Here is a 55,757-nt window from a genome sequence, read left to right on the forward strand (position 1 = left end):
CTGCCCTACCGGGCATCTCCCCCCTCGAGGGGGGAGATTGGCAGCTTCGCCGTCTCGCCCACCTTACCGTGTAGATGATTTGGCGAAGGCTGTTGAGCGCGTAATCTCCCCCTTGAGGGGGAGATGTCCGGCAGGACAGAGGGGGGGCGCCACGGAACTCGGCGGTGGGGTGCCAAGCACCTAACCACTCACCGCCGGCCTTCTCCCCCTCCACGGCATCTCTTGTTCCAGCTGCGCCGACGCGGCCAGCACCGTCGCCTCGTCGCCATAGCGGCCGACCAGCTGCACGCCGATCGGCACGCCGCCTTTCGACCAGCCGAGCGGCAGCGAGATCGCCGGTTGGCCGGAGATGTTGAAGGGGAAGGCAAACACCGAGTCCGCCCATTTGGCATTGTAGCGGTCGATATCCGTCTCCGACATGTCGTAATAGCCGAGCGGGCGCGGCAGCTGCGTCAGCGTCGGGGTGATGAAGAGATCGTAGGCGCCAAGGTCGCCGACGATGTCGCGGCCGACCTGCCTGAGCTGCTCGACATCGGAGATGTGCCTGGTGCCGCTGGTCGCACGGCCACGCTCGATGATCGCAAAGGTCACCGCCTCGACATCGCCCGGTGTCACCGGCCGCCCCATCACCGTTTCGAGGTAGTCGAAGGTCGCCGCCGTCTGCACGCAGGTCATGTTGGTGTAGGTCTTCCACACAGCATTGGCGTCGAGCGGCATGTCATGCTCCTCGACATGGTGGCCGAGCCGCTCGAGCGTCGCCACGGTCTCCAGCACCGCCGCCTTCACCTCCGGATCGGTCGCGGTGCCGTTGGGCGGCGTGACGGAAAAGCCGATACGCAGCTTCTTCGGCGCCCGTGCCGAGAGGTCAAGCCACGAACCGTCCGGGACCGGCGGCGTGTAGGGGTCGCCCGGCAGCGCGCCGGCGACCGCGTCGAGATAGGCCGCCGTGTCGCGCACCGTGCGCGAGCAGCAGAGGAAGTAGGCGCCGCCATACCAATAGTCGCCGAACGGCGCGAGGCTGACGCGGCCGCGCGACGGCTTCAGGCCGACGATGCCGCAGCAGGAGGCCGGGATGCGGATCGAGCCGGCGCCATCGCTGGCTTCGGCGATCGGCACCATGCGCGAAGCAATCGCCGCGGCCGCTCCGCCGCTGGAGCCGCCGGGCGTGATGCCTTCCTTCCACGGGTTCTTCGTCGCGCCGTAGAGCTTTGGCTCGGTGGTGATCGACCAGCCATTTTCTGGGGCGTTCGACTTGCCGACCAGCACCAGCCCGGCCGCCTTCATGCGGCGAACCACTTCGGTGTCGAAATCGGCGACGACATCTTTCAGGTAGAATGAGGAGTTGGTGTTCGGCGCCCCGGTCCAGGACGATGCCAGCTCCTTGAGCAGGAATGGCACGCCGGCGAAGGGCGCTGATGTGTCGACCGTCTGCGCCTGGGCGCGCGCCATGTCGTAGAGGCGATGGATGACCGCATTGAGCGTCGGGTTGAGCCGATCGACCAGCGTGATCGCCGCTTCCACCAGCTCCGCCGGGGTAACGTCGCCGCGCTTCACCAGCGCCGCAAGGTCCAGCGCGTCGGACTCGGCATAGGTTTTCAGCAGACTGTCGGTGACGGCGGCCATATCTCTCTCCTTCGGCGGATAGCTTGTGTTGATGCTGCTCCTGCGGAGAACTGTATTGGGCATCGGCCCCCTCACCCAGCCTCCGCTTCGCTCGGCTGACCTCTCCCCGAGGGGAGAGGAGACTTGCAGCGCCAGCGCCACCCTCTTCTCCCCAACGGGGAGAAGGTGGCCGCGAAGCGGCCGGATGAGGGGGCTGGCGCGACTTCAGGCCAGGTCGATGGTCCGCCCCAGCGCGATGCTCTGCTCGGCGGCCAGCACGATGCGCAGGCTGTTGACCGCCGCATCCATCTGCTCGGTGAGGTCGAGATCCTCGCGGATGGCGCGCAGAAAGAAGGCCTGCTCGCGATCGCAGAGTTCCTGGTGGCCGGGTTCGTCCTCCATGCTGACGATCTCGTCGGGTTTGGAGAAATTCTTGTCGCCGTCGACAGCGGCATAATGGATCTTCAGCGCATCGGTCTTGGTGTGGCGGTCGATGTCGGCGGAATTCGAAACCTCTGCCAGCTCGGCAACACTGCTTGCCTGCTGGCCGGCGACGATCGACACCGCGCCCTTGGGGCCGACGACGTCCTTCACGAAATAGGCCGTCTCGCTCATCATCGGGCCCCAGCCGGCCTCATACCAGCCGACCGAACCGTCATCGAAGGTGACGTGCAGATGGCCGTAATTCTGCTTGTCGGCTTCCGCCCAGAGCTTGGCGCCGATGCCGTGCACGCGCACCGGCTTGGCGCCGGTCAGCTGGCACATGACGTCGACATAGTGGACGCCGCAATCGACGATCGGGATCAGCGAATCGATCAGGTTCTTGTGCCAGTGCCAGGCGCTGCCGCTGCTCTGCTGGTTGAGGTTGAGCCGCATCACCAGCGGCTTGCCGAGCGTCTTGCCGACCTCGATGAACTTGATCCACGACGGATGCACGCGCAGAATATAGCCGAGCACCAGCTTGCGGTTCTTGGCCCGCGCCGCCGCGACCACCTTCTCGGCATCCTCGTTGTTGGTGGCGAGCGGCTTTTCCATGAACACATGGCAGTTGGCGGCGATTGCCTTCAGCGCGTATTCGGCGTGGGTGTTCGGCCAGCTGTTGATCGAGACGGCGTCCGGTTTTGTTTCCTTCAGCGCCTGGTCGAAATCCTCGTAGAGGGGGTAGCCGGCTAATTCTTCCGGAATCTTCGTGTTGCTCTTGATCGACCGGCTCATGATGCCGACGATCTCGAAACCGTCGAGCCGGTGATAGGCGCTGGCATGCGACGCACCCATATTGCCGAGACCCACCACCAGCACTTTCACCTTGTCGGACACCGCTACCTCCCAAATTCTTGATTGAATAATATGCGGCGATCGGTTGCCGCTCGCATGTCTATCCGGGACAACCACCTCAGGTCAGCGCCGCCGCTCATTGCCTGCCCTTTCCTCTCCCCCGTCGATCGGGGGAGAGGTGTCGAGCGAAGCTCGACGGAGTGGGGGTCGACCCTCGCGCCCGCTTGAGGTCTCTTGCTCGTCAGATTGTGCCTGTCTTGCGGTGACTGCGCGTTTGACGAACGCCTTCCCCCACTCCGTCGCCGCTTCGCGGCGCCACCTCTCCCCCCTCCGGAGGGAGAGGAAAGGAGCCAAGGCAGGGTAATGGAGGGCGGCGCCGACATGACCCGTTGCGCAGCCCTACTTCACCGCCGAATCGAACAGATGCGCCTTGATCTTCTCGACATCGAGCGCGGCAAAACCTTCCGGCAGCTTGACGCCGTCGGCATCGGCCTTGACCTTGGCCTTGTCGAAATCATTGGCCGGGCCGATCAGATCGTTGGTGCAGACATCCTCGGCCTTCACCGGGGCGGTGATCTGGCCGATCTTGTGGATTTCGTCGAAGAAGCCCTGCCAGCTCGCCATGTCGTGCGAGCCCCAGCCGCCGCGCTTGTCCATGTCGCCGCGGAAAACGTTGATCTGCTGCAGGATCGAGGTGGTGCCGAGCTCCGGCCCGAGATTCTTGGCCAGCGTCGGGAACTGCTCGAACACCGCTTCGACCGCCGCGCGTGGATTCTGGTAGCCGAATTCGAGGCCCATCGCCCAGCCGCGCAGGTACTTTTCCAAAAACGCCTTGCGGTCGGGATCCTCGAGATCGGCGGCACGCACGACGAAGGTGTTGGCCGGCAGCTTCGAATTCTGCACGCCGAGCCAGTATTCGAAGTCGAGCCCCTTGGCGATCCATTCGGCGCGCAGCCCTTCCCACGACAGGGCGGCGTCGCCCTGGCCGCCGGCCAGCGCCGTTCCCCAGGTCGGCCAGCCGGCCTCGACATATTTCACCTTCTTGATGTCGACGCCCTGCGCGGCCAGCAGCGGGTCGGTGATCGACTGCCAGGCGGCGGAGCCGAGCAGGATGGTCTTGCCTTCCAGCTTCTTCAGGTCGTTCGATCCCTCGCCCTTGCGGAAGGCGATGCTGAACGTGTCGCGCGCGCCCATATGGAACACCGACTTCAGCTTCATGCCGTTCTGGATGGCGAAGGAGAACACGCCGGGCGACGGGAAGCCCATATCGGCCTGGCCGACATCGACGAACTTCACCGTCGCGGTGCCGTCCGATGGTCCCGGCTGCATGTCGGTGTCCAGCCCGTCGAAATAGCCGGCCTTCTTGGCCGCCCAGTAGGGATAGTCGTCGAGCACTTCGAGCGTGCCGCGCGGCGAGATCCAGGTGAATTTTCCGTAGGGTTCGGCCCTGGCCTTCAGGCCGGTGGCGCCAAGCGCCGTCGCCGTCACCAGCCCGGCGCCGGTGACCTGCAGGAAGTAGCGGCGGCTGATCCCCGCCGGGTTGATCGAGTTCTCTTTGGTCATGGCATTCCCCTTCTTTGTTTGATGTCAGTCTCTTGCCGCCCGCCTCCCGGGCGCCGTCATATCCCTGTGTTCAAGCCTCCCAGCTCGCCCATTTCTTGCCGATCAGGAAGAACAGCACGTAGATCAGGATGCCGAGCGTCGACAGGATCAGCACCACCGCGAAGAACTGCGGCATCTGGATCATCGACGAATAGGTGGTCAGCCGGTTGCCGAGGCCGAAACCGCCGCCGACCATTTCCGCGCCGACCGCGGTCAGCAGGCCGAAGATGGCGCCGATCATCAGCCCGACCAGGATCATCGGCAGCGCCATTGGCGCGCGGATCTTCCAGAAGATCTGCAAGGTGCTGGCGCCATAGGAACGCGCCAGCGCGATCTTGGCGCTGTCGACGCGGCGAAAGCCGGTGGCGGCGTTGATCATCACCATCGGCCCGGCGGCCAGCGCCACTGCGATGATGCGCGGCGTGTAGCCGAAGCCGAAGCGCAGGATGAGCAGCGGCACCAGCGCCAGCATCGGCGTGGTGACCAGCAGCAAAATGTAAGGCGCGACGATTTTCTCGGCGAACGGGAACTGGGTGATGACGGCGGCCAGCACCAGCCCGACGACGGCGCCGATGGCAAAACCGGACACCAGCTCGACCAGCGTGTAGCCGAGATGCGGCGCGATCAGCGGGAACTCGTCGAACAGCGCATAGGCGATCGAGCTTGGCGGCGGCATGATGTAGAGCGGCACATGGAACAGCCGCAGCGCCAGTTCGATGCCGCCGATGATGACGACGGCGACGGCGACGATGGCCGCCACTTCCTTGCCCGACTTGATGCCGGGACCGCTGGCGAAGGCCGACAAATTGGTCAGGCTGACATCGTGACCGTCACCCGACTTGGCGCCCGACTTGGACTTGGAGAATTCCGGAATGGCGTCGCTCACGGCCTGATCCTCACGATCTCGGCGCTGGTGCGCTCCTGTTCCGGCGGCTTCGGCCTGGCGCGCTCGCCGACGATGTCCATCTTGATCCGGTTGGTGAGGTCGAACACCTCCTTCGTCGCCATGATCTCCAGCGAGCGTGGCCGCGCGAACGGCACGCGGTATTCCCTGGCGACACGTCCCGGCCGCGCGCTCAGCACCACCACCCGGTCCGAGAGAAAAATCGCTTCCTCGATGCTGTGGGTGATGAAGACGATGGTGGTCTTGGTGTCGAGCCAGATCTCCTCGACCAGCCGATTCATCTCCTCGCGCGTAAAGCTATCGAGCGCGCCGAACGGCTCGTCCATCAAAAGCACCGAGGGCTTCAGCGCCAGCGCCCGCACGATCGCGGCGCGCTGCTGCATGCCGCCCGAAAGCTCGCGCGGGAACTTGCCGCCGAAGCCGTCGAGCCCGACCCGGTTGAGCAGATGCGCGATCCAGGCGCGATCCGGCTTCTCGCCCTTGATCTCGAAGGGAAAGCGAATGTTGGCGTCGAGATTGCGCCAGGGCAGCAGGTTCGCTTCCTGGAAGACGATGCCGATATCGGGATGCGGCCCGGTGATCGCTTTGCCATCGAGCCGGATTTCGCCGCTGGTCAGGCCATGCAGGCCCGACATCGACCACAAAAGCGTGGTCTTGCCGCAGCCGGACGGGCCGACGATCGAGACGATTTCATTGGCGCGGACATCGAGGCTGCAGCGGTCCAGCGCCAGCAGGTCGCCGGACGCCGTGTGATAGATCTTGGTCGCTGCCTGCACGCCAAGCTTCGGCTTTTTTGCATCGCCCGTGTTCATCTGCCCCCCGGGAAGATTGCGCGATGATCCATTGGCTCATCCCCAGCGAAAATCAGTCTGTAACTATCCTACTTTCCTGTCAAGCACCGACGATAGCGGCCGTATCACGAAAATCGATTAGTATACCTATCATCTTGTTTTACCGTCGGTTTTACGGCCTTGAAATGCATGTTGCTTTCCTACATACTTCGGAACTGACACGGACCGGAGAGGAACGGAGGAAGGTGAGCTTTCCCCAACGACACGCTGCGGTTGCGATCCGGTCGGGCACGTGGAGCCAGGGCGTGCAAACATGCTAAGACGACAGCCTCGCAACCCAGGGAAAGACCAGGACCCCATGACCGACGCTGGCAGCCAGGACGAGCCTGTTCCAGGCCCCGATACCGAGGGACGCGATCCTGTCCGGCGCATCCCCGACATCATCTCGCTGGTCAAGGATTCCTACAGCGAATTGCGCCCGGCCGAACGGCGTGTCGCCGATGTCGTTCTCGACGACGTCAAATATGCCGTCGACGCCTCCAACGCCGCCCTTGCCCAGCGCGCCGGGGTCAGCGAACCGACGGTGACCCGGTTCTGCCGCGCCATCGGCTGCGAGGGCGTGCGCGATTTCAAGCTGAAGCTGGCGCAGAGCCTCGTCGTCGGCGCACTCTACCTGGCCAAGTCGCCTTCCGTCAGCAATGACAATGGCATGCCGTTCTGGAACGCCGTGTTCGGCGAGGCGCGCCGGGCGCTGCAGGAGGCCGAGCGGCAGCTCGACCCGGCCCAGCTGCAGAAAGCCGCCGAGCTGATCGCCAAGGCGCGCCAGGTCACGGTCTTCGGCCTCGGCGGCAGCTCCTCGGCGCTGGCGCAGGAAACCCAATACCGGCTGTTCCGCTACGGCATAACAGTCAGCGCCCAGTGCGATCCCTATCTGATGCGCATGACCGCCTCGACGCTCAAGCCCGGCGATCTGGTGATCGCCATTTCGGCGACGGGACGCACCCGCGAGGTGATCGAGGCCGTGGAACTCGCCAAGCATTACCGCGCCAATGCGATCGCCGTGACCGCGCCCGACACCGAGCTCGCCCGCACCTGCGACGTCAGGCTGACGGTGGCGGTGCCGGAATATCCCGACACGCTGAAGCCGACGGCATCGCGCTTCGCCTTTCTGGCGGCGATCGACCTGCTGGCGGTGGCCTCCGCCTACAAGCTCGACGGCTCGGCCCGCGAGACGGTGCGCCGCATCAAATACAACGCCCAGATCCACCGCACCGGCAAGGAGATGGAGCCGCTCGGAGACTAGGGCTGCGCTTTTCCTTCTCCCCTTGTGGGAGAAGGTGGATCGGCGCGTAGCGCCGAGACGGTTGAGGGGTGGGTGACGGAGTGCCGTCGGCGCCAAGCTGGAGCACCCCTCATCCGACCTCACTTCGTGAGGCCACCTTCTCCCACAGGGGGAGAAGGGAAGACCGGACATGAAACGAAAGAGGGAAAGAAATGCTCGAAATAGCACCGACGAAACAGGCAGCCGCATGGCTCGAATCCCTGGCGCAGGCGCTCGCAGCCGGCGACGCTGCGGCGGCGAGCAACCTCTTCGTCGACGATTGCTACTGGCGCGATCTCCTGACCTTCACCTGGAACATCACCACCATGGAAGGCCGCGCGGCGATCGCCGACATGCTGGCGACGACGCTGGCGACGGCCAAGCCGAGCGCGTGGCGGCTGACCGGCGAGGCGACCTCGGACGACGGCACCATCGAGGCCTGGTTCAGCTTCGAAACCGTGGTGGCCAGGGGGGAGGGCATCATGCGGCTGCGCGACGGCCGCTGCCGGACATTGTTCACGGCGATGGCCGACCTCAAGGGCTTCGAGGAGCGCAAGGGCGCGGCGCGGCCGCTCGGCGTGCGCCACAAGGCCGATCCCCAGCGCGAGACCTGGTCGGAGGCGCGGGCGCGCGAGACACGCGAACTCGGCACTGATGAACAGCCCTATTGCCTGGTCATCGGCGGCGGCCAGGGCGGCATCATGCTGGGGGCGCGACTGCGCCAGCTCGGCGTGCCGGCCATCGTCATCGAGAAGAATGCCAGGCCGGGTGACTCCTGGCGCAACCGCTACCGCACGCTCGTGCTGCACGATCCGGTCTGGTACGACCATCTGCCCTACATTCCCTTCCCCGAAAACTGGCCGGTGTTCACGCCCAAGGACAAGATGGGCGACTGGCTGGAAATGTATACGCGCGTCATGGAGCTCAACTACTGGGTCGCCACCAAATGCCTCAGCGCCAGCTATGACGAGGCCGAAAAAGTCTGGACCGTGGTCGTCGACCGCGTCGGCCGGCAGATCACGCTGAAGCCCAAGCACATCGTCTTCGCCACCGGCGCCTACGGCCCGCCGCGGCGGATCGATCTGCCGGGCGCCGGCCGGTTCAAGGGCGAGCTGCTGCACTCCAGCCAGTATGCCAGCGGCGACAAATTCCGCGGCAGGAAAGTCGCCGTCATTGGCGCTGCAAGCTCCGGCCACGATGTCTGCGTCGACCTCTGGGAGAGCGGCGCCGAGGTCACCATGATCCAGCGTTCGCCGACGACAGTGGTCAAGTCGGACACGCTGATGGAAGTCGGCTTCGAGATCTTCTCGGAAGACGCACTGGCGCGCGGCATCACCACCGAGAAGGCCGACATGATCGTCGCCTCGACGCCGTTCGCGCTGGTGCCCAAAGGCCAGCGGGCGCTTTACGAGGTGATCAAGGCGCGCGACGCGGCCTTCTACGACCGCTTGCGCGCCGCCGGCTTCGCCATCGATTTCGGCGACGACGAGACCGGCCTTCTGATGAAGGCCTACCGCACCGGCTCCGGCTACTACATCGATGTCGGCGCCTCCGACCTGATCATCGACGGCAAGATCGGCATCCGCAGCGGCGTCGCCATCAAGTCGCTGACCCCGAGCGGCATCCTGTTCGAGGACGGCAGTGAACTCGCCGCCGACGCCATCATCGCCTGCACCGGCTATCAGTCGATGAACGAGAATGTCGCCGCGATCGTCTCGCGCGAAGTCGCCGACAAGGTCGGCCCGTGCTGGGGCCTTGGCTCCGGCGTCAAGGGCGACCCCGGCCCCTGGCAAGGCGAGCTGCGCAACATGTGGAAGCCGACCGCCCAGGAAGCGCTCTGGTTCCACGGCGGCAATCTGGCGCTGTCGCGCTTCTATTCGAAATATGTGGCGCTGCAGATCAAGGCGCGGATGGAAGGCATCGAGACGCCGGTTTACGGGGCGGTGAGCAACGCCGGGTAAAGTCGACCCCCACTCCGTCGAGCTTCGCTCGCCGGAGTGGGGGAAGCCGTTCGCCAAACGCGCAGCCGCCCCAAGACAGGCACAAGCTGGCGAGATCAGCTAGTCGTGCCGATGCCCAAAGTGCCTCGCCGCAACCTCGACATGGGTATGCGCGGCATGCGCCACAAACCGCTCAGTCTCGCTGACATCGTTGACCGCTTCGTTCGGCCACCAGGTGCCGCCGATAACGATGCCTTCGCACACCAGCCTCTGGTCGGCGACCAATGACGCGCCGACCGCGTCGACGAAGGTGAAGCGGCCCGGGCCCTGACGGAGCACGGCGACGTCGCCGACCGTGCCGACGGCCAGTGTGCCCAGGTCAGGCCGCGCGATCGCCTGCGCCGGCGCTTGCGTGGCGGCGCGCAGGACCTCGACCAGCGGCATGCCGAGCGCCAGGAGCTTCGACATGCAGACGAGGATGTCGAAGGCGGGACCGTCGACGCAGTAGAGATGCACGTCGCTCGAGATCACGTCGGGCGCCAGCCCTTCTTCGAGCATGGCGCGGGCGACGGCGAAATCGAACGAGCCCATGCCGTGGCCGATGTCGAAGATGACGCCGCGCTCGCGCGCCAGCCGCATGTCGGGCCGCACCGCGCCGGAAGCGAACACCGGCGCATTCGGGAAAGGCCGGAAGCAATGGGTGAGAATGTCGCCCTTGCGCAGGCGCGGCAGCACTTCCGAGCGGCCGGGCGGCGGTTCGTCGATATGCGCCATCAGCGGCAGGCCGGCCTGGTCGGCGGCCTCCAGCGCCAGATCCACCGGCGCGATGCCGCTGGTGCCGCCGGCATGCTTGCCCGAGCGAACCTTTACGCCGACCACGACATCGCGGTGCTCGCGCACCGCAGCCACAACCTCGCGCGGTTCGCAGAGCCTGAGATCGCTGCACTCGCCCACCGACACCGTCTGCGAGAAGCCGAAAATGCCGGCAAAGGAAATGTTGACATAGGCCAGGATGCGAACCTTCGAGCGCTCCATGACATGGCGGCGGAAGCCGAGGAAATTGCCGGCGCCCGCACTGCCGGCATCGATGAAGGTGGTGGTGCCGCTCTTGGCGGCCAGCCGGTCGGCATCGACGCCAAGCGACGTGCCGCCCCAATAGACGTGGCTGTGCAGGTCGACCAGGCCCGGCGTGACGATGCAGCCGGCGGCATCGACGATCTGCGCGGCGCTGTCCGCCGGGATATCGGCGTCGACCGCGGCAACGCGGCCATTGGCGATGGCGACATCGCGCAGCGCGTCGAGGCCAGCGGCCGGATCGATCAGCCGTCCGCCCTTCAGCAGGAGGTCGAATTGCATGGGGTAACCTCCGCTCGTTGCTTTGCTTACAGAGGCCGATAGGCGACCGCCTCGACCTCGATCTTGATATCGATCATCAGCCGCGATTCGACCGTGGTGCGGGCCGGCGGGTTCTTCGGAAAGTGCCTGGCATAGACCGCGTTGAAGGCGCCGAAATCGCGCGCGTCTTCCAGCCACACGGTGGTCTTCACCACATCGTCCATGGTGCAGCCGGCCAGCGCCAGCGCGGCCTTGACGTTGGCGAGCACCTGCTCGGTCTGTTCCGATATGCCGCCCTTGACCACGATGCCGTCGCTGCCGATGGGAACCTGGCCCGAGACATAGACGAGATCGCCTGCCCGCACGGCGGGCGACAGCGGCACATGCGACGTTCCAAAACACTGTTTCGGCAAGGGACAAGCCTCCTCTGATGACAGGACGGGGTGCCATTGCAGCGCCCGCTTCGATCGACATTTACGCCGATCCGGCCGATCCTCATAGGGGCCTTGTTGGAAAGCAACATTCTTGGAAATCTGCGTTGCTTTATTACAAGAGCCCTTGCATCGTACGCGCTGACGGGCGGCTTGGAAGCTGCACCGCACAGACGCATTTGCCAGAGCGGAGACACCAGCAATGACCTACGACAAGAACCCGTTTCCATCAGGCGATGCCGATCGCCACGCGCTCTGGGAAATGCTGGTGCGGCGCGACATCGACGCTTTCATCGGCCAGGACTGGGCTATGGTCGAGGATGATTTCGTCGCCGAGAGCTTCTTCGGCATGCATGCGCATTTCCTGCACAACGCCGACGCCTGGCGGCTGCAGTTTCCAAGGCTCGAAGTCTATCGCGACGAATGGCTGCGCCAGGCCGAAGAGACGGCGGCGACCAAATTCGCCGAGCCGCTGCGCGAGGCGCTGTTTCGCGTCACCAACATGCGAGACATCGACGTCGACGGCGACCGCGCCGTGCTGCACAAGAAATTCGACGGCTCGGTCGCCAAGGCGGACGGCAGCGTCGACCGGCTGAAATGGCAGACGCTGTATTTCTGCACCAAGGTCGGCGGAAGCTGGAAGATATCAGGCTTCGTCGGCTACATGCCGCATCCGCTCGGCAGCTAGAGCCAGCTGATCAGTAGAGCGTGACGAAGGCCGGAAACAGCATGCCGGTCGCCCGGAAATGCTCGACCAGTTCGATGGCCGGGAAGATGGCGAGGAAATAGAGCCCGTCGAAAAACGTGCGCTTCAAAGCCCGCGTCGAGAACTGCAGTTCGTCATCGTCGCGGTAGAGCAGCGGGTTTGGCCAGAACCGGGGCGTGCTCTTGGTGTAGGCAAGATAGGCTGGGCCGAACTTGCCGAGCAGAAATTCGGCTTCCTTGCGCGCCGTGACGCGAAAGATGAAAAAGCTGGCAAGGCCCAGCGCCACGGCCGTCATCAGCGAGCCGTAGAGCAATCCAATGCCGACCGCACCGACCGTCGAGAAGAAATAGAGCGGGTTCTGCGTGGTCGAGAACGGTCCCGTCGAGACCAGTTCCTCGTTCTTCTTGCCGCCGACATAGAGAATGCTCCACAGCCGCCCGACGACACAGACGAGCACCAGGCAAAAGCCGAAGAATTCGAGCGTTTCGTGCCCGTCGGAGCCCTCGCTCAGCCCCGGCTTGGTGAGAAACAGCAGCAACACCGCCAGCGCCGCCGCAACCCGCACGAAGATCAGGCGCTTGCGCTGGTCGAAGGCCTGGGAAACCGGCTTGAGGGTAGCGTAGGTCATTTGGTGTTTCCTGGGGCACTGACGGGTGCCCGTGAGCAATGGGCATGACATTGATGGCGGATGAAAGGCGCACGCCCTCTATCGGCGCAGCGCCGGGCGTTCGTAAAGGACTTTGCGCGGCCCACGCCCATTCTTACGAATTTGTATGCCGCCGGACAGGCCGGCGTGAACTCGTTTGCTTACGCTGCGCGGATCGCCACCGCCGCAACCGTCGACCTCAGGACTTCAGCCATGCTCGCGCCCAACAGGCAACAACCCGCCCCACCGAGCCACAACAGGGTTCCCGACGTCACTCTCGACTTCTGGGTGATCAAGTTGATGGCGGTCACCACCGGCGAGACCGCCGCGGACTATCTTGCCGACACGATCGGACTTGGGCTGACCGTCACCTCGCTGATCATGACCGGCATCCTGATCGCTGCCCTCGTCCTGCAGTTTGCGCAGAAGCGTTACGTGCCGTGGGCCTACTGGCTGGCGGTGGTGCTGATCAGCATCGTCGGCACCCTGGTGACGGACAATCTCGTCGACACTTTCGGCGTGCGCCTGCAGACCACGACCATCGCCTTCTCGGTTGCGCTCGCCGCGACATTCGCGGTCTGGTACGCCAGCGAACGGACGCTGTCGATCCACACCATCTTCACCACCAGGCGCGAAATCTTCTACTGGCTGGCGATCCTCTTGACCTTCGCGCTCGGCACCGCCGGCGGCGATCTCGTCGCCGAAAGCTTCGACATGGGCTACCTCACCACAGGCCTGCTGTTCGGCGGCGCCATCGCGCTCATCGTGCTGGCCTACTGGCTGCTCAATCTCGACGGCATCCTGGCCTTCTGGCTCGCCTATATCCTGACGCGGCCGCTCGGCGCCTCCTTCGGCGACCTGCTGTCGCGGTCGGCCAGGCATGGCGGCCTGGGCTTCGGCACCATCTTCACCAGCCTGCTCTTCCTCGGCTGTATCATTGCGCTCGTCCTGCACATGACCCTGAAGGGGACAACCGACGAAGCCGATGAACTGTTGCTGGACCTGGACTAGGTGCAGGGCGGATGCGCTAGCATTGACAATTGCCGAAAACCCCACCGCTTCGGCCAATCGTGAACGTTCTAGCGCCACCATGCCTGCGCCTTCGTGACATCCTAGGAACAAGCCCGTGCCGGTGATAGCCTCTCCATCTCGGCAACGGACCGGACCTTTCATGCGACTGCTTCTCGTCGAGGACGACCACAGGACGGCCGACTATATCGTCAGGGGACTGACCGAGGCCGGCCATGTCTGCGATCTCCTGCGCAACGGCCATGACGGGCTGTTCGCGGCGACCCGGGGCAAATACGACGTGATCGTCGCCGATCGGATGATCCCCGGTCTCGACGGCCTGTCGATGGTCAAGGCGGTGCGGGCCGCCGGCGTACGCACGCCGGCGATCTTCCTCACCTCCGTCGGCGGCATCGACGACCGCGTCGAGGGGCTCGAGGCAGGCGGCGACGACTATCTGGTCAAGCCCTTCGCCTTTTCCGAACTCCTCGCCCGCATCAATGCGCTTGGCCGGAGGCCGGCGGCGCAGGAGCAGAAAACCGTCCTGCGGGTCGCCGACCTCGAAATGGACCTGATCATGCGCCGCGTCACGAGGCGGGGCCAGCCGATCGACCTGCAGCCGCGGGAGTTCAGCCTGCTGGAAGTGCTGATGCGCGGCGAAGGCCGCGTCATCACCCGCACCATGCTTCTGGAGCGGGTCTGGGATTTTCATTTCGATCCCAGGACCAGCGTCGTCGAGACCCATATCAGCCGGCTGCGGGCCAAGGTCGACAAGCCCTTCGAAACCCAGCTCATCCACACCGTCCGCAACACCGGCTACAGCCTGCACGCGCCATGAGCGGAACCTGGTCCCGCCTGCTGCGCAGCACACCATTCCGGCTTGCCCTGACCTTCGCCTTCCTGTTCGTGCTGGCCTTCGTCCTGTCTGGCGCCATCGTCTACCAGATGATGAGCGCCGATCTTGCCGAGCGGCTCGACGACACCATCAAGGAAACCTACGCGGTCGTCGCCGCGACCTATGCCGAGAACGATCTCAAGGAGCTGGTTGAGACCGTCGGCAGCCACTCCCTGCGCAGCCTCAAGAAGGAGCAGCTGTTTTCGTTGACCGACGCAACGGGCAATCGCCTGGCCGGCAACTTCACCGCGGCAGGGCTTCCCGACGGCTTCTCGATGTTCGACACCGAAATGCCCGGCGTGCCGCCCGGCGCCGAGTACCGCGCCTATTCCGGCCCGGTCGGCGGCAACACGCTGACCGTCGCCTTCAGCCTTTCCGAGACGGAGGAGCTGGAGAGGATCGTGCTGATGAGCTTTGGCTGGGGAACCCTGATCATCACCGGGCTGGCGGTCGCCGGCGGCGCCCTGCTCGCCTCGCGCGTCCAGCGCCGTCTCGACGGCATCGCCGCCACCATGGTGGATGTCTCGCATGGACGGCTGGACACCCGCATTCCGCTGACCGGCAAGGGCGACGACATCGACATCGTCTCCAGCCAGGTCAATGCCGCGCTCGACCGCCTGTCGGCGCTGGTCGAAGGCATGAAACAGGTCAGCGCCAACATCGCCCACGATCTGAAGACGCCGCTCAACCGGTTGCAGATGATCCTCGACACCGCGTCGGAAAAGAACCTGTCGGGCCGGAAAATCGCCGCTGAACTGGCGGAGGCGCATGCCGAGAGCCTGCAGATCAACGAGACCTTCGATGCCCTGCTGCGCATCGCGCAGATCGAGGCCGGCGCCCGCCGGGCGCGGTTCACCGATGTCGATCTGGGCGAGGTGCTGCAAACCATCGCCGAGATCTATGCCGATGTTGCCGAGGACGACGGAAAGTCGCTGTCGTTGGCGCAACCACAGGAAACGACGGACCGGATCCATGGCGATCGCGAGCTGCTGACGCAGATGTTCGCCAATCTGGTCGAGAACGCGTTGCGCCATTGTCCATCGGGCACGACGATAAAGCTGTCGGTGGCGCGCCAGGGCGAACGCGTCGTTGCGGGCGTCGCCGACAACGGTCCCGGCATTCCGGCGGAAGAGCGCGAGAAAGTGTTCCAGCGGCTCTACCGGCTGGACCACAGCCGCTCGACATCAGGCAGCGGCCTCGGGCTCAGCCTTGTCCGGGCCATAGCCGATCTGCACGGCGCATCGATCACGCTCGAGGATTGCCGACCGGGACTTGCGGTGGTGGTGCGTTTTCCGCTGGCTACGGATTAGCCGGCGAAACGGCTGGTGCTGTTCAAGCCCAGCTTGGGTTGAGAGGTCCCCTCACCTATCTATCCGCGTCGACAGGATGATCGACGACAGCGTCCGCTCGACTCCATCCATGGCGCCGATCTGGTCGAGCAGCATGTCGAGGTCGCGGATCGATGGGGCGTCGACGATGACGATCATGTCGAAATTGCCGCTGACCGAATGCAGCGTCCTGACCGTCGCCAAACCGCGCAGGCCGCGCACCACCTTGTCGGCAAGCTTGGGCGTCACGGTGAGCAGCACATGCGCCCGCACCAGCCCCTGCTCATAATCCGGCGCCAGCCGCACGCCGTAGCCTGATATGATGCCGCGCTGCTCCAGCCGTTCGATCCGGCTCTGCACGGTTGTCCGCGAGACGCCAAGCCGCCGCGCCAGCTCGGCGGTCGAGGCGCGCGCATTCTCGCGCAGCAGCGAAAGCAGGGTCTGTTCGGCATCGCTGAGCATTTCGACGATTCTTCTCGGCGGACTGACCAATCAATGGGTTCGTTTCGTACAGAACCACGCTTCCTTTCGACGGGCAAGCTGCGAATCTGTGCTCACAACCAGTGAGGGATTTGTCATGAAGAAAATTGTCGTTGTCGGCGCCGGCAAGATCGGCTCGACCATTGCCGAGATGCTCGCCGCCACGGGAGATTATCAGGTCACGCTCGTCGACCGCTCGGCAGCACAGCTCACTGCTGCCGAAGTCCCGGCCACGGTTGCGACGCTGGAGCTCGACATCGAAGCGTCCGGCACGCTTGAAGCCGCACTCGCCGGCAAATTCGCGGTGCTCAGCGCCGCTCCCTTCCATCTGACCACCCGCATCGCCGAGGCGGCCGCCAGTGCCGGCGTGCACTATCTCGACCTGACCGAGGACGTCGTCTCGACCCGCCGCGTCAAGGAACTGGCGCGTTCGGGCAGAAGCGCCTTCATTCCGCAATGCGGCCTGGCGCCGGGCTTCATCTCGATCGTCGCCAACGATCTCGCCAGCCGGTTCGATTCGCTGGAGAGCGTGCGCATGCGCGTCGGCGCTTTGCCGCAATATCCCTCCAATGCGCTGAACTACAATCTGACCTGGAGCACCGACGGCGTCATCAACGAATATTGCGAGCCCTGCGAGGCGATCGTCGAGGGCGAGCTGGTCGAGGTGCCGCCACTGGAGGAGCGCGAGGAGTTCTCGCTCGACGGCGTCACCTACGAGGCATTCAACACCTCCGGCGGGCTCGGCACGCTGGCCGAGACGCTGAAGGGCAAGGTGCGCACGCTCAACTACCGCACCATCCGCTACCCCGGCCACGCCGCGATCATGAAGGCGCTGCTCAACGACCTCGGCCTGCGCCATCGCCGCGACGTGCTGAAGGACATTTTTGAAAGCGCCCTGCCGGCGACATTGCAGGACGTCGTCATCGTCTTCGTCACCGTCTCCGGCCGCAAGAACGGCCGCCTGCTGCAGGAGACCTACGCCAACAAGGTCTATTCCCAGCGTATCGGCCAGGTGGTGCGCAGCGCCATCCAGATCACCACGGCGTCCGGCATCTGCGCCGTGCTCGACATGCTGGCCGACGGCAGCCTGCCGGCGACCGGCTTCATCAAGCAGGAAGACATCGCGCTGGACGCGTTTCTAGCCAACCGTTTTGGCCGCGCCTATGCCCAGCACGAAATGGTGAGTCGGCTGGCGGGGTGAAGCGCATAATCTCCCGCTTGAGGGGGAGATTAGCATCGAGCTATTTCCGCAAGACCATCGGCCGCCCAAGCAGAAACCGGACAAAATTGCCGGCGTTGCGCGAGGCCTTGGCCGAAGTCTGCGGCATCTGCTTTTGCGTAGTCTCTTTTCGAGCCGGCGCGCGCGCATTTGTCTCGGCACCGGGCCGGCCCACGGTGAAAGCCGGCTCGGCGACCGGCTTGCCGCGCAAGACATTGGCTGCATTGTTGTCATGAATGACGATGCACCATTGAGCCTCCTTCGAGGCCGCCCCGACAGTGTTGAAACGCGTCGCCATCTTCGTGTGCTCGTCGCAATAGACCCCGTTCATGGACGGTGATCGCTTCTCGACCAGAGTGCCGAAGGCCGACGTTGGATATTCGTGCTGCGTGTAGTGGTTGGTTGCCGCATCGAAATTCTGGCCGTGCGGAAAGGCGATATAGAGCGGTTGCTGGTTCACCTCGCCCTTGGCGATTTCCCGGCGCGCGTAGAAATCGACACGCTCCATGAAGGTCGGCGCCAGCGCGTCATCGCTGTCGAGCCGAGTCAGCGAAACAAATTCGGCATCCGTGTCGCTTTGGACAAACGCATTGAAGGCGACATTGCAGTTCTCGCCGGCCTTGATGAGAACCGGCCTGACATCAATCCCGGCCGCGCAGGCGCAGACGATCCGGATGTAGTTCTCATGTGTTTCGGAATCGAACGCAATCAGGACCGTAAAGTCCTTCTGCGACTGGCGCTCGAGCGACGGCGCGCAATAGGTGTCGAACAGCGCCAGCCGCTCGACCAGCCACACCGGGTCGAGATTGGCTCTGCCGTGTCCATTCCATTGGCTCGGCATGAAGCCGGTGGCGGTGTTGTAGCGAATCGCCACGTATTTCTTCAGGTCGGTGCTCATGGGAGGAGACTAGAGCATGATCCCGAAGGGTGGAATCCGGTTCTCGGAAAACATGGTACGCGGCACTTTCCCGCCAATCGCTTTGGTCGCGCCTAGATGAGCGGCTGGCGAGTTGATCGATGGGCTGGCGAGGGAAGGAAGAGAGCTGGCTCGAACAGGTTCGCCCCTTTCCTCTAAATATGCAGCGCGTGTCCCAGCGCCTTCAGCGCCGCTTCCTGGAACCCTTCGCCCTGCGTCGGATGGGCATGGATGGTGCCGGCGATGTCCTCCAGCCGCGCGCCCATCTCCAGCGCCAGCCCAAACGCCGCCGCCAGTTCCGACACACCCTGCCCGACCGCCTGGATGCCGAGCACCAGATGGTTGTCGGCGCGGGCCAAGACGCGGACAAAGCCGTCCTCGCCCAGCTTCGTCATCGCCCGGCCGTTGGCCGCGAACGGGAACATGCCGATCTTGATCTCGCCGCCGAGCGCCTTGGCTTCTTCCGGCGAAAGACCAGCGGTCACCAGTTCGGGATCGGTGAAGCAAACGGCGGGTATCGAACGCTTGTCCCAGCTGCGTTTGTGGCCGGCAACGATCTCGGCGACCATCTCGCCCTGCGCCATCGCCCGGTGCGCCAGCATCGGCTCGCCGGTGACGTCGCCAATGGCGAAGATGCCGCGCATCGAGGTACGGCACTGGTCGTCGATGCGGATGAATTTGCCGGCCATGTCGAGGTCGATCTGCTCGAGCCCCCAGCCCTCGGTCACCGGCTTGCGCCCGACCGTGACCAGGATTTTTTCGGCGGCGACCTTGGCGCTTTTGCCGTCCGCCGTCTCGACCAGCAACGCGTCACCCTTGGTTGAAAGCCCCTTGGCCTTGGCGCCCAGCATCACCTCGACGCCGAGCGCGGTGAGCCGCTTGACCACCGGCCGGGTCAGCTCCGCATCATACTGCGCCAGCACGCGCGGCAAGGCCTCGATCACGGTCACCTCAGCGCCCATCTTGGCAAATGCCATGCCGAGTTCCAGCCCAATATAGCCGCCACCGACGACCGCGAGCTTTTTCGGCACTTCGCTGAGCGCCAGTGCCTCGGTTGACGAAATCACCGACCCGCCAAACGGCAAGAACGGCAACTCGACCGGCGCCGAGCCGGTGGCGATCACGATGGTTTCAGCACGGATCACTTGGCTACCCGTCTCGGTCTCGACCGCGACCGTCTTGCCGTCGCGAAAGCTCGCCCAGCCATGCACGGTTTTCACGCCTGCCTTCTTGAGCAGGCCGGCGACGCCACTGTTGAGCCGGCTGACGATGCCGTCCTTCCAGGCGACGGTCCGGGCAAGATCGAGCGTCGGCGCGGTGACCGAAATGCCGAGCGGGCTCTTGCCGCCCGCCATGTGCGACACCTTCTCGAACTCCTCCGCCGCATGGATCAGCGCCTTGGACGGGATGCAGCCGACATTGAGGCAGGTGCCGCCCGGCTTGCCGGCCTCGACGATCACCGTATCGACGCCGAGCTGTCCGGCCCGAATAGCGCAGACATAGCCGCCCGGCCCGGCGCCGATGACGAGCAGCTTGCAGGAGATTTCTTTCATGATGGCACGCTCTTTCTGGTGGCGAAGGCCCCCTCATCCGGCCGCTTCGCGGCCACCTTCTCCCCGGTGGGGAGAAGAGGCGAGCACAGACGCCGGCGACCTCCTCTCCCCTCGGGGAGAGGTCGGATTGCCCCGAATTGCCCTTCGCAATTCGGTTTTGGCAATCCGGGTGAGGGGGCCCTTGCGACCGTTCTCATCCCCTCAATCCACGAAAATCAGCGCCGGCGTTTCCAGCAGCGTCTTGATCCGCTGGATGAACACCGCCGCATCCCACCCATCGATCACCCGATGGTCGAAGCTCGACGACAGGTTCATCATCTTGCGCGGCATGAACTGGGTGCCATCCCACACCGGCCGCACCATCATCTTGTTGACGCCGACGATCGCCACTTCCGGATGGTTGATGACCGGCGTCGTCGCCACGCCGCCCATGGCGCCGAGCGAGGTGATGGTGATGGTCGAGCCGGACAGCTCGTCGCGTGTTGCCGTGCCGGACTTGGCCGCCTCGGCCAGCCTGATGACCTCGGCGCCGCAATCCCAGATGTCGCGCGCCTCGGCGTGCCTGACCACCGGAACCACCAGCCCCGCCGGCGTCTGTGCGGCGATGCCGATATGGATGCCGCCATGCTGATGGACGATGCCGGCCTCGTCGTCGAACAGGGAATTGAGATTGGGCTGGTCCGCGATCGCCTTGACCATCGCCCGCATCAGGAACGGCAGCAGCGTCAGTTTCGGCCGCTCCACGCCAGGACGCTTCTCCTTGTTGAGCGCCGCGCGCAATTCCTCCAGTGCGGTGACGTCGATCTCCTCGACATAGGTGATGTGCGGAATGCGCGATTTGGACAGCGACATCTTCTCGGCGATCTTGCGCCGCAAGCCGACCACCTTGATATCCTGCACAGCATCGTTGCGGGCGAGGCCGGATGCCTTTGCGACCTGCGGCCCGCGCGCCAGGAACGCTTCGATGTCCTCATGGCCGATGCGACCGGCCGGACCGGATCCGGCAACCTGCCTGAGATCGATGCCGGCTTCTTTTGCCCGCAGACGAACGGCCGGCGACGCCAGCGGTCTTTCGCCTTGAAGCCGCGGCGCGCCGGGGACGGAAGGCTGCGCCGTGCTTTTCTGTGAGGCTGCCGGTTTCGCCTTGGGCTCGTCGCTCTTTGGTGATGCCTTCACGACCGGCGCAGCAGCCTCGGGCTTCGGCGTCGGAAGTTTTGCGGGAGGCTCAGCGGACACCGCTTCCGCTTCGGCGCCTTGCGGCTTGGCGTTGCCCTCGCCCGCCACCTTCAGCCGCACGATGGGCGAGCCGATGGCCACCGTGTCGCCGATCTCGGCGCCCAGCCACAGGATCTCGCCATCGACCGGCGACGGGATTTCAACCGTCGCCTTGTCGGTCATGACGGCGGCGAGCACAGTGTCCTCGCGGACGATATCGCCGACCTTGACGTGCCATTCGACCAGCTCGGCCTCGGCGACGCCTTCGCCGACATCGGGCAGCTTGATGATGTGTTCGCCCATCTCAGGCTCCCATGGTTTCAAGCAAGGCACGGCCAACGCGGGCGGGACCGGGAAAATAATCCCACTCCTGCGCATGCGGATAGGGCGTGTCCCAGCCGGCAACGCGAGCAACCGGCGCTTCGAGGTGATAGAAACAGTTTTCCTGCACCAGCGCCGACAGCTCGGCGCCGAAGCCCGAGGTCAGCGTCGCCTCATGCACGATGACGCAGCGCCCGGTCTTTTTCACCGAGGCGACGATCGTATCGAGATCGAGCGGCAGCAGGGTCCTGAGGTCGATGATCTCGGCATCGATGCCTGTTTCTTCGACAGCCGCCTGCGCGACATAGACCATGGTGCCGTAGGCGAGCACGGTGAGGGCCGAGCCTGCCCTGCGGATCGCCGCCTTGCCGAGCGGCACCGTGTAGTGGCCGTCGGCCACCTCGCCCAGCTCATGCTTCGACCAGGGTGTCACCGGCCGGTCGTGATGACCATCGAACGGACCGTTGTAGAGCCGCTTCGGCTCGAGGAAGATCACCGGATCCGGATCCTCGATCGCCGCGATCAAAAGCCCCTTGGCGTCGTGCGGGTTGGACGGTACCACCGTCTTCAGCCCCGACACATGGGTGAACAGCGCCTCAGGGCTCTGGCTGTGCGTCTGGCCGCCAAAAATGCCGCCGCCGGTCGGCATGCGCACCACGATCGGGCAGGTGAAATCGCCGTTGGAGCGGTAGCGCAGCCTGGCTGCTTCCTGGGTCAGCTGGTCGTAGGCCGGGTACATGTAGTCGGCAAACTGAATTTCCACGCACGGCTTCAACCCGTAGGCGGCCATGCCGATGGCCGAGCCGACAATGCCGGATTCGTTGATCGGCGCATCGAAGCAGCGGCTCTTGCCGTATTTGGCCTGCAAGCCCTGCGTGCAGCGGAAGACGCCACCGAAGAAGCCGACGTCCTCGCCGAACACGACGACTTTCTCGTCGCGCCCCATCGACACATCCATGGCATCGCGAATGGCTTCGATCATGGTCCGTCTCGGCATGGCTTCAGACTCCCGCCTGTTGGCGCTGGCGTCTGAGATGCGGCGGCATCTCGGCGTAGAGCCCTTCGAACATGTCGCGCGTCGACGGCTTGCCGCCGGCATGCAGCGTGCCGTGGCCTTCGGCTTCCTTCTGCGCCGCGATAACCGTGTCGAGGATTTCCGCCTCGGCCTGCGCGTGACGCTCGTCCGACCAGACACCGAGCGCGATGAGATGGTTCTTCAGCCGCACGATCGGGTCGCCGAGCGGCCAGGCGTCGGATTCTGTCTTCGGCCGGTAGGCGGACGGGTCGTCCGAGCTCGAATGTGCGCCGGCACGGTAGGTGACATATTCGACCAGCGTCGGCCCGAGATTGCTGCGCGCCCGCTCCGCCGCCCATTTGGCCACGGCGTGGACGGCGAGATAGTCGTTGCCGTCGACGCGCAGCGACGGGATGCCGAAGCCGAGGCCCCTCGCCGCGAACGTGCCCGAGCCGCCGCGCGCGATGCCTTGAAAGGTCGAGATTGCCCACTGGTTGTTGACGACATTGAGCACGACCGGCGCCTTGTAGGTGGAGGCGAACACCAGCGCCGAGTGGAAATCGGACTCGGCCGTCGAGCCGTCGCCGATCCACGCGGCTGCGATGCGCGAATCGTTCGATATCGCCGAGGCCATCGCCCAGCCGACCGCCTGGATGTACTGCGTCGCCAGATTGCCGGAGATCGAGAAGAAGCCGTGCTCCTTCGACGAATACATGACCGGCAATTGCCGGCCCTTCAGCGGGTCGGCTTCGTTGGAATAGATCTGGTTCATCATCGTGACCATCGGGTAGCCATCGGCAATCAGCAGCCCGGCCTGGCGATAGGTCGGAAAGTTCATGTCGCCCGGCGCCAGTGCCTTGCGGAAGGCGCAAGCCACAGCCTCTTCGCCCAGATGCTGCATGTAGAACGAGGTCTTGCCCTGCCGCTGCGCCATCTGCATGCGCGCATCGAAGGTCCGCAGCGTCATCATGTGGCGCAGGCCGGTGAGAAGTTCGTCGCTGGACAGCAGGCCGGCCCACGGGCCGACGGCCTCGCCAGTGCGGTTCAGCACGCGGATGATCGAGAAGGCATGATCGCGGATGCTGCGCGGATCGACATCGATGTCAGGACGCGGCACCGAGCCGGCCTTGGGGATCGGCACGTTGGAAAAGTCAGGCGTTCCGCCCGGCCGCACTTCCGGCTCCGGAACGTGGAAACGCAACATCCCAGCATCGGCCATGACCTTTGTCCTCCAATGTTGCCCGGAACAGATATTTGCATATCTGCGCCGCCAGTGCGAATTCGTCGGGTAGCCTGCGGACGTCGGTCCCGGCCGCGCCGGCCGATCCAGCCTCCCGCACCCAAGATGAAGATATGTCCGCGAAATTTCTTGTCGATGTTGGGCGGTGGCGCGCAATTAGAGAGAAGGTTGGGCGAGGTTTGCCGGCAGATAAGGTGATTGGTCGACGAACTCGCTCCCTTCCTCTCCCCCCTCCGGAGGGAGAGGAAGGGAGCCAAGGCTGGCCAACTCGCGCCCTTCCTCTCCCCCGTCGATCGGGGGAGAGGTGTCGAGCGAAGCTCGACGGAGTGGGGGTCGACGGTTCGCCCAAGCTGGATGCCGCCCCCACATCATGCTAACCAGCCCGCCATGTCACAGAAGAAAGCATATGAGGTCGATGGCTGGCTCGCGAAGCCGGACCAGCGGATCTCCATTGTCCTGCTTTACGGCCCCGATCGCGGCCTTGTCTCCGAGCGAGCAAAGGCCTTTGCCGGCAAGACCGGCCTGCCGCTCGACGATCCCTTCTCGGTGGTCAGGCTGGAAGGTTCGGAGGTCGACCGCGACGAGGGCCGGCTGCTCGACGAGGCCCGCACCGTGCCGATGTTTTCCGACCGGCGCCTGCTGTGGGTGCGCAATGCCAGCGGCCAGAAGGCATTGGCCGACGACGTCAAGGCGCTGACGGCCGAACCCGCGCGCGATGCGATCATTCTCATCGAGGCCGGCGACCTCAAGAAGGGTGTCGGCCTGCGCGCCATCGTCGAGGCGGCCGACAATGCCATGGCCCTGCCTTGCTATGCCGATGAAGCCCGCGACATCGACACCGTCATCGACGGCGAACTGGGCAGGGCCGGCATGTCGATGACCATGGAGGCGAGACAGGCGCTGCGCCGCAATCTCGGCGGCGACCGGCTGGCCTCGCGCGGTGAGATCGAGAAGCTTGTGCTCTACGCCCATGGCCAGACCGAGATCGGCCTGGAGGAGGTCAAAGCGATGTCAGGTGATGTCTCCGGCGCGTCTTTCGACGACGCGGTCGACGCGCTTCTCGAAGGCAAGATCGGCGACTTCGACACCGCCTTCACCCGCCATTGCCAGTCCGGCGGCCAGCCTTTCCTGGTGCTGTCCTCGGCAATGCGGCAGTTGCAGCAGATCCAGATCATGCGCGGCCAGATGGAGTCCGGCAACCGCAACGCCGCCTCGGTCGTTGCCGCCGCCCGCCCGCCGGTGTTTTTCTCCAGGCGCAAGCTGGTGGAGAAAGCGCTGGAACGCTGGAGCACCGAAGCGCTCGGCCGCGCACTGACCCGGCTGCAGACGGCGGTGCTGCAGACCAGGCGGCGGCCGGATCTTTCCGTCGCGCTGGCAAGACAGGCGCTGCTTGGCATTGCGGTGGAGAGCAGCAGGTTGGCGCAGCGGTAGGAGAGCGATCCTCCTCTTCTCGGCGCCGAGCGCTGCCTCCATCGGTCAATTCATTGTCATGGCGCCCACCTGCTGGAAGGTTGGCAGCGCCTGTGGAAAGACCAGCACCGCCGCGCCGTAAAGAAGCAGAGCGATACCCGACACCTTTGCGATCCCACCTCCGGACGGGAGGGTCTTTTCCGCAAAGATCAGCAAGGTGACCACGGCCATTGCGGCGACGTTCATGATCCCGAGAGGAAAGAGGGCGAGAAACAAAAGCCAGCAGCAGCCCAGGCAAAAAAGTCCATGCTCCAGGCCCATGCGAACCGCACCCCAATAACCATCGCGCCATGAGGTCAGGATGAAGCCAATCGGCGTGCGGCATTTGGCCAGACACAGATCTTTCAGTGGGGAGAGTTGATAGGCGCCCCCAATCATCAGCAGCGCGCCGCCGATACGCGCGGCCGTCGCAGCGGACAATCCCACATGCCCGGCAAGCATCTCCGCACCCGCCGCACCGGCAAAGGCGATAACGCCCATCACGCCCCAAACCAGCATATACCCGGCCACGAACACCCAGCTCGAGACAAAGGTCTCGCCCCGGCTCTGTTTGCCGGCCTGGACCTTGTGAAACGTCAGGATCATGGACGCGGCCGTCGGAAACATCATGGCAATCATCATGATCATCCAGATGGCAAGAAACAGCGGCGCCTTCATACCCATGGTGAGTGCGTACATTTCCATGCGCATGTCCGCGTCCATGCCCATCTGCTGCCAGACAAGCAGGGTCCACGCCGCCGCAGCGATAGCGATCAGCAGCGCGAGAATGATGTATCGCTGCAACGTCGGGGCCATGGACGAGGTCGTTCCGTGCTACGCTGCCAACGGCTACTGCTGCCCAGACCAATTGATCGGGGCGTAATGTCCGTTTCGGCGGGAATTGTCCCAGCTCATGCCATGATCGCTGAATGTACTGCCTTCCGCCCCCATCGCCAGGGCGAGCCAATCGGGATTGACAGGATGGCCGGTGGCCGCCCACATCTGCCCGTCCTCGCGCATTGTCGGCAGCGGCTCGACCGCCATCTGCATGACGCCCGCAATCTCCGCCGACCGCTTCTTGCCGTCTATCCGGTAGCTTATCGGCACCTTCTTGGCGCCAAGATTCGTGCCAATCATCGGTGCCAGCACCGCCATAGGGCCGCCCGCAGCGCCGGTGAAGATGGCACCTAGCGCCTCTGTTTGCCTGTCATCGGCCCGTTCGTCGATATAGGCGGCGGCCGTCCAATTGCCGTTTGCCATAGGACCCGGCGTGTGAGCGACCATCGCGACACTGAGCCCATCCAATCGAACGTCGCCGTAGTTGCCCGTATCAATGTGAAAGACCAAACCGACGTCGCAAACACCTTTCGTCGGCTTCGATGTCAGCTGCGCGTTGGTGGACAGCAGACAAGGACATACGACATCGCAGCTACAATTTTCGAAGTAACTTCCGGACAATTGCCAACGGACTGCCATTTGCACCTCCCACTTGCGTCAGGCGCGTCGGCATATCGCATTGGCGGGGCAGTGCCATTTCACGATTGTTGTAGGAACGGCAAATAGCCCCCGCCTCGACTGACCGGCACGCTAGGGCACATAATTTAAGCCATATCTAATATAGGTTACGCCGTTGCCTGGCACTGTCAAGCCGCGAGCGGCAGGGCTGGCGGCAGGCGCTGCTTGGGATCGCGGTTGAGAGCGCGAGGCTGGGGAGCGAGCCTGATCTCCCCCTCGAGGGGGAGATGTCGCCGAAGGCGACAGAGGGGGCCGCCGCGCGTGGGGCGCTGACCTCTTCTTCGTTCCCGCAGGGGCCCGGCGCTTGATGTGGGGCGACCCCCTCTGGCCTGCCGGCCATCCCCCCTCAAGGAGGGAGATTCGCGGCGTCACCGATTTCGCCAATCACGAGCGCCCCAAAAGGAAAAGGCCGGCCAAACGGCCAGCCCCTTTCCACATGCGCAATCTCCGGTCTCAATATACTTCGCCGGCTAACTAACGCTCCTGCTTCAGCCTTCTGCACAGCTCATCAAGCTGCTCCAGCGACCGGTATGAAACCCGCAAAGTGCCGCCCTTGCCCTTGTGATCCACTGACACAATCATGCCGATCGTATCGGTCAACAGCTTTTCCAGCGCCAGCGTATCGGCGTCCTTTTGCTCCGGACTTGGCGCCGGCTTGGCTTCCTTGGTGCTGCTGGTGCCGGCCGGTATCTGGGCCAGCGCTTCGGCCTGGCGCACCGAAAGGCCCTCTTCGACGATACGCTTGGCAAGGCCGGCCGGATCTTCCGCCGTCACCAGCGTGCGGGCATGGCCCGCCGACAGCGCGCCGTCGACCAGCATGTCGCGGATCACATCCGGCAGCTTCAGGAGCCTGAGCGTGTTGGCGACATGGCTGCGGCTTTTGCCGATCACCTGGCCGAGATCGGCCTGGGTGTAGCCGTGCTCATCGATCAGCTGCTGATAGCCAAGCGCTTCCTCGACCGCATTGAGGTCGGTGCGCTGGACGTTTTCGATGATCGCCAGCTCGAGCGCGGTGCGGTCGTTGACCTCGCGGATGATGACCGGGATCTCGGACAGCCCGGCGCGCTGCGCCGCGCGCCAGCGCCGCTCGCCGGCGATGATCTCGTAACGGCCGGCCTGTGCCGGCGAAGGACGCGCCACCACCGGCTGGACGACGCCGTGTTCGCGGATCGACTGGGCAAGGTCGGTCAGCTCGGCGTCGCCGAAATGCCGCCGCGGATTCTTCGGATTGGGGGTCAGGAACTCGATCGGCACCTTGCCGTCGGCGCTCATGCCTGGTTTTTCAGGCGCAGCTGGGCGATCGATCTCGCCGATCAGCGCCGCCAGCCCACGCCCCAGTCTCTTTCTCGAAAGGTCTTCGCTCATCTTTATTCCAGGTTCCGGATCGTTTCGGTATCGAATCGGCTCTTTAAATTGCAGGGAGTCTAATCAAGCGGCGCGTAACTTGCGCTCGCGGCGGATCACTTCCGACGCCAGTTGCAGATAGGCCTGACTGCCCGAGCATTTCAGATCGTAAAGGATCGCCGGCTTGCCGTAGGACGGCGCCTCGGACACCCGCACATTGCGCGGGATGACGGTCTCGTAGACCTTGTCGCCCATATGCGCCCGCACATCCTGCACCACCTGGTTGGCGAGATTGTTGCGGCCGTCATACATGGTCAGCACGATGCCCTGGATGGTGAGATCCGGATTGATCGAGCGGCGCACCTGCTCGACCGTCTCCAGCAACTGGCTGAGACCTTCGAGCGCGAAGAACTCGCATTGCAGCGGCACAAGAACAGAATCGGCCGCAGCCATTGAATTCAAGGTCAAAAGGTTGAGCGATGGCGGGCAATCGATCAGCACATAGCCAAAGGGTGCGCCGCGCTCGGTCGCGGCGCGCAGCGCATTACGCAACTTGAGCACCCGGTCGGGCGCGGAGGCGATCTCCATTTCAATGCCGAGCAGGTCGAGCGTCGACGGCACGATCGACAGGCCGGGCACCGCCGTCGGGATGGCCGCGGCCTCCAGCTCCAACTCGCCGGTCAACACGTCATAGGAGGACACCGTCCGATCCTTGCGGTCGATGCCGAGGCCGGTGCTGGCATTTCCCTGCGGATCGAGATCGACGATCAGCACCTTTTCGCCGATCGCGGCCAGCGCGGTCGCCAGATTGATGGCGGTGGTTGTCTTGCCGACGCCGCCTTTCTGGTTGGCTACGGTGATGATTCGGGGGCCATTCTTCATCATGGGTTTATGCCAGAAATTCATTTTGGGCGCCAAATCGCCTGTCAGTGACGGATCAGACAGGTCGCAGGTTGGACAATTCCAGGATGACGCCGCCAGCGTCGGTCACACTGGGATGTTCTACCAGATCGAAGGACCATCGGTGAACGCTTTCTTGCACTTCGGTGCGGTAATCCCGGCCTTTGTGGAACAGGCCGCGCGCGCCTGAAATCAGCCAGGGCGCCGACAGGTCCAGCAACGTCGAAAGCGGAGCCAGCGCCCGCGCCGTGACGATCTGCGGCGTCGAAACAAGCGCATGACTGTCGTCGATGCGGCGCGCCACCACCCGCGCCGGCAGGCTGAACTGCCCAATGACGGTCTGCAGGAAGGATGCTTTTTTGCGATTGCTTTCAACCAGATCGATGCTGGCGCCGTCGCGCTCGGCCAGCAGGAAAGCCATGACAAGGCCCGGAAATCCGCCGCCTGAGCCGATATCCACCCAGCGTGTGGCTTGGGGCTCTATGCGCGCGAGCTGCGCGCTGTCCAATATATGACGCTGCCAGACGTCGCCCGAGGTCGATTGCGCCACCAGATTGATGCTGCGATTCCACTTCTGGAACATCTGCTCGAACGCCACCAGCCGATCGAATGTTTCACGTGAAACCGGGCCTGCCGTGTCCTGCAGGCTCGCTAGGGTCATAGAACTCACGCAACATCCTTTTGCAGGCGCTGGGCGCTCTCCGCGTGACGGACATGCGCGACAATGATCGCCAGCGCCGCCGGCGTCATGCCTTCCATGCGCTGGGCATCGGCGATGGAGCGCGGCCGCCGCGCCTGCATCTTCTGCTTCAACTCGTTCGACAGACCCGGCACTCCGGCGAAATCGACCGTCTCGGGGATCAGCCGGCTCTCTTCATGCCGGATCTGCGCCACATCCGTCTTCTGGCGATCGAGATAGACTGAATATTTCGCCTCTGTTTCGAGGCGCTCCGCCGTCTTGCCGTCGATCGCCGCGAATCGCGAATCGATACGACCCAGCCAGGCCACGTCGACGTCGGGATAGGACAGCAATTCATAACCGGACCGGCGCACGCCGTCCCGGTTGATTTCCAGCCCATGACGCGCCGCCTCGTTGGGCGTCATTGTGAGCAACTTCGCCAGCTCCCGCGCTTCATCAAGATTCTGCATGACATCCCCGTAGCGTCGCATTCGCTGCGCCGAGGCGATGCCAAGCTTCGCAGCCACGGGCGTCAGCCGCTCATCGGCATTGTCGGCGCGTAGCGACAGCCGGAACTCGGCCCGCGACGTGAACATCCGGTAGGGCTCCGCAATGCCCCGGCTGGTCAAATCATCGACCATGACGCCGATATAGGCCTCGGTGCGGCTGAGCACGATCTGCTCGCTGCCCGCCGCCCGCCGCGCCGCATTGAGGCCGGCAAGCAAGCCTTGCCCGGCCGCTTCTTCATAGCCGGTCGTGCCGTTGATTTGCCCGGCGAGGAACAGGCCACTGACGCGCTTCGTCTCCAGCGTCTGATGCAGCTCGCGCGGATCGACATGATCATATTCGATGGCATAGCCGGGCTGCAGCATGACGGCTCGCTCCAGCCCCGGAATGGTTTTCAAGATGTCGAGCTGCACATCCTCGGGCAGCGAGGTCGAAATGCCATTGGGATAGACGGTGTCGTCGTCCAGGCCTTCCGGCTCCAGAAAAATCTGGTGCCCGTCCCTGTCCCCGAACTTGACGATCTTGTCCTCGATCGACGGGCAATAGCGCGGCCCAACGCCTTCGATCGATCCGGAATACATGGCCGAGCGACCGAGATTGGCGCGTATCAACTCATGCGTCGCGGTCGTCGTCCGCGTAATGCCGCAATCGATCTGCGGCGTGGTGATACGGTCGGTCATCAGCGAGAACGGCACCGGATCCGCATCCGCCGCCTGGCTTTCCAGCGACGCCCAGTCGATGGTCCGGCCATCGAGCCGCGGCGGCGTCCCGGTCTTCAGCCGTCCAAGCTTGAAGCCGGCGCGGTCCATCGTTGCCGACAGGCCGAGGCTCGCCTGCTCGTTCATGCGGCCGGCGACGATCTTCTTCTCGCCGATATGGATAAGCCCGCGCAGAAAAGTCCCGGTCGTCAGGACGACCGCGCCACAGGCCAGGCGCCGCCCATCAGCCAGGAGAACAGCCCTGATCTGCACATCGGCGATTTCGAAGTCCAGAACCTCGCCTTCGACCACGTCGAGATCGTTCTGCTGCCGAATCGCTTCCTGCATGGCAAGGCGATAGAGCTTTCTGTCGGCCTGTGTACGCGGGCCGCGCACCGCGGGGCCTTTGCGGCGGTTGAGCAGGCGGAACTGTATGCCGGCCGCATCCGCCACGCGGCCCATGAGGCCGTCCATGGCATCGATCTCGCGCACCAGATGGCCCTTGCCGAGCCCGCCGATCGCCGGGTTGCACGACATCACGCCGATCGTGTCGAAACGCAGCGTCACCAAGGCGGTCCTGGCACCGGCGCGCGCGGCAGCGCTGGCCGCCTCGCAACCGGCGTGGCCGCCGCCCACCACAACCACATCATAACGATTGGTCATTTCCAAACGTCCTGGACTCAGAAGAATGAGGGACACATGTCCCTGCGGAGCGACGCTGTCAAGAAAACTCCGCGACAAGTTTCACGTGAAACAGCCGCGCCGCTAGTCAGCCCAGTGTTTCACGTGAGTCATCGAGCCGCCTGACACGTTTCACGTGAGTCATGCAGGCGGCGCAGCGCGGCGGCATGCGGCAAAGCAACATACGATCTAAAGGGAGCTCACGCCGCAACGACCCAATGTTTCACGTGAGTCATTTCCCGATGCAGAACTGCGAGAAGATCACGTCCAGCATGTCCTCGACGTCGATGGCGCCGACGATTCGGCCGAGGCGATCGGCGGCGAGCCGCAACTCCTCGGCGCGCAACTCCTGCTCGTTCATCCGGCCGTCAGTGGCGCGATGCAGATGGCGGTTGGTCTCGCCAAGCAATTCGACGTGGCGAAGGCGCGACGGCAGGACATCGCCGACGCTGCCGGCTGACTCCGCCGCGCGCCGGCCAATCTCCGCCAGCAATTCCTCCACGCCGGTCCCGTTCTTCACTGAAATGACAAGGTCGTAATCCTCCGTCGCGTCGCTCGCCGCGCGGCTTTCCAGCAGATCGAGCTTGGTGCCGACACGTAAGATCGGCGCTTCGGTCGGCAGCTCGCCGACATCCCTTGGTTTCGCCATGTCGTGAAGCAACAGCAAGAGATCGGCGCCATGCGCCTTGGCCCTCGCCTTCTTGATGCCGATCGCCTCGACCTTCCCCGGCGCATCGCGCAACCCGGCCGTATCCGTAAGCCGGACACGCAGCCCCTGAAGATCAAGTGTCACTTCAAGCAGGTCGCGGGTCGTGCCTGGTTCATCCGTTACTATAGCGGCATCGCGCCGCGCCAGGGCGTTGAACAGACTCGACTTACCGGCGTTGGGCGCACCGAGGATGACGACCTCGAATCCATCGCGAATGATCTCGGCGGCGCGAAATCCGGCGATGTGCCGGTCGATCTCGTCGATCATCATTCTGACATCAGACCAGACCGCATCCGAAACGGAACCAGAGACGTCTTCCTCGTCGGCGAAATCGATCTCGGCCTCGATCATGGCGCGGGCATGGATCAGCCTGCGGCGCCAGCCGAGATAGAGTTCGCTTTGGGCGCCTCCGGCATTTTGGACCGCGAAGCGCCGCTGCGCCTCCGTCTCGGCATTGACGAGATCGGCCAGCGCCTCGGTTTCGACCAGGTCTACCTTGCCGTTCAGAAAAGCGCGACGCGTGAATTCGCCCGGTTCCGCGTGCCTGACGCCGTCAAAACCGGTCATCGTCTCCAGCATTTTTGCCACAACGGCACGGCCGCCATGAACGTGGAATTCCGCGACATCCTCGCCGGTGAAACTGGCCGGACCGGGAAAGAACACAACCAGGCCGGTATCGAGCAATGTCCCGTCAGACGCCCTGAATCGGCGCAGAGCCGCCGCGCGGTCCTTAACCATAGTCCCAGCAATCGTTTCGACCACGAATCGAGTCTGCGGGCCGGAAATTCGGATGACGGCGACGCCGGCAGGCAGCCGGCCGCTCGACAGCGCTACGATGGAATCGCCTGAAATCATTTGCCCGCTCTACCGAACCGCCCTAGCTTCACGCCTATCAGCCAATCGCACCCGAGTTTGCCCAGTGACGCTGCCCGCGCAAAACCTGCTTGCCGAAGAAGCCAGCCCCTATCTGCAGCAGCACAGCGGCAATCCCGTCCACTGGCGGGCCTGGTCGCCGGCTTCGCTCGAAGAGGCGAAAGCGCTTGATAGGCCGATCCTGCTCTCGGTCGGCTATGCCGCCTGCCATTGGTGCCATGTCATGGCGCATGAAAGCTTCGAAAACGATGGCGTCGCCGCCGTCATGAACCGTCTGTTCGTCAATATCAAGGTCGACCGCGAGGAGCGCCCGGACATCGACCAGATCTATATGGCGGCGCTGTCCTCGATGGGCGAGCAGGGCGGCTGGCCGCTGACCATGTTCCTGACCCCGGACGGCAAGCCGTTCTGGGGCGGCACCTATTTTCCGCGCGAGCCACGCTACGGCCGCCCCGGCTTCATCCAGGTTATGGAGGCGGTGGACAAGGCCTGGCGGGAGAAGCGGGCGAGCCTGAACCAGAGCGCCGACGGCCTGACAACGCATGTCGAGGCGAGGCTCGCCGGTTCGCATGCCAGAACCGTGCTCGACCGCGCCACGCTGGCGGAATTGGCCAAGGGCATCGACGGCATGATCGACCGTGATCTCGGCGGATTGCGCGGCGCGCCTAAATTTCCCAACGCGCCGTTCATGCAAACGCTGTGGCTGTCCTGGCTTCGCGACGGCAATGCCGCCCATCGCGACGACGTCCTCAACAGCCTCGAGCAGATGCTGAGCGGCGGCATCTACGACCACATCGGCGGCGGGCTCAGCCGCTACTCGACCGACGCCGAATGGCTGGTGCCGCATTTCGAAAAGATGCTCTACGACAATGCCCAGCTCCTCCGCTTCTGCAACTGGGCTTATGCCGCAAGCGGCAATGAATTGTTCCGGGTGCGAATCGAAGAGACGATCGGCTGGCTGCTGCGCGAAATGCGCGTCGACGGCGGCGCTTTTGCCGCCAGTCTCGATGCCGACAGCGACGGCGAGGAAGGTCTGTTCTACACCTGGAGCCGCGACGAGATCGAAGCCGCCCTTGGCGACGATTCCGCATTGTTTTTCAAGCACTTCACGCTCTCCAGCCCGCATGGCTGGGAAGGCAAGCCGGTCGTCCACCAAACGCTGTCTCAGCAATCGCAATATGTGATCCACCGCGAAGAGATCAGCGCGCTCAAGGCGAAACTCCTTGCTGTCCGGGAAGAACGGGTCAGGCCCGGCCTTGACGCAAAGACCCTCATCGACTGGAACGGCCAGATGATCGCAGCGCTTGCCGAGGCCGGCCGGGCGCTGGCGCGGCCTGACTGGATCGATGCGGCGGCAAAGGCCTTTGCCAATATCAGCGCTGCCAGCCGCGACGGCCGTCTGCCGCATTCGATGCTCGGCGCCAGAAAACTGTTCCCGGCTTTGTCCAGCGACTATGCCGCCATGACCAACGCCGCGATCTCGCTGTTCGAGGCCACCGGGGATTGGAGCTATGTCGACCAGGCTGGCCAGTTTGTCGGGCAGCTCGAGCATTGGCACGCCGACGCCGAGAAGACAGGTTACTACCTGACTGCTTCCGACAGCACCGACGTGCCGATCCGCATCCGCGGCGATGTCGACGAAGCTATTCCCTCCGCCACCGGCCAGATCATCGAGGCGCTGGTCAGGCTCGCCTCCGTCACCGGCGATCTCGAGCTGCAGGAAAGAGCCTGGCACGTCGCCGAGCATGCCGCCGGCCGCGCGGCGCACCAGGCCTATGGCCAGGCCGGCATCGTCAATGCCTGCGCGCTGGCGATCGAGCCGCTCAAGCTGGTGTTGGTGGATGAGTTCACAGATCCAAAGCTCGTTCCGGTTGCGAATCGAAACCCGGACCCGCGCCGCATCGACATCGTCGTGCCGATCGGTACGGCAGCGAATCGACCCTTGCTGCCCGGTGGAATCCTGCCGCCGACCGACAAGGCAGGTGCATGGTTGTGCACGGGGCAGGTTTGTTTGCCGGCGGTGACGGATGCTGAAGAGCTCGAGCGATTGTTGCGACGGCGATAGTTTTGCTAACCGCCGGCGAGAGACGCCCCCTCTGGCCTACCGGCCATCTCCCCCTCAAGTGGGGAGATCGGCAGCTTCGCTGTTCCGCTCACCTTACGGCGTTGATAATTGCCGAAAGCGACCAAGGGCGTAATCTCCCCCCTAGAGGGGGAGATGCCCGGCAGGGCAGAGGGAGGCGCGAAGGATCGCTACCCCATCCCCTTACGTGTTCATCGAATCGAAGAAATCCGCATTGGTCTTGGTCTGCTTCAGCTTGTCGATCAGGAACTCGATCGCGTCGGTGGTTCCCATCGGCGCCAGGATGCGGCGCAGCACGAAGATCTTCTGCAGGTCCTGCTTGGAAACCAGCAGGTCTTCCTTGCGGGTGCCGGACTTCAGGATGTCCATGGCCGGATAGATGCGCTTGTCGGCGACCTTGCGGTCGAGCTGGATTTCGCAGTTGCCGGTGCCCTTGAACTCTTCGAAGATGACTTCGTCCATGCGGCTGCCGGTATCGATCAGCGCGGTGGCGATAATGGTCAGCGAACCGCCTTCCTCGATGTTGCGGGCGGCGCCGAAGAAGCGCTTCGGCCGCTGCAGCGCGTTGGCGTCGACGCCACCGGTCAGCACCTTGCCGGATGACGGCACGACGGTGTTGTAGGCGCGGCCGAGACGGGTGATCGAATCGAGCAGGATGACGACGTCGCGGCCATGTTCGACCAGGCGCTTGGCCTTCTCGATGACCATTTCGGCGACCTGCACGTGGCGCACCGCCGGCTCGTCGAAGGTCGAGGAGATCACCTCTCCCTTCACCGAGCGCTGCATGTCGGTCACTTCTTCCGGCCGCTCGTCGATCAGCAGCACGATCAGATAGCATTCCGGGTGGTTGGCGGTGATCGAGTGGGCGATGTTCTGCATCAGAACCGTCTTGCCGGTACGCGGCTGCGCGTTGATCAAGGCGCGCTGTCCCTTGCCGATCGGCGCCACCAGGTCGATCACACGGGCCGATATGTCCTTGGTGGTGACATTCTCGATCTCCATCTTCAGCCGCTTGGTCGGATAGAGCGGCGTCAGATTGTCGAAGTGGATCTTGTGACGGATCTTCTCGGGATCGTCGAAATTGATGGTGTTGACCTTGAGCAGCGCGAAATAGCGCTCGCCCTCTTTCGGGCTGCGGATCGGCCCTTCGACCGTATCGCCGGTCTTCAGCGAAAAGCGCCGGATCTGCGACGGTGAAATATAGATGTCGTCGGGACCTGGCAGGTAATTGGCGTTGGCGGAGCGCAGGAAGCCGAAACCGTCCTGCAGCACCTCGACCACGCCATCACCGATGATCTCGATCTCCTGGGCGGCCAGCTTCTTCAGGATCGCAAACATCAGCTCCTGCTTGCGCATGACGCTGGCGTTTTCGACCTCGAGCGATTCGGCATAAGCGATCAGCTCTGGCGGTTTCTTGTTCTTGAACTCGGCGAGTTTCATTTCTTGCATAGACGGACCTTGAATAGATGGAGTCTGGGTAGGCTTTGGGAAAATATCGGCGGGATGCGACAAATGCCGGGCGCGGCCGAAAACAACGAGGGGCGGCGCATGACGGGAAGGAAGACCCGTCTTTTATCGTCGGTCGGGTGAAAGAGCAAGCTGCGTTTTGCATGGCCTATGAAGGCCTAAACGCATCAATGCCTGTCGCAGTCTCCTGGCCGTTTTTGAGCAACATGCATCAGAACGGCTTGACGACCACCAGGATGACGATTGCGATCATCAGCAATGTGGGGATCTCGTTGACCATCCGCCAGTGCCTGGCCGGTTTTTCATTACGGTCCTCGGCGAATTTGCGCACCGCGCCGGCCAGATAGCCATGAACGGCGGACAGCAAAAGCACCGCTCCGATCTTGGCGTGCAGCCAGCCGCCCTGGAAACCGAAACCCTTCCAGGCGAGCCACAGGCCGAACACCCAGGTGACGATCATCGCCGGGTTGATGATGCCGCGCAGCAGGCGCCGCTCCATCACCTTGAAGGTTTCCGACTGCACCGAACCCTTCTCGGCATCGGCGTGGTAGACCAGCAGCCGCGGCAGATAGAGCATGCCCGCCATCCACGAGATGACGGCGAGGATATGGATCGCCTTGGCCCAGGGGTAGAAACTGTCGGGTGCCGCGAAATACAAAAGCGCGGTGAAAACGATCAGCACGGCGATACCTGATATCATGCGCATCATCGCCTGGCCGCCGCTGTTCGTGTTGTTCATCTGAGCCATCAGCGTGTCGCGCTCCGCACCTGTTTCACCATCGCCTCGACATGGGCGATCGGCGTCTCCGGCGTGATGCCGTGACCGAGGTTGAAGATCAGCGGCCCGTCTCCCAGCGCTCCCAGGATCGCCTCGATGCCATCCGACAGCGCCTTGCCGCCAGCCACGAGCCGCAAGGGATCGAGATTGCCCTGAACCGCACCCGAGCGCTGCAATTCCTTCGCCGCGATCAGGGGCACCGTCCAGTCGATGCCCAGCGCCGTCACGCCGGTCTTCTGTCGATAGGTCCGGTAGCGCGCACCGGCGCCTTTGGGAAAACCGATGATCGGGACATCGGGATAAACCGCCCGCACCCGGCCAACGATCTCGGCCATCGGCTGAACGCAGAACAAATCGAAAGTTTCATCGTCCAGCACGCCGGACCAGGAATCGAAAATCTGCACCACATCCGCGCCCGCCTCGATCTGGCGGATGAGATAGGCGGCCGAATGTTCGGCAAGCACCTTCAGCAATCGTTGAAAGGCCACCGGCTCGCGATAGGCAAAGAGCCGCGCCGGCGCCTGGTCGGGCGTGCCATGGCCGGCAATCATGTAGGTCGCCACCGTCCACGGCGCGCCGCAGAAGCCGATCAGGGTTGTCTCGTCGGGCAATTTGGCCCGCAATCGGCGAACCGTCTCGTAGACCGGTTCGAGATTCACGTGAAACACCTTGCCCTCCAGAGCCAGAATCTCCGGCGCGGTGATCGGCGTCAGCAGCGGCCCTCTGCCCTCTTCGAAACGGACGTCACGGCCAAGCGCATGCGGAACGACAAGGATATCGGAAAACAGGATCGAAGCATCGAAGCCGAAGCGCTCGATCGGCTGCAAGGTCACTTCGACGGCAAGGTCTGGATCATAGCAGAGATCGAGGAACGAGCCTGCTCGCCTGCGTGTCTCCCGATACTCCGGCAGATAACGCCCTGCCTGACGCATCATCCAGAGCGGAGGCGGAAAATGAGCCTTGCCCTTCAGGACATCCAGCATGATCCGGTTCTGGGGCATCGAGCGCTCGCTTCTCCCGGCCTCTTCTATAATCAAAGATTCTTATATCTAAGATTCTTCTGATTCTAAGAGTCTGTTGGTTCTGGTGATTGCCACCTGTCCCGCTTTGCCCCGGAAAACACCAGCCAACATATTGTCGCGTGCTTCTTTTTCCCAGATGTAGGGTTCTGGGGATAGGTCGGAATCGATCAATCGAGTCAAAGCGTTAGGCAGAGCGGTGAAAGGCAGGTCCTGTGGACGGACTGTAGGCGAAAAAAGCCGTCCCCAAACTTGTCCCCAGTCGCCCGACGAAGCTGACAGCGCATCGAATTGTGGACAAACTGCCATCTGATACAGTCGCCTCCGACCGACCCCTCTTTTCATCCCGCTTTATCCACAGAAGCCCACAGCCCCAGGTGACCCCCTGTGAACAAACCCCAGAGCTTCTTCCACCTGCACCTGATTTCCGACGCGACCGGCGAAACGCTGCTCGCCGCCGGCCGGGCGGCTTCGGCGCAGTACAAGGATGCGCGCGCCATCGAGCATATCTATCCGCTTATCCGCACCGAAAAGCAGGTGGCGAAGGTGTTCGAGGACATAGAGGAAGAGCCGGGCATCATCCTCTATACGGTCGTGGACCAGAAGCTGGCGCGCGGCATCGACGAGCGCTGCGCGGCCATGGGCCTGCCCTGTGTGTCGGTGCTGGAGCCGGTGCTGACCGTGTTCCAGTCCTATCTCGGCACCCCCGCCGGCCGCCGGGTCGGCGCCCAGCATGTTCTCGACGCCGAATATTTCCGCCGCATCGATGCGCTCAATTTCACCATGGACCATGATGACGGCCAGCTGCCGCTCAACATGGACGATGCCGATGTCGTGCTGATCGGCATTTCTCGCACGTCGAAGACGCCGACCAGCATTTATCTCGCCAACCGCGGCATCAAGACCGCCAACATCCCGATCGTGCTCGGCGTGCCGGTGCCGGAAAGCCTGGTTGCCGCCAGCAAGCCGCTCATCGTCGGGCTGATCGCCACCGCCGAGCGCATCTCGCACGTCCGGCAAAACCGCATCCTCGGCAACAGCAGCTCGTATGAGGCATCAGACTATGTCGATCGCGCGGCGATCAGCGAAGAACTCGCCTACGCCCGCAAGATCTGCACGCGCCATGGCTGGCCGATGATCGACGTCAGCCGTCGCTCGATCGAGGAAACGGCGGCGGCCATCGTTGCCCTGCGGGGGAAGAATAGATAGGGCAGGTAAGATAAGTGAGCACCAGCACCCCTCATCCGACCTCGCTTCGCGAGGCCACCTTCTCCCACAAGGGGAGAAGGAAGAACGTGGCACCGTCGTCTCCGCAAGATACCGCCAGTTGGCGATTTGCAGCGGCGTACGCGCGGGACTTCCCTTCTCCCCTTGTGGGAGAAGGTGGCCGAGCGAAGCTCGGTCGGATGAGGGGTGCGTGACGGAGCGCCAACATGGGTGAATCAGCATGATCGAAAAACTCATCCTTGCTTCCGGCAGTCCGTTCCGCAAGACGATGCTGGTCAATGCCGGCGTCGATGTCGAGGCGGTGCCGGCCGATGTCGACGAGCGCGCGCTCGAGTCGCCTTTGCAGGATAGCGGCGTCTCGCCCGAGGACGTCGCCCTGGTGCTGGCCGAGGCTAAGGCGACCGAAGTCAGCGAGCGCAGGCCGGGCGCCCTGGTGCTGGGCTGCGACCAGACGCTGTCGCTCGGCGACGAGGTGTTCCACAAGCCGGCTGACATGGAGGGTGCCCGCCGTCATTTGCTGGCGCTGTCGGGCAAGACCCATCAGTTGAACAGCGCCGCCGTGCTGGTTCGCGACGGCAAGGTTTTGTGGCGGCATGTCGGCATCGCTTCGATGACCATGCGCAAGCTCGACCCCGCCTTTATCGGCCGCCATCTCGCCCGCGTCGGCGCCAAGGCGCTGGGAAGCGTCGGCGCCTATCAGATCGAAGGCGACGGCATTCAATTGTTCGAGAAAATCGAGGGCGATCATTTCACCATTGTCGGTCTGCCGCTGTTGCCGCTGCTGGCCGAACTGCGAGACCTGGGGGCGATCGATGGCTGAGGCGTCGAAAAAAGCCTTCGTGTCGGGCCATCCGGTCAAGCATTCGCGCTCGCCGAAGATCCATGGCCACTGGCTGGCCAAACATGGCATCGACGGAAGCTACCAGGCCATCGATGTCGCGCCGCAAGACTTTGCCGTGTTCGTGGAAACATTGCAGGCAAACAATTACCGCGGCGGCAACATCACCATCCCGCACAAGGAAGCGGCCTTCGCATTGGCGAAACGCCGCGACCAGGCGGCGCAAGAAATCGGCGCCGTCAACACGCTGTGGTTCGAGGACGGCGTCCTGTGGGGCGGCAACACTGACGGTCACGGCTTTGCCGCCAACCTCGACGATCATGCACCGGGCTGGGCAAGCAAGGGTCCGGCGGTGGTGCTCGGCGCCGGCGGCGCGTCGCGCGCCGTCATCTATGCGCTGAAGGAGCGCGGCGTTGCCGACATCCGCATCGTCAACCGCACTCTGGCCCGAGCGCAGGAATTGCGCGATCGTTTCGGCACCGGTGTCTCGGCGCATGGCATGGCGGCGACCAACGAACTGCTCGGCGATGCCGGCCTGCTGGTCAACACCACCGCGCTCGGCATGCACGGCAATGAAGGCCTGTCGGCGGATCCCGCCCGGCTGCCCGACCATGCCATCGTCACCGACATCGTCTATGTGCCGCTGGAGACGCCGCTGCTCGCGGCCGCCCGCGCGCGAAATCTGAAGACGGTCGACGGTCTTGGCATGCTGCTGCATCAGGCCGTGCCTGGCTTCGAGCGCTGGTTCGGCATCAGGCCGCGGGTGACGGCCGAACTCCGGGCCCTGATCGTCGCCGATCTGGTGCCGAAGCCATGATCGTGCTCGGCCTCACCGGCTCGATCGGCATGGGCAAGTCGACCACGGCAAAAATGTTTGCCGAGGCCGGCGTGCCGGTCCACGATTCCGACGAGACGGTGCATCGCCTCTACGCGGGCAAGGCAGCCCCCCTGGTCGAGGCCGCCTTTCCCGGCACCACATCCGCTGGCATGGTCGATCGTGCCAAACTTGGCGCGCGCGTGCTCGGCGATGCCGCGGCGCTGAAGCGGCTGGAGACCATCATCCACCCGCTGGTGCGCGCCGATGCCGATGCCTTTCTGGCCAGGCATCGTGGATCAGGCGCGCCGATCGCCGTCCTCGATATCCCCCTGCTGTTCGAAACCGGCGGCCGCAACCGCGTCGACAAGGTCGTCGTCGTCACCGCGCCAGCCGAGATCCAGCGCGAACGCGTGCTGGCACGGCCCGGCATGACGGAAGAGAAGCTGGCGTCGATCCTGGCCAAGCAGGTGCCGGACGCGGAAAAGCGCCGTCAGGCCGATTTCATCGTCGACACCGGACAGGGGATGGACGCCGCGCGGGCGGAGGTCGCTGCAATCATCAGCCAGCTGATAGGGGTTGGCAAGCCAGGTGGTTGAGCCCACCGCTCGACCGCCAGCTGTCGATGTGAGAGCCGCTTATCTGCCTGCCGGCTTTGCTCCTTCCTCCCCCTCCGGAGTTGGGGACGGCATTCGCCAAACGCGCAGTAGCCGCAACCCAGGCACAATCTGGCAAGCAAGAAAACCTAGGCAAGCGGCAAAGGTCGACCCCCACTCCGTCGAGCTTCGCTCGACACCTCTCCCCCGATCGACGGGGGAGAGGAAAGGTGCAGGGCGATGAGGGGCGGCGCAAACCTGTGCGATTGCCCTGGCCATCATAGTTTCTCATTGCCATTTTGTTCCGCTCTCACGATTCTGCTCCTTTGGAGCGACTGATTCGATGCGTGAGATCATCTTCGACACGGAAACCACCGGCCTCGATTCGCGCGACGACCGCGTGATCGAGCTGGGCGGCGTCGAACTGGTCAACCGTTTTCCGACCGGCAGGACCTTCCACCACTACATCAACCCGCAAGGCCGCGCGATCCATGTCGAGGCACAGGCGGTGCACGGCATCAGCGCGGCGGACCTCGCTGGCAAGCCGACCTTTGCCGAGATCGTGCAGGAGTGGCTGGACTTTACCGACGGCGCCAAGCTGGTCGCCCACAACGCCACTTTCGATGTCGGCTTCCTCAACGTCGAATTCGGCCGGCTGGGTCACCCTGTCATCGACAACGGCGTCGTCGTCGACACGCTGGCGCTGGCGCGCCGCAAGCACCCGATGGGTCCTAATTCGCTCGATGCACTCTGCCGGCGCTACGGCATCGACAACACCAAGCGCACCAAGCACGGCGCCCTGCTCGATTCCGAATTGCTGGCCGAGGTCTATATCGAGCTGATCGGCGGCAAGCAGGCGGCCCTCATCCTCGACAGCGCCACCGCGCCGGCCCAGGGCGAGAATGTCCGCCAGATCGAAATCGTCGTCGCCCCGCGCCCGGCGCCACTGCCGCCGCGCGTGACAGAAGCCGAACGTGCCGCGCACGCCGGCATGGTCGGGACATTGGGTGAAAAGGCGCTGTGGCTGAAGGTTCACGGGAACTAAAATCGTCCCGTTGGCGATCCTTGCCGCCCCCCTCTGCCCTGCCGGCGCCTCAATCGTCCCGCCCAAAACAAAAAACCCGGCGCAAGGCCGGGCTTTTCACAATCCGTGGCAGGCAGCCCTCAGCTCACCTGGACCTTCGACGACGCCTGGTCCTCCGCCAGCTTCTGCTGGAACATCTGCGCGAAGTCGATCGGGTCGAGCATCAGCGGCGGGAAGCCGCCATTGCGGGTTGCCTCGGCGATGATCTGGCGGGCGAACGGGAACAAAAGACGCGGGCATTCGATGAACAGGATCGGCAGCATGTGTTCCTGCGGAAAGCCTGCGATGGCGAACACGCCGCCATAGACCAGCTCGACATTGAACAGCACTTCCTGGTCGAAGGACGCCTTGGCGTTGAGCGTCAGATTGACGTCGAACTGCTTGTCGGAGAGCGGGTTGGCGTTGACGTTGACATTGATGGCGATGCCCGGCGCCTTGTCGCGGCCGCGCAGCGAATTCGGCGCGCCGGGGCTTTCGAAGGACAGGTCCTTCACATATTGCGCCAGAACGTTGAGCGACGGCTGCGCCGCATTGCCGTTTCCGTTGGCTGCGCCGACCGGCGCGTCATCTTTGCTGGCCATAAGCCTTGTCCTCTTGCCTGGGCAGCGTCGCTGACCGAATTGAAATCGGGCGTTCGCTACCATGGCGGGGATGACAAGACAAGGTTTGCCGCCTTGCTTCCCGGCTGCGGCATGGAGATGGGACGGCGCGTTAATCGTCCTTCAGGCGGCGCCACGGCGAGTTGTGATCCGGGCCGCGCTTCAGATCGTCCTCGCGCGAATAGTCGCCGTCTTCGAGGTCGATGACCCTGTCGCGCTGGCGGCCACGAAAACCGCCGGACGAGAAATCGGTGGCGACGACAATGCGGCCCTTGAACCGGCTCCAGGCAAAGTCGCGCAACGGCGGCAGAAACAGCAGCAGGCCGATAATGTCGGTGATGAAGCCGGGGATGATCAGGAGGATTGCCGCAACCACGATCATGGCGCCGTGCGCAAGGTGGCGGCTGGGGTTCTGGCCGGCGGCCATCTCGGTGCGGATGCGGGCCATGACACCAAAACCCTGGTATCGGAGCAAAAGCACGCCGGCGATGCTCGAGGCCAGCACGAGGCCTACCGTCGCCAGCGCGCCGACCTCGCGGCCGACGATGACGAAACCGGCAATTTCCAGCAGCGGCAGTGCAAGGAGAAAGAAGGGAAGCAGCGAAATGCGCAAGTCTTGCCAACCTTTTTCGATCGTCATGACCGTTTTGATTGTTTTGGCCGCCAGCTGGCAATCGCCGCTGGCACTGAGGCTGTTAGATAGGTATGCCTGCCTTTGATTTGAATGATTGCGCCTTGCGTTCTATATGCTTTGAATGTTGAACGCTATGCGACCGCGGCCGTTGGGCCTGACGGTCCGGCCACAGGGCAGGGATTGATTGGCGGAAGATATGGGATTCTTCGACTTCGGCACGATTTTCTTCCTGATTGCGGCGGTGGTCATCTTTTTCCAGCTGCGCAATGTGCTGGGCCGCCGCACCGGCAGCGAACGGCCGCCCTTCGATCCCTATTCGGCGGCTCGCACCAGCGACAAGGATGCCGCCCAGAAATCCGAAAACGTCGTCTCGCTGCCGCGCAAGCGTCCGCCAGGCGAGCCGGCTCCCGACGCCTATGCCGCGATCGACGCTTTCGCCAAGCCCGATACCGACCTCAACAAGGGCCTGCGCACGATCAAGGACAATGATCCGTCCTTCGAGCCGAAGGGTTTCGTCGACGGCGCCAAGATGGCTTACGAGATGATCGTCATGGCCTATGCCGACGGCGATCGCAAAACGCTGAAGAACCTGTTGTCGCGCGAGGTCTATGACGGTTTTGTCGCCGCTATCGGCGAGCGCGAGGCCAAGGCGGAAAAGATCCAGTCCTCCTTCGTCGGCATCGACAAGGCCGATATCGTCTCGGCCGAGATGAAGGGCGGCGAGGCGCATGTCACGCTGCGCATCATCAGCGAGCTGATTTCGGCGACCCGCGACAAGGCCGGTGCCGTCATCGACGGCGACCCGGAAACCGTCGCCGAGGTCAAGGATGTCTGGACCTTCGCCCGTGACACGCGCTCGCGCGATCCGAACTGGAAGCTCGTCGCCACCGAGGAAGAAGACTAGGGAATACGCGGCGAGGCTCCGGTGTCGCTATCGCCTCTTTTTGTCGAGAAAGCCTTCGGCGATCTGCCCGGCTGGAACGATGACGACCATTCGGCGGCCTTCGCCGCCTTTCGCCGCTCCGCCTTCCATGTCCTGACCAAACCCTATCGCAGCGGCGCGCTCGGCGTCGACTTCGACGCCTTTGCGGATGCCTACGCCGAGGCCCGGACCGTTTCGCCGGCGATTCGGTCGCCGGTTTTGACCCGCGGGGAGGCCCGCGCCTTCTTCGAGCGCCATTTTGTCCCGGCGCTTATCCCTGCCGAAAATGGGCTCGTCACCGGTTTCTATGAACCGCAAGTCGAGGCGTCACCGGTGCGCACGGACCGGTTTTCGGTGCCGCTGCTGTCGCGCCCGGCCGATCTCGTCGATATCGATGACGCAAACCGGCCGCCGGGCCTGGACCCCTATCTCGCTTTCGCGCGCCAGACGCCGAACGGGCCGGTCGAATATCATGACCGTGGCGAGATCGAGCGCGGCGCGCTTGATGGCAAGGGCCTGGAAATCGCCTGGTTGGCCGACAAGGTCGATGCCTTCTTCATTCACGTGCAAGGTGCCGCACGCCTCGCCATGACCGACGGCCGGCTTGCCCGCGTCACCTATGCCGCCAAATCCGGCCAGCGCTTCACCGGACCAGGCAAGGTCCTGAGCGAGATTGGCGAGATCCCGCTGGCGGAAGTGACGATGCAATCGATCCGCGCCTGGTTCAAGGCGCATCCGGACCGCGTCGACGAGATCCTGTGGCAGAACCGCTCCTACATCTTCTTCCGCCACGCCGATGTCGAGGACGTTGCCCTTGGTCCGATCGCCGCCGCCAAGGTGCCGCTGACGCCGGGCCGCTCGATCGCCGTCGACCGCCTGCTGCACACATTCGGCACGCCCTTTTACATCGACGCGCCGACGCTCGCCGCCTTCGACGCAAAACCATTCCGCCGCCTGATGATCGCGCAGGACACTGGCTCCGCCATCACCGGGCCGGCGCGGGGCGACCTGTTCGCCGGTTCGGGCGATGCCGCGGGCGAGATCGCCGGCGTGGTCCGCAATGCCGCGGATTTTTATGCACTGGTGCCGCGCGCGCTCATTGCGGGTGCGGTCCGATGACCCGGCGCCCGGACAAGCTCAGCGAGGACGACCGGGTTCTGTGGAACCTGGTGGCGCGCACGGCCAAGCCGCTGAAGGGGAAATTTGCCGTCGATATCCCCGAAATTCCTGCCGAGGCCAAGCCAAGCCAGTCGCAGCCCGCCCAGCCCGTCGCCAATGTCGCAGGGACCGCGAAGCCGAAGGCGCAGCATGTCACGCACCGCCTCGACGAACCGACGCTGGACAAATTGTCGAAGGGCCGGCTGCCGATCGAGGGCCGCGTCGATCTGCACGGCATGACGCAGGACGAGGCCTACTCGCTGCTGTTCTCGTTCCTGCACCGGGCGCATGCCGGCGGCGTCCGCTATGTCCTGGTCATCACCGGCAAGGGCTCGTCTTCCGGCGGCGATGGCGTGTTGCGGCGCGCCGTGCCGGCCTGGCTGTCGACGCCTGCCTTCCGGCCGCTCGTCTCCAGCCACGATCATGCCGCCCGCAATCATGGCGGTTCGGGTGCGCTCTATATCCGCCTGCGGCGGGTCCGTTCATGAGGACGGGCGCATGACCCCGTTCGGCGAGAAGCTGCGGACGCTGAGAAGCGAACGCGGTGTCCGCCAGAAGGACATGGCGGCGGCGATCGGCGTCAGCGCCGCCTATCTGTCGGCGCTCGAACATGGCAGGCGAGGCGCCCCGACCTGGACGCTGATCCAGAAGATCATCGGCTATTTCAACATCATCTGGGACGATGCCGAGGAACTGGCGCGGCTGGCCGAGGCCTCGCACCCGCGTGTAAAACTCGACACGTCGGGTCTTTCCCCCGCCGCCACCGAGCTCGCCAATCTGCTGGCGGAAAACATCGAGAAACTCGACGAAACCGAGCTTCGCCGCATCACCGCATCGATCCGCGCGGCGTTAAACCAGCGGCCGTAGCCTGACGGTCCGCGCCGGTACAAGTTCGCCTGCCTCACGAGGACACTGCCCGCCGGCGGCCCGCCGGCGGGCACAGTGGTGAGATCATTTCTTGCCGGCGGTGCCGCCATTTCCACCCCGGCCATGATCGCCGTGGTCGTGGCCATTGTTTCCGCCGCCCAGGCAGTCCGACGCCCCGGCATCACCGCAACAGCGGCCGGCCCAGAGGTCGTTGAGGTTGGTTTTGGCACAGCTGGTGGTCTGATCGGCCATGGCGGATCCGGCCATGCTCGACACCGCGATAGCGGCAAGAAGGGTGTTTCGCAGAAAAGCAGTCATCTGAAGTCTCCATGGTTGGTTTCGGTTCACGGCTGTGTGTCGCTGGCCGGAGCGAAATGGTTCACGGAGAAATGCGAATTCTGGCGGAGGGCCCATCGATTTCGTCATCCACGGGCGGAGCGGGCGCGCAGACCCGAGGATCCATGCCGCGAGTTGCGAGCGTCGCGACGGGGCAAAAGATCTGGTGATGACGGTATGACGATTGCAGGCGCCTGTTCCTGCGCCGCAGCGTTCTTCATCGGCATCACGGCATGGATCCCGGGTCTTCGCGACGGAGCTTCGCTCCTGCTCCGCCCTGGGATGACGAAGCGTTGGATGCCGCCCCTAGGGAAGCCGCCGTTGCTGGTGCCTACTGAACCGCGCCGACCAGAACTTGCTGGCCACCGCGGATCGAGACCCAGCGGCCGGTGTTGTCGATCGCCTGCCGCTTGAGGAAGCGATAGCCGGTCGCGTCCCATGGCTTGACCTTGTCGGTCAGATTGTCGAGCACATAGTCGCCCTCGTCGGTGCGCACCGTCAGCACGGCGTGGCCCTCGCCGTCGGGCTTGCGCACGACGGTGATCAGAAGATCGGCAAGCGAGATGCTCATGCGCGAAAGCTGGCGCCGCTTTTCCAGCACATAGTCCTCGCAATCGCCGACGCCCTTGTCGGGATAAGCCCAGACCTCGTCCTTGCCGTAGATGTCCATGTCGCTCATCGGCTTGACGGCGGCGTTGACCCTGGCGGTGACATTGAGAAGCTTGCGCATCAGCGCGTCGGTCATCGGAGCCGGCGCCAGATTGGCCGGGCGGATCGAGCACTCGCCCGGATGCAGCTTGCAGAAATCATAGTGGCCGATCGGCTGCGAGGTGAGCCCCCCGGTCGCCATCGCTCCACCCGCCAAGGCCGGTGCCACCCAGCCCGCCGTCATTGCCAGCCCGGCCGCCACATACACGCGCAGCCGTCGCGCCATCGATGAGGAAATCATTGTCCCCGCTCACCCTTTGTTATTAACGAAAGGTTAAGGGGGATTTACAGTCCGTGTCAATTACGACGACGGTCGGATTGTCGGCATGGTTACCCGAGGGGCTGGACAGCGGCACTTGTGCAACAGAATCAGCCAGCCAGCCGGCTTTTACCGGTCAATCGCATGGCTTGTCGCCGTTAAGCTTGGTTTTATGCAAATCATCGTCCCAAAACCCGCAATTTTGGACGACGTGCATTATCTCTTGGCGGCGCGGACCAGCTTCGGCTTCGCCGCGACACGCTCCTGGCGGCCGTAGCTGGTGATGAAGTCGACGATGCGCGGCACGATTTCGGAGCGGAAGCGAGAACCGTTGAACACGCCGTAATGGCCGACCGCCGGCTGCATGTAGTGGGCGTGCCGCTCAGCCGGGATATTGGGGCAAAGATCATGCGCTGCCTTGGTCTGGCCAAGGCCTGATATGTCGTCGTTCTCGCCTTCGACCGTGAACAGCGCGACGTTGCGGATCGCCGACGGATCGATCCTGGTGCCGCGATGCGTCATCTCGCCCTTTGGCAAGGCCTGCCGCACGAAGACGGTGTCGACGGTCTGCAGGTAGAATTCGGCCGTCAGGTCCATGACCGCCAGATACTCGTCGTAGAAATCGCGGTGCTTCTCGGCATTGTCGCCATCATGCTTCACCAGATGCATGAAGAAGTCCTTGTGGGCGATGATGTGGCGATCGAGGTTCATGCTCATGAAGCCGGACAGCTGCAGGAAGCCTGGATAGACCTCGCGGCCGAAGCCTGGCACCGGCCACGGCGCATGCATCACGACATTGTCGCGGAACCAGTCGATGCCTTTTTCCTGCGCCAGCAGATTGACCGCGGTCGGGTTGCTGCGCGTGTCGATAGGCCCGCCCATCAACGTCATCGTCGAGGGCACGAACGGGTCGCCCTTGGATTCCATCAGCGCCACGGCGGCCAGCACCGGCACGGAAGGCTGGCACACCGCCATCACATGCGTGTCCGGCCCGAGCGTGTGCAGCATGTCGATGACATAGTCGATGTAGTCGTCGAGATCGAATTGGCCGTCGGCAAGCGGCACCATGCGGGCATCGACCCAGTCGGTGATGTGCACGTCGGCATAGGGCAGCATCGCTTCCACCGTGCCGCGCAGCAGCGTCGCATAATGGCCCGACATCGGCGCCACGATCAGAAGCTTCGGATCGGGCTTGCGCCCGGCGGGGACAGCGCGCTCGAAGCGCACGAGATTGCAGAACGGCTTCGACCAGACGGTCTTCTCGGCGACCTCGACGCTCTTCCAGTCGACCACGGTCTTGCTCAGGCCGAAGGCCGGCTTGCCGTAGCGGCGCGTGGTGCGCTCGAACAGTTCGGCCGTCGCCGCGATCGAACGGCCCCATTGCGTGTGGGAAAACGGATTGAGCGGATTGGAGTAGAACATCCGCACCGCGTCGGCATAGAGGCGCGCCGGCTGCAGGGCGGCGTGGTTCATCTCATAGAGCTGGTAGAACATCGAGAAACCCCGCTGCTGCCTGCGACCGAAGGCACGACGAGCAGCGCCGAGCCTAAATGTCTCGCGGGGAAGTTAACAACTAATTGCTGCGATGCAATACGTCACGCTGCGTGACCAATGCTTCTTTGGTTCAAGGCCATGGAAATCGGGGCCGAACGGTGCCAGCCGGCTCAGTGTGCGGCTGCGAAATGTGTAGGTAATGTGTCCGGCCCTTGCCGGACACAGGAAGCTCTAGACGCGCGCCATGCACACGGAAGTGTGGCCGGAGCCGATGAAGCCGAGCTGGCCGGCCGCGCCCTTCGACAGGTCGAGCACGCGTCCCTTGATGAACGGACCGCGATCGTTGATGCGCACGACGACGCTGCGGCCGTTGTTCTTGTTGGTCACCCTGAGCTTGGTGCCGAAAGGCAAGGTGCGATGCGCGGCGGTCATCGCCGACGGGTTCATGCGCTCGCCCGAGGCGGTTCTGGAGTGCAGGGCGTACCACGAGGCGCGGCCGCACTGGGCGGCGGCGGTCGCCGAAGAAGCGCCGACCATCAGGCCAGCAGCGATCGTTACCGCGACAATCGCGGTCTGTTTTGGGTTCTTCATATTTGGGGGATGGCTCCGTTTTTGACAGACCCCAGCCGTTAGGTGCCAAATAAGGCGGGAAATGCGGCAGTGATCTGGCGGTTCCGTGGCAATGGCACACGTTTGGAGTCGCTGGGTAACAGTCTGTCAGGGATTTTCCGGCACGCGATGATCAATCAACGATGATCTTTGTGTTGCTATCGGGCATCCGTTTGACAAGATCGAACATTAATATCCAAGTAGAGCTCGGCGCGGCCGGGCCACTTCCTTTGGCTCTTTTATCGCGGTCCCGATGCTGTAACCAATCGACTTCAAAAGGGAGATCCGGCAATGAGGCTGACCAAAAATCTGCTGGCGTTGATTGTGCTTGCCGTCGGCGCGCTGTGGTCGCTGCAAGGCATCGGCGTTGTCGGCGGCAGCTTCATGACCGGCCAGTCGCAATGGCTCTATATCGGCGTCGTCACCATGCTGGTCGGGCTGATCGGGTTGGTGTGGGCGAACCGGTCAAGCGGGTGAGCTTGATGAAAGGTCGACCCCCACTCCGGCCCTTCGGGCCACCTCTCCCCCGATCGACGGGGGAGAGGAAAAGCGCGAGCTCGCCGACCTTGGCTCCTTTCCTCTCCCTCCGGAGGGGGGGAGAGGTGGTGCTGCGAAGCTGCGACGGAGTGGGGGAAGGCGGTCCTCCAGGGCCCTGCCCCCGACAGCCCTACCCGAACAGCCGATCCAGAATCTTGCCCTCCAGCCGGGCCAGCTCCACCGAACCGCGCCGGCGCGGCCGTTCCACGGGCACATCCAGATCGAGCGCGACCCGGCCTTCACTGATCACCACGACCCGGTTGGCGAGCGCGACCGCTTCGGCGACATCATGCGTGACCAGCACGGCCGTGAACTTCTGCGCGATCCAGATGCGTTCCAGAAGCTGCTGCATCTCGATGCGGGTCAGGGCGTCGAGTGCGCCGAGCGGCTCGTCGAGAGCCAGGATCTGCGGGTGGCCGACCAGCGCGCGGGCCAGCGCCACGCGCTGCTTCTGACCTCCGGACAGCACCGAAGGCCATTCGTCGGCCCGGTCGGCAAGCCCGACCTCGCCGAGGATGTCGAGCGCGCGGTGCCTCGCTTCGCTACCGGTGGCGATGCCGGTCAGCCCGACCTCGACGTTTTTCACCACGCTGGCCCAGGGCAGGAGCCGTGGCTCCTGGAACATGAAGCGCGTGCGGCTGTGTCCTTCCTCTTCGACGCCGAAGGACAGCGATCCCGATGTCGGCCGGTCGAGCCCGGCCAGAAGCCGCAACAGCGTGCTCTTGCCGCAGCCGCTCTTGCCGATGACGGCGAGGAACTGCCCGGCCGGCACGTCCAGGTCGATGCCGTCGAGCACGGTCTTGTCGCCGAAGCGCTTGCCGGCATGCCTGAAGGCAAAGGCCCGCTGTCCTTCGACGGAGCCGATCGGCCGCACCGGCGTGGCGACGAAGGAACGGGCTGCGGTCAGGCTGGCGGCGGTCATGGGCAATCTCTCATCCGTTCTGGAAGGCCGGATGCCAGCCAAGCGACAAACGCTCGAGCAGGCGGGCGAGGCTGTCGGCGAGCTTGCCGAGCAGCGCGTAGATCAGGATCGACAGCACGACGACATCGATCAGCAGGAATTCGCGCGCCTGCATGGCCATGTAGCCGAGGCCCGAACTGGCCGAGATGGTTTCGGCGACGATCAGCGTCAGCCACATGATGCCCAGGGCATAGCGCAGGCCGACGAAGATCGACGGCAGCGCGCCGGGCAGGATGACGCGGAAGAACAGGGCGCGCCGGTCCATGCCGTAGACGCGGCCCATCTCGACCAGCTGTGGGTCGACGCTCTGGATGCCGAGCAGCGTGTTGACGTAGATCGGAAAGAACACGCCGAGCGCCACCAGGAACAGCTTGGCTTCCTCGTCGATGCCGAACCACAGGATGACCAGCGGGATCAGCGCCAGATGCGGAATGTTGCGGATCATCTGCAGCGTCGTGTCGGTCAGGCCGCGGCTGAGCGTCGACAGCCCGTTGGCAAGGCCAAGCGCAAAACCGATGGAGCCACCGACGGCAAAGCCGGCAAGGGCGCGCGCGGTCGAGACGCCGATGTTGCGGATCAGTTCGCCCGACAGCGTCAGCCGCCAGAAGGCCTCGGCGACCGCGCTGGGCGCCGGCAGCACGTTGGCCGGCATGACGCCGGCGCGGCTGGCAATCTCCCAGCCGGCAATGATCAGCGCCGGCAGCAGCCAGCCGATGGCGTTGCTATGCAGGCGCGTGGAAAAGCTCATGACGAAGCCTGCAGGCGGTTGGCGCCATGGAAGCCGACCGAGAATTCGTTGGCGATGTTCTCATGCGCCCGCTGCCGCCTGGTGCCGAGCCCGAGCTTCGGAAACAGAAGCTCGGCGACGCGGTAGGCCTCCTCGAGATGCGGATAGCCCGAGCCGATGATGGTATCGATGCCGATCGCCTGGTATTCGCGGATGCGCCCGGCGATCTGTTCCGGCGTGCCGACCAGCGCCGTGCCGGCGCCGCCGCGCACCAGCCCGACGCCGGCCCACAGATTGGGCGACACCACCAGCCTGTCACGGCGGCCGCCATGCAGCTCCGACATGCGGCGCTGGCCGACCGAATCCATCTGGTTGAGGAAGCGCGCCTGCGCGTTTTCGATCTGGGCGTCGGTGACATGGCTGATCAGCCGGTCGGCGGCGCGCCAGGCTTCGTCCTCGGTCTCGCGCACGATGAAATGCAGCCGGATGCCGAAGCGCAGTTTTCTGCCGCGCCGCGCCGCCTTTGCGCGCGCCGCGGCCAGCTTCTCGGCGACCTGCGCCGGCGGTTCGCCCCAGGTCAGATACATGTCGACGAGGTCCGCGGCGAGGTCCTGGCCGGCATCCGACGATCCGCCGAAATAGAGCGGCGGCCGTTCCTGGTGCGGCAGAAGGTCGAGGCGGCCATTTTCGACGCGGTAATATTTGCCGTTGAAATTGACCCGCTCGCCGGACACCAGGCCGCGCCAGATGGTCAGGAATTCATGCGCCTGGGCATAGCGCTCGTCATGCGGCAGGAAGACGCCGTCGCCGGCGAGCTCGGTCGGGTTGCCGCCGACCACGACATTGAGCAGCAGGCGGCCATTGCTCAAGCGATCGAGGGCGGCGGTCTGGCGTGCGGCGAAAGTCGGCAGCGTCACGCCCGGCCGCAGCGCGACCAGGAACTTCAGTTTTTCGGTGAGTGTCGCGAGGCCCGTCGCGGTGATCCAGGAATCCTCGCAATTCTGGCCGGTCGGCAACAGCACGCCGGGAAAGCCGAGCCGGTCGACCGCCTGCGCGATCTCCTTGAAGTAGCCGAATTCGGGCGGCCGCTGCTGCTCCTCGGAACCGAGATAGGAGCCGTCGCCATGCGTCGGGATGAACCAGAAGAAATCGAGCGGTGCGGTGCTGGCAGGCGCGGTCATGTCTGGCACAGTCACGGGCGGATCTCCTGGAGATATGGGTGCGAACGCAAATGGCGCCGGGCGTTCTCATCCGGCGCCGTCAGGGGACAAGTCAGTTGCCGGGTGCCGTCCACACCGCGTCGGAGATGCGGACCGTGTTCGGGATCAGCCCGAGCTTGAAGAAGCGGTCTGCGGTCGCCTGCTGGCCGGCGATGATCTCGTCGGTGATCGGGAAGACGCCGAATTTGGTGCGGTTGGCGGCGATGATCTGCGCGTCGAGCGGCACGCCGGTCACCTCATGCAGCGCCGCGGCCACCTTGTCGCGGTTCTGGTCGGCCCATTTCGCCGCCTCGCCCAAGGCTGATATCGTTGTGGTGACGGTTTCGGGATGCGCCTTGGCGAAGTCCTTGTTGGCGAGGAAATAGGTGTTGACCTTCAGCACCTCGCTGGAGCGGGCCAGCACACGCGGCTGGTAGCGGGTTTCGGCGATGGCGAAGAACGGATCCCAGACGGTCCAGGCATCGATCTGGTCGCTGGCAAAGGCTGCGGCCGCATCCGCCGGGCTGAGATAGACCGGCGTGATCTGGTCGAACGGGATGCCGGCCTTCTCCAGCGCGGCGACGAGCAGATTGTGCGCGCTGGTGCCCTTGCCGACACCGACGCGCTTGCCCTTGAGATCGGCGACCGACTGGATCGGCGACGCCGGCTTGACGAAGATCGCCTCGCCCTCGCCATTCGACGGCAGCGCTGCGGCATAGACGATGTTGGCACCGGCCGACTGGCCGAAGATCGGCGGCGCGTCGCCGGTCCAGCCGACATCGATGGCGCCGACATTGAGCGCCTCGACCAGCGGCGGACCGGCGGTGAACTCGACCCACTTGACCGTCACGCCCTTGTCTTCAAGTGCCTTCTCGATCACCTGCTGCTGCCTGGCGATCACCGGCAGGCCGGTCTTCTGATAGCCGATGCTGAACTGCTTCAGCTCCTGCGCCGTGGCGCCGAACGACACGGCAACCGTCGCCGCCAGCAGGCCGATGCCGAAAACACGTCTCGTTAGATTGAACATTGATCCCTCTCCTTCGCTGCGGATCGGCGCCGGAAATGGCCTCGCCGGTTGGAAGATGGATGAGGCTAGGTAATTCTATAAATTTAGTAGAGGAATGATTTTGCGAGTTAGAGGGGAGAATGGGAATTATCTTCTTTGGCTACCTGGAATTCGCCATCCTGGGGTCTGCGCTGCGTCGCTTCGCTCCTTGCTCCGCCCTAGGATGACGAAGACGCGGGGGCTAGTGCCAATCGCCAATCCCCTCACTGCGACCAGTACTGCCAGGCCCAGTAAAAACTCTCGTCGCGTGGCGGCAGGCGGTCGCGCTCGGCGTCCCAGCGGACCGGCGTTGGCGATTTCGGTTGCTGTTCAAGCGGCTGGCTTTCCCTGGTCCAGGCGAGAAGCCAATTGCCGGCCTGGGCGAACAGCACGGCGGTGGAATGGGTCATCGGCATTCTCTCCTGCTCTTCTGGTTCCCAATCATTCGCGTCCCGCCCACGGGACGAGCACGCGCTCGATCCTGCGGAGGGTGAATTCCAGCACGAAGGCAATGGCCGCGATCACCAATATGCCCATCACCACCACGTCGGTGACGAGGAACTGGGCGGCCGACTGGATCATGAAACCAAGCCCGCGCGTCGCCGCCACCAGTTCGGCGGCGACCAGCGTCGACCAGCCGGCGCCGAGCGCGATGCGCAGGCCGGTCAGGATCGCCGGCAGCGCGCTCGGCAGGATGA

55 protein-coding genes (1 of these 55 running past the window's edge) are annotated in these 55,757 nt (G+C 64.1%); 19 read left to right on the plus strand and 36 right to left on the minus strand.

The annotated features are described in order from the left end of the window. Positions 1-180 precede the first annotated feature (180 nt). From EN949_RS00005 to EN949_RS00030, 5 genes are all read right to left on the minus strand, one after another. Positions 181-1,623 carry an amidase gene (locus EN949_RS00005; RefSeq protein ID WP_127367071.1) on the minus strand — a complete coding sequence of 481 codons (1,443 nt, stop codon included), beginning with the start codon at positions 1,621-1,623 and terminating at the stop codon, positions 181-183. 204 nt (positions 1,624-1,827) lie between these two features. Beyond that, the gene (locus tag EN949_RS00010) at positions 1,828-2,919 is read right to left on the minus strand and encodes a Gfo/Idh/MocA family oxidoreductase (protein WP_063173405.1); all 1,092 of its coding nucleotides are present in this window, start codon (positions 2,917-2,919) and stop codon (positions 1,828-1,830) included. Positions 2,920-3,276: 357 nt separating this feature from the next. After that, on the minus strand, positions 3,277-4,440 hold the full coding sequence (locus EN949_RS00020) for an ABC transporter substrate-binding protein (RefSeq protein WP_127365724.1): 1,164 nt from the start codon (positions 4,438-4,440) through the stop codon (positions 3,277-3,279). A 70-nt stretch (positions 4,441-4,510) separates the two neighbouring features. After that, positions 4,511-5,365 (minus strand): ABC transporter permease, encoded by an 855-nt coding sequence (locus EN949_RS00025; protein ID WP_127365723.1) that lies wholly within the window; start codon positions 5,363-5,365, stop codon positions 4,511-4,513. Then, on the minus strand, positions 5,362-6,195 hold the full coding sequence (locus EN949_RS00030) for an ABC transporter ATP-binding protein (RefSeq protein WP_127365722.1): 834 nt from the start codon (positions 6,193-6,195) through the stop codon (positions 5,362-5,364). The genes EN949_RS00025 and EN949_RS00030 overlap by 4 nt, the downstream gene beginning before the upstream one ends. A 337-nt stretch (positions 6,196-6,532) precedes the next feature. Between EN949_RS00030 and EN949_RS00035 the strand changes: the two genes are divergently transcribed. Beyond that, complete coding sequence (locus EN949_RS00035; RefSeq protein WP_024504069.1) at positions 6,533-7,477, plus strand: MurR/RpiR family transcriptional regulator; 945 nt, start codon at positions 6,533-6,535, stop codon at positions 7,475-7,477. A gap of 191 nt (positions 7,478-7,668) precedes the next feature. Then, positions 7,669-9,456, plus strand: coding sequence for an NAD(P)/FAD-dependent oxidoreductase (locus EN949_RS00040; protein WP_127365721.1), 1,788 nt, complete (start codon positions 7,669-7,671; stop codon positions 9,454-9,456). Positions 9,457-9,555: 99 nt separating this feature from the next. Here EN949_RS00040 and EN949_RS00045 read toward each other — a convergent pair whose 3' ends face one another. Continuing rightward, entirely contained in the window at positions 9,556-10,791 is a 1,236-nt protein-coding gene (locus EN949_RS00045; RefSeq protein ID WP_127365720.1) for an amidohydrolase/deacetylase family metallohydrolase, read from the minus strand. A gap of 26 nt (positions 10,792-10,817) precedes the next feature. Then, positions 10,818-11,183: a RidA family protein gene (locus tag EN949_RS00050; RefSeq protein ID WP_127365719.1), complete on the minus strand. Its 366-nt coding sequence runs from the start codon at positions 11,181-11,183 to the stop codon at positions 10,818-10,820. Positions 11,184-11,403: 220 nt separating this feature from the next. Between EN949_RS00050 and EN949_RS00055 the strand changes: the two genes are divergently transcribed. Then, the gene (locus EN949_RS00055) at positions 11,404-11,889 is read left to right on the plus strand and encodes a hypothetical protein (RefSeq protein ID WP_127365718.1); all 486 of its coding nucleotides are present in this window, start codon (positions 11,404-11,406) and stop codon (positions 11,887-11,889) included. Positions 11,890-11,899: 10 nt separating this feature from the next. Here the strand turns inward: EN949_RS00055 and EN949_RS00060 are convergent, their stop codons facing one another. Next, complete coding sequence (locus EN949_RS00060; protein WP_063169592.1) at positions 11,900-12,535, minus strand: isoprenylcysteine carboxylmethyltransferase family protein; 636 nt, start codon at positions 12,533-12,535, stop codon at positions 11,900-11,902. A 231-nt stretch (positions 12,536-12,766) separates the two neighbouring features. Here EN949_RS00060 and EN949_RS00065 point away from each other — a divergent pair, with 231 nt between their 5' ends. The 3 genes from EN949_RS00065 to EN949_RS00075 all read left to right on the plus strand — a co-directional run bounded on the left by EN949_RS00065 (position 12,767) and on the right by EN949_RS00075 (position 15,766). Then, positions 12,767-13,564: a hypothetical protein gene (locus tag EN949_RS00065; RefSeq protein WP_127365725.1), complete on the plus strand. Its 798-nt coding sequence runs from the start codon at positions 12,767-12,769 to the stop codon at positions 13,562-13,564. Between the two features lie 160 nt (positions 13,565-13,724). Further along, on the plus strand, positions 13,725-14,399 hold the full coding sequence (locus EN949_RS00070; RefSeq protein ID WP_013528748.1) for a winged helix-turn-helix domain-containing protein: 675 nt from the start codon (positions 13,725-13,727) through the stop codon (positions 14,397-14,399). Next, positions 14,396-15,766 (plus strand): HAMP domain-containing sensor histidine kinase, encoded by a 1,371-nt coding sequence (locus EN949_RS00075; RefSeq protein ID WP_127365717.1) that lies wholly within the window; start codon positions 14,396-14,398, stop codon positions 15,764-15,766. The genes EN949_RS00070 and EN949_RS00075 overlap by 4 nt, the downstream gene beginning before the upstream one ends. A 51-nt stretch (positions 15,767-15,817) precedes the next feature. On the opposite strand, the gene EN949_RS00080 is transcribed toward EN949_RS00075, so the two are convergent. Next, complete coding sequence (locus EN949_RS00080; RefSeq protein ID WP_013528746.1) at positions 15,818-16,246, minus strand: Lrp/AsnC family transcriptional regulator; 429 nt, start codon at positions 16,244-16,246, stop codon at positions 15,818-15,820. 115 nt (positions 16,247-16,361) lie between these two features. Between EN949_RS00080 and EN949_RS00085 the strand changes: the two genes are divergently transcribed. After that, the gene (locus EN949_RS00085) at positions 16,362-17,465 is read left to right on the plus strand and encodes a saccharopine dehydrogenase family protein (protein WP_127365716.1); all 1,104 of its coding nucleotides are present in this window, start codon (positions 16,362-16,364) and stop codon (positions 17,463-17,465) included. A gap of 40 nt (positions 17,466-17,505) precedes the next feature. Here the strand turns inward: EN949_RS00085 and EN949_RS00090 are convergent, their stop codons facing one another. The 5 genes from EN949_RS00090 to EN949_RS00110 all read right to left on the minus strand — a co-directional run bounded on the left by EN949_RS00090 (position 17,506) and on the right by EN949_RS00110 (position 23,722). Continuing rightward, complete coding sequence (locus tag EN949_RS00090) at positions 17,506-18,381, minus strand: glycosyltransferase (protein ID WP_127365715.1); 876 nt, start codon at positions 18,379-18,381, stop codon at positions 17,506-17,508. 173 nt (positions 18,382-18,554) lie between these two features. Then, the gene (gene lpdA / locus EN949_RS00095; protein ID WP_127371131.1) at positions 18,555-19,952 is read right to left on the minus strand and encodes a dihydrolipoyl dehydrogenase; all 1,398 of its coding nucleotides are present in this window, start codon (positions 19,950-19,952) and stop codon (positions 18,555-18,557) included. A gap of 201 nt (positions 19,953-20,153) precedes the next feature. Then, positions 20,154-21,470 (minus strand): dihydrolipoamide acetyltransferase family protein, encoded by a 1,317-nt coding sequence (locus EN949_RS00100; protein WP_127366388.1) that lies wholly within the window; start codon positions 21,468-21,470, stop codon positions 20,154-20,156. A 1-nt stretch (position 21,471) separates the two neighbouring features. Further along, on the minus strand, positions 21,472-22,485 hold the full coding sequence (locus tag EN949_RS00105) for an alpha-ketoacid dehydrogenase subunit beta (protein ID WP_013528742.1): 1,014 nt from the start codon (positions 22,483-22,485) through the stop codon (positions 21,472-21,474). 4 nt (positions 22,486-22,489) lie between these two features. Then, positions 22,490-23,722 (minus strand): 3-methyl-2-oxobutanoate dehydrogenase (2-methylpropanoyl-transferring) subunit alpha, encoded by a 1,233-nt coding sequence (locus EN949_RS00110; RefSeq protein ID WP_063173413.1) that lies wholly within the window; start codon positions 23,720-23,722, stop codon positions 22,490-22,492. Positions 23,723-24,130: 408 nt separating this feature from the next. On the opposite strand from EN949_RS00110, the gene holA reads away from it, so the two are divergent. Further along, positions 24,131-25,174, plus strand: a complete 1,044-nt coding sequence (holA, locus tag EN949_RS00120; protein ID WP_127366386.1) for a DNA polymerase III subunit delta — start codon at positions 24,131-24,133, stop codon at positions 25,172-25,174. 45 nt (positions 25,175-25,219) lie between these two features. Here the strand turns inward: holA and EN949_RS00125 are convergent, their stop codons facing one another. The 7 genes from EN949_RS00125 to mnmE form a co-directional block, all read right to left on the minus strand. Then, positions 25,220-26,008, minus strand: coding sequence for a DUF2182 domain-containing protein (locus tag EN949_RS00125; protein WP_027162841.1), 789 nt, complete (start codon positions 26,006-26,008; stop codon positions 25,220-25,222). A gap of 33 nt (positions 26,009-26,041) precedes the next feature. Continuing rightward, positions 26,042-26,668: a DUF1326 domain-containing protein gene (locus EN949_RS00130; protein WP_127366385.1), complete on the minus strand. Its 627-nt coding sequence runs from the start codon at positions 26,666-26,668 to the stop codon at positions 26,042-26,044. Between the two features lie 513 nt (positions 26,669-27,181). After that, the gene (locus tag EN949_RS00135) at positions 27,182-28,072 is read right to left on the minus strand and encodes a ParB/RepB/Spo0J family partition protein (RefSeq protein WP_013528737.1); all 891 of its coding nucleotides are present in this window, start codon (positions 28,070-28,072) and stop codon (positions 27,182-27,184) included. Between the two features lie 63 nt (positions 28,073-28,135). Beyond that, positions 28,136-28,936, minus strand: a complete 801-nt coding sequence (locus EN949_RS00140) for a ParA family protein (RefSeq protein ID WP_013528736.1) — start codon at positions 28,934-28,936, stop codon at positions 28,136-28,138. Between the two features lie 52 nt (positions 28,937-28,988). Further along, complete coding sequence (gene rsmG, locus EN949_RS00145; protein ID WP_063169597.1) at positions 28,989-29,621, minus strand: 16S rRNA (guanine(527)-N(7))-methyltransferase RsmG; 633 nt, start codon at positions 29,619-29,621, stop codon at positions 28,989-28,991. Continuing rightward, positions 29,618-31,498, minus strand: a complete 1,881-nt coding sequence (gene mnmG / locus EN949_RS00150; RefSeq protein ID WP_127371615.1) for a tRNA uridine-5-carboxymethylaminomethyl(34) synthesis enzyme MnmG — start codon at positions 31,496-31,498, stop codon at positions 29,618-29,620. The genes rsmG and mnmG overlap by 4 nt, the downstream gene beginning before the upstream one ends. Positions 31,499-31,748: 250 nt before the next feature. Next, positions 31,749-33,080, minus strand: coding sequence for a tRNA uridine-5-carboxymethylaminomethyl(34) synthesis GTPase MnmE (gene mnmE / locus EN949_RS00155; protein ID WP_127366662.1), 1,332 nt, complete (start codon positions 33,078-33,080; stop codon positions 31,749-31,751). Positions 33,081-33,144: 64 nt separating this feature from the next. On the opposite strand from mnmE, the gene EN949_RS00160 reads away from it, so the two are divergent. Continuing rightward, positions 33,145-35,163, plus strand: a complete 2,019-nt coding sequence (locus EN949_RS00160) for a thioredoxin domain-containing protein (RefSeq protein ID WP_127366661.1) — start codon at positions 33,145-33,147, stop codon at positions 35,161-35,163. Between the two features lie 201 nt (positions 35,164-35,364). Here the strand turns inward: EN949_RS00160 and rho are convergent, their stop codons facing one another. The 3 genes from rho to hemE all read right to left on the minus strand — a co-directional run bounded on the left by rho (position 35,365) and on the right by hemE (position 38,427). Further along, positions 35,365-36,630: a transcription termination factor Rho gene (rho, locus tag EN949_RS00170; protein WP_013528732.1), complete on the minus strand. Its 1,266-nt coding sequence runs from the start codon at positions 36,628-36,630 to the stop codon at positions 35,365-35,367. A gap of 229 nt (positions 36,631-36,859) precedes the next feature. Further along, positions 36,860-37,396, minus strand: a complete 537-nt coding sequence (gene hemJ / locus EN949_RS00175; RefSeq protein ID WP_127366660.1) for a protoporphyrinogen oxidase HemJ — start codon at positions 37,394-37,396, stop codon at positions 36,860-36,862. Continuing rightward, complete coding sequence (gene hemE / locus EN949_RS00180; protein WP_127370857.1) at positions 37,396-38,427, minus strand: uroporphyrinogen decarboxylase; 1,032 nt, start codon at positions 38,425-38,427, stop codon at positions 37,396-37,398. The genes hemJ and hemE overlap by 1 nt, the downstream gene beginning before the upstream one ends. Positions 38,428-38,832: 405 nt before the next feature. On the opposite strand from hemE, the gene EN949_RS00185 reads away from it, so the two are divergent. The 5 genes from EN949_RS00185 to dnaQ all read left to right on the plus strand — a co-directional run bounded on the left by EN949_RS00185 (position 38,833) and on the right by dnaQ (position 42,965). Then, positions 38,833-39,654, plus strand: coding sequence for a pyruvate, water dikinase regulatory protein (locus EN949_RS00185; protein ID WP_013528729.1), 822 nt, complete (start codon positions 38,833-38,835; stop codon positions 39,652-39,654). Positions 39,655-39,892: 238 nt separating this feature from the next. Beyond that, complete coding sequence (locus EN949_RS00190; RefSeq protein WP_127366393.1) at positions 39,893-40,492, plus strand: Maf-like protein; 600 nt, start codon at positions 39,893-39,895, stop codon at positions 40,490-40,492. Continuing rightward, on the plus strand, positions 40,485-41,327 hold the full coding sequence (locus tag EN949_RS00195; RefSeq protein ID WP_127366394.1) for a shikimate dehydrogenase: 843 nt from the start codon (positions 40,485-40,487) through the stop codon (positions 41,325-41,327). The genes EN949_RS00190 and EN949_RS00195 overlap by 8 nt, the downstream gene beginning before the upstream one ends. Next, positions 41,324-41,923 carry a dephospho-CoA kinase gene (gene coaE / locus EN949_RS00200; protein ID WP_127366395.1) on the plus strand — a complete coding sequence of 200 codons (600 nt, stop codon included), beginning with the start codon at positions 41,324-41,326 and terminating at the stop codon, positions 41,921-41,923. The genes EN949_RS00195 and coaE overlap by 4 nt, the downstream gene beginning before the upstream one ends. Before the next feature lie 340 nt (positions 41,924-42,263). Beyond that, positions 42,264-42,965: a DNA polymerase III subunit epsilon gene (gene dnaQ / locus EN949_RS00205; protein ID WP_063169604.1), complete on the plus strand. Its 702-nt coding sequence runs from the start codon at positions 42,264-42,266 to the stop codon at positions 42,963-42,965. Between the two features lie 119 nt (positions 42,966-43,084). On the opposite strand, the gene secB is transcribed toward dnaQ, so the two are convergent. After that, positions 43,085-43,585, minus strand: coding sequence for a protein-export chaperone SecB (secB, locus tag EN949_RS00210; protein ID WP_013528724.1), 501 nt, complete (start codon positions 43,583-43,585; stop codon positions 43,085-43,087). A gap of 130 nt (positions 43,586-43,715) precedes the next feature. Then, complete coding sequence (locus EN949_RS00215) at positions 43,716-44,216, minus strand: FxsA family protein (RefSeq protein ID WP_127366397.1); 501 nt, start codon at positions 44,214-44,216, stop codon at positions 43,716-43,718. Between the two features lie 217 nt (positions 44,217-44,433). On the opposite strand from EN949_RS00215, the gene EN949_RS00220 reads away from it, so the two are divergent. From EN949_RS00220 to EN949_RS00235, 4 genes are read left to right on the plus strand one after another with little or no spacing between them, the layout of a single operon-like run. Continuing rightward, positions 44,434-45,141 carry a Tim44/TimA family putative adaptor protein gene (locus EN949_RS00220; protein WP_027161247.1) on the plus strand — a complete coding sequence of 236 codons (708 nt, stop codon included), beginning with the start codon at positions 44,434-44,436 and terminating at the stop codon, positions 45,139-45,141. 21 nt (positions 45,142-45,162) lie between these two features. Continuing rightward, entirely contained in the window at positions 45,163-46,278 is a 1,116-nt protein-coding gene (locus tag EN949_RS00225; RefSeq protein ID WP_127366396.1) for a murein transglycosylase A, read from the plus strand. Further along, the gene (locus EN949_RS00230) at positions 46,275-46,805 is read left to right on the plus strand and encodes a Smr/MutS family protein (protein WP_024502221.1); all 531 of its coding nucleotides are present in this window, start codon (positions 46,275-46,277) and stop codon (positions 46,803-46,805) included. The genes EN949_RS00225 and EN949_RS00230 overlap by 4 nt, the downstream gene beginning before the upstream one ends. A 10-nt stretch (positions 46,806-46,815) precedes the next feature. After that, entirely contained in the window at positions 46,816-47,184 is a 369-nt protein-coding gene (locus EN949_RS00235; RefSeq protein ID WP_013528719.1) for a helix-turn-helix transcriptional regulator, read from the plus strand. Between the two features lie 84 nt (positions 47,185-47,268). On the opposite strand, the gene EN949_RS00240 is transcribed toward EN949_RS00235, so the two are convergent. The 4 genes from EN949_RS00240 to EN949_RS00260 all read right to left on the minus strand — a co-directional run bounded on the left by EN949_RS00240 (position 47,269) and on the right by EN949_RS00260 (position 50,572). Next, the gene (locus EN949_RS00240; RefSeq protein ID WP_245265299.1) at positions 47,269-47,436 is read right to left on the minus strand and encodes a hypothetical protein; all 168 of its coding nucleotides are present in this window, start codon (positions 47,434-47,436) and stop codon (positions 47,269-47,271) included. Between the two features lie 415 nt (positions 47,437-47,851). After that, complete coding sequence (locus EN949_RS00245) at positions 47,852-48,469, minus strand: transglutaminase-like cysteine peptidase (RefSeq protein ID WP_013528717.1); 618 nt, start codon at positions 48,467-48,469, stop codon at positions 47,852-47,854. Positions 48,470-48,703: 234 nt separating this feature from the next. Then, a complete protein-coding gene (locus EN949_RS00255) occupies positions 48,704-49,981 on the minus strand; it encodes a polyhydroxyalkanoate depolymerase (RefSeq protein ID WP_063169608.1) in 1,278 nt (425 codons plus the stop codon). 231 nt (positions 49,982-50,212) lie between these two features. Then, the gene (locus tag EN949_RS00260; protein ID WP_013528714.1) at positions 50,213-50,572 is read right to left on the minus strand and encodes a septal ring lytic transglycosylase RlpA family protein; all 360 of its coding nucleotides are present in this window, start codon (positions 50,570-50,572) and stop codon (positions 50,213-50,215) included. A 309-nt stretch (positions 50,573-50,881) separates the two neighbouring features. Between EN949_RS00260 and EN949_RS35725 the strand changes: the two genes are divergently transcribed. Next, on the plus strand, positions 50,882-51,067 hold the full coding sequence (locus EN949_RS35725; RefSeq protein WP_024502222.1) for a hypothetical protein: 186 nt from the start codon (positions 50,882-50,884) through the stop codon (positions 51,065-51,067). Positions 51,068-51,257: 190 nt separating this feature from the next. On the opposite strand, the gene EN949_RS00270 is transcribed toward EN949_RS35725, so the two are convergent. From EN949_RS00270 to EN949_RS00295, 6 genes are all read right to left on the minus strand, one after another. Beyond that, positions 51,258-52,049 carry an ATP-binding cassette domain-containing protein gene (locus EN949_RS00270; RefSeq protein ID WP_127366859.1) on the minus strand — a complete coding sequence of 264 codons (792 nt, stop codon included), beginning with the start codon at positions 52,047-52,049 and terminating at the stop codon, positions 51,258-51,260. Positions 52,050-52,059: 10 nt separating this feature from the next. Next, the gene (locus EN949_RS00275; RefSeq protein WP_027161252.1) at positions 52,060-52,836 is read right to left on the minus strand and encodes an ABC transporter permease subunit; all 777 of its coding nucleotides are present in this window, start codon (positions 52,834-52,836) and stop codon (positions 52,060-52,062) included. Next, entirely contained in the window at positions 52,833-53,996 is a 1,164-nt protein-coding gene (gene ssuD / locus EN949_RS00280) for an FMNH2-dependent alkanesulfonate monooxygenase (protein WP_164767829.1), read from the minus strand. Before ssuD ends, EN949_RS00275 begins: the two co-directional genes overlap by 4 nt. A 91-nt stretch (positions 53,997-54,087) precedes the next feature. Beyond that, the gene (locus tag EN949_RS00285) at positions 54,088-55,041 is read right to left on the minus strand and encodes a sulfonate ABC transporter substrate-binding protein (RefSeq protein ID WP_127366861.1); all 954 of its coding nucleotides are present in this window, start codon (positions 55,039-55,041) and stop codon (positions 54,088-54,090) included. Between the two features lie 242 nt (positions 55,042-55,283). Further along, the gene (locus tag EN949_RS00290; RefSeq protein WP_013528709.1) at positions 55,284-55,469 is read right to left on the minus strand and encodes a hypothetical protein; all 186 of its coding nucleotides are present in this window, start codon (positions 55,467-55,469) and stop codon (positions 55,284-55,286) included. 31 nt (positions 55,470-55,500) lie between these two features. Next, on the minus strand, positions 55,501-55,757 hold the final stretch of the coding sequence (locus EN949_RS00295; RefSeq protein WP_127366862.1) for an ABC transporter permease subunit. It continues 604 nt past the right edge of the window; the window shows 257 of its 861 coding nt (coding positions 605-861); its start codon lies beyond the right edge, outside the window — the gene reads right to left on this strand; it ends in the stop codon at positions 55,501-55,503.

Source organism: Mesorhizobium sp. M7A.F.Ca.US.007.01.2.1, from assembly GCF_003998165.1.
In the GTDB taxonomy this organism is placed as follows: domain Bacteria; phylum Pseudomonadota; class Alphaproteobacteria; order Rhizobiales; family Rhizobiaceae; genus Mesorhizobium; species Mesorhizobium ciceri.

Excerpts from the sequence above, each read along its gene's own strand:
- EN949_RS00005 (WP_127367071.1), bottom strand. The coding sequence starts at position 1,623 with ATGGCCGCCGTCACCGACAGTCTGCTGAAAACCTATGCCGAGTCCGAC.
- EN949_RS00020 (WP_127365724.1), bottom strand. The coding sequence starts at position 4,440 with ATGACCAAAGAGAACTCGATCAACCCGGCGGGGATCAGCCGCCGCTAC.
- EN949_RS00030 (WP_127365722.1), bottom strand. The coding sequence starts at position 6,195 with ATGAACACGGGCGATGCAAAAAAGCCGAAGCTTGGCGTGCAGGCAGCG.
- EN949_RS00035 (WP_024504069.1), top strand. The coding sequence starts at position 6,533 with ATGACCGACGCTGGCAGCCAGGACGAGCCTGTTCCAGGCCCCGATACC.
- EN949_RS00040 (WP_127365721.1), top strand. The coding sequence starts at position 7,669 with ATGCTCGAAATAGCACCGACGAAACAGGCAGCCGCATGGCTCGAATCC.
- EN949_RS00045 (WP_127365720.1), bottom strand. The coding sequence starts at position 10,791 with ATGCAATTCGACCTCCTGCTGAAGGGCGGACGGCTGATCGATCCGGCC.
- EN949_RS00055 (WP_127365718.1), top strand. The coding sequence starts at position 11,404 with ATGACCTACGACAAGAACCCGTTTCCATCAGGCGATGCCGATCGCCAC.
- EN949_RS00060 (WP_063169592.1), bottom strand. The coding sequence starts at position 12,535 with ATGACCTACGCTACCCTCAAGCCGGTTTCCCAGGCCTTCGACCAGCGC.
- EN949_RS00065 (WP_127365725.1), top strand. The coding sequence starts at position 12,767 with ATGCTCGCGCCCAACAGGCAACAACCCGCCCCACCGAGCCACAACAGG.
- EN949_RS00070 (WP_013528748.1), top strand. The coding sequence starts at position 13,725 with ATGCGACTGCTTCTCGTCGAGGACGACCACAGGACGGCCGACTATATC.
- EN949_RS00075 (WP_127365717.1), top strand. The coding sequence starts at position 14,396 with ATGAGCGGAACCTGGTCCCGCCTGCTGCGCAGCACACCATTCCGGCTT.
- EN949_RS00080 (WP_013528746.1), bottom strand. The coding sequence starts at position 16,246 with ATGCTCAGCGATGCCGAACAGACCCTGCTTTCGCTGCTGCGCGAGAAT.
- EN949_RS00085 (WP_127365716.1), top strand. The coding sequence starts at position 16,362 with ATGAAGAAAATTGTCGTTGTCGGCGCCGGCAAGATCGGCTCGACCATT.
- EN949_RS00090 (WP_127365715.1), bottom strand. The coding sequence starts at position 18,381 with ATGAGCACCGACCTGAAGAAATACGTGGCGATTCGCTACAACACCGCC.
- lpdA (WP_127371131.1), bottom strand. The coding sequence starts at position 19,952 with ATGAAAGAAATCTCCTGCAAGCTGCTCGTCATCGGCGCCGGGCCGGGC.
- EN949_RS00100 (WP_127366388.1), bottom strand. The coding sequence starts at position 21,470 with ATGGGCGAACACATCATCAAGCTGCCCGATGTCGGCGAAGGCGTCGCC.
- EN949_RS00105 (WP_013528742.1), bottom strand. The coding sequence starts at position 22,485 with ATGCCGAGACGGACCATGATCGAAGCCATTCGCGATGCCATGGATGTG.
- EN949_RS00110 (WP_063173413.1), bottom strand. The coding sequence starts at position 23,722 with ATGGCCGATGCTGGGATGTTGCGTTTCCACGTTCCGGAGCCGGAAGTG.
- holA (WP_127366386.1), top strand. The coding sequence starts at position 24,131 with ATGTCACAGAAGAAAGCATATGAGGTCGATGGCTGGCTCGCGAAGCCG.
- EN949_RS00125 (WP_027162841.1), bottom strand. The coding sequence starts at position 26,008 with ATGGCCCCGACGTTGCAGCGATACATCATTCTCGCGCTGCTGATCGCT.
- EN949_RS00130 (WP_127366385.1), bottom strand. The coding sequence starts at position 26,668 with ATGGCAGTCCGTTGGCAATTGTCCGGAAGTTACTTCGAAAATTGTAGC.
- EN949_RS00135 (WP_013528737.1), bottom strand. The coding sequence starts at position 28,072 with ATGAGCGAAGACCTTTCGAGAAAGAGACTGGGGCGTGGGCTGGCGGCG.
- EN949_RS00140 (WP_013528736.1), bottom strand. The coding sequence starts at position 28,936 with ATGATGAAGAATGGCCCCCGAATCATCACCGTAGCCAACCAGAAAGGC.
- mnmG (WP_127371615.1), bottom strand. The coding sequence starts at position 31,498 with ATGACCAATCGTTATGATGTGGTTGTGGTGGGCGGCGGCCACGCCGGT.
- mnmE (WP_127366662.1), bottom strand. The coding sequence starts at position 33,080 with ATGATTTCAGGCGATTCCATCGTAGCGCTGTCGAGCGGCCGGCTGCCT.
- rho (WP_013528732.1), bottom strand. The coding sequence starts at position 36,630 with ATGCAAGAAATGAAACTCGCCGAGTTCAAGAACAAGAAACCGCCAGAG.
- hemJ (WP_127366660.1), bottom strand. The coding sequence starts at position 37,396 with ATGGCTCAGATGAACAACACGAACAGCGGCGGCCAGGCGATGATGCGC.
- hemE (WP_127370857.1), bottom strand. The coding sequence starts at position 38,427 with ATGCCCCAGAACCGGATCATGCTGGATGTCCTGAAGGGCAAGGCTCAT.
- EN949_RS00190 (WP_127366393.1), top strand. The coding sequence starts at position 39,893 with ATGATCGAAAAACTCATCCTTGCTTCCGGCAGTCCGTTCCGCAAGACG.
- EN949_RS00195 (WP_127366394.1), top strand. The coding sequence starts at position 40,485 with ATGGCTGAGGCGTCGAAAAAAGCCTTCGTGTCGGGCCATCCGGTCAAG.
- coaE (WP_127366395.1), top strand. The coding sequence starts at position 41,324 with ATGATCGTGCTCGGCCTCACCGGCTCGATCGGCATGGGCAAGTCGACC.
- dnaQ (WP_063169604.1), top strand. The coding sequence starts at position 42,264 with ATGCGTGAGATCATCTTCGACACGGAAACCACCGGCCTCGATTCGCGC.
- secB (WP_013528724.1), bottom strand. The coding sequence starts at position 43,585 with ATGGCCAGCAAAGATGACGCGCCGGTCGGCGCAGCCAACGGAAACGGC.
- EN949_RS00220 (WP_027161247.1), top strand. The coding sequence starts at position 44,434 with ATGGGATTCTTCGACTTCGGCACGATTTTCTTCCTGATTGCGGCGGTG.
- EN949_RS00230 (WP_024502221.1), top strand. The coding sequence starts at position 46,275 with ATGACCCGGCGCCCGGACAAGCTCAGCGAGGACGACCGGGTTCTGTGG.
- EN949_RS00235 (WP_013528719.1), top strand. The coding sequence starts at position 46,816 with ATGACCCCGTTCGGCGAGAAGCTGCGGACGCTGAGAAGCGAACGCGGT.
- EN949_RS00240 (WP_245265299.1), bottom strand. The coding sequence starts at position 47,436 with ATGGCCGATCAGACCACCAGCTGTGCCAAAACCAACCTCAACGACCTC.
- EN949_RS00245 (WP_013528717.1), bottom strand. The coding sequence starts at position 48,469 with ATGATTTCCTCATCGATGGCGCGACGGCTGCGCGTGTATGTGGCGGCC.
- EN949_RS00255 (WP_063169608.1), bottom strand. The coding sequence starts at position 49,981 with ATGTTCTACCAGCTCTATGAGATGAACCACGCCGCCCTGCAGCCGGCG.
- EN949_RS00260 (WP_013528714.1), bottom strand. The coding sequence starts at position 50,572 with ATGAAGAACCCAAAACAGACCGCGATTGTCGCGGTAACGATCGCTGCT.
- EN949_RS35725 (WP_024502222.1), top strand. The coding sequence starts at position 50,882 with ATGAGGCTGACCAAAAATCTGCTGGCGTTGATTGTGCTTGCCGTCGGC.
- EN949_RS00270 (WP_127366859.1), bottom strand. The coding sequence starts at position 52,049 with ATGACCGCCGCCAGCCTGACCGCAGCCCGTTCCTTCGTCGCCACGCCG.
- EN949_RS00275 (WP_027161252.1), bottom strand. The coding sequence starts at position 52,836 with ATGAGCTTTTCCACGCGCCTGCATAGCAACGCCATCGGCTGGCTGCTG.
- ssuD (WP_164767829.1), bottom strand. The coding sequence starts at position 53,996 with ATGACCGCGCCTGCCAGCACCGCACCGCTCGATTTCTTCTGGTTCATC.
- EN949_RS00285 (WP_127366861.1), bottom strand. The coding sequence starts at position 55,041 with ATGTTCAATCTAACGAGACGTGTTTTCGGCATCGGCCTGCTGGCGGCG.
- EN949_RS00290 (WP_013528709.1), bottom strand. The coding sequence starts at position 55,469 with ATGACCCATTCCACCGCCGTGCTGTTCGCCCAGGCCGGCAATTGGCTT.